This window comes from Candidatus Magasanikbacteria bacterium RIFOXYB2_FULL_38_10, assembly GCA_001783145.1.
In the GTDB taxonomy this organism is placed as follows: domain Bacteria; phylum Patescibacteriota; class Patescibacteriia; order Magasanikbacterales; family UBA10003; genus GWC2-40-17.
In genome coordinates this window covers 1-57,671 of record MFQT01000017.1, presented here as the reverse complement: position 1 = coordinate 57,671, position 57,671 = coordinate 1, and the positions used below count along the sequence as shown (strand labels likewise).

Annotated in this window: 56 protein-coding genes, 4 tRNA genes and 1 pseudogene (1 of these 61 running past the window's edge); 5 read left to right on the top strand and 56 right to left on the bottom strand. The window is 38.9% G+C overall.

Features of this window, described 5'->3' with window-relative positions; translation table 11 throughout:
- From A2294_00570 to A2294_00500, 15 genes are all read right to left on the bottom strand, one after another.
- Positions 1–531, bottom strand: the 5' portion of a protein-coding gene (locus A2294_00570; protein ID OGH85225.1) for an ATP synthase F0 subunit B. 45 nt of this gene lie to the left of the window's left edge; 531 of the gene's 576 nt are visible here — the first part of the coding sequence; the start codon lies at positions 529–531; its stop codon lies beyond the left edge, outside the window.
- Between the two features lie 132 nt (positions 532–663).
- Positions 664–885, bottom strand: a complete 222-nt coding sequence (locus A2294_00565; protein ID OGH85224.1) for a hypothetical protein — start codon at positions 883–885, stop codon at positions 664–666.
- Between the two features lie 92 nt (positions 886–977).
- Positions 978–1,754: an ATP synthase F0 subunit A gene (locus A2294_00560; GenBank protein OGH85223.1), complete on the bottom strand. Its 777-nt coding sequence runs from the start codon at positions 1,752–1,754 to the stop codon at positions 978–980.
- A 12-nt stretch (positions 1,755–1,766) separates the two neighbouring features.
- Positions 1,767–2,024: a hypothetical protein gene (locus tag A2294_00555; GenBank protein ID OGH85222.1), complete on the bottom strand. Its 258-nt coding sequence runs from the start codon at positions 2,022–2,024 to the stop codon at positions 1,767–1,769.
- A gap of 84 nt (positions 2,025–2,108) precedes the next feature.
- Positions 2,109–2,960, bottom strand: a complete 852-nt coding sequence (locus A2294_00550; GenBank protein OGH85221.1) for a hypothetical protein — start codon at positions 2,958–2,960, stop codon at positions 2,109–2,111.
- A 19-nt stretch (positions 2,961–2,979) separates the two neighbouring features.
- Positions 2,980–3,492 carry a hypothetical protein gene (locus A2294_00545; protein ID OGH85220.1) on the bottom strand — a complete coding sequence of 171 codons (513 nt, stop codon included), beginning with the start codon at positions 3,490–3,492 and terminating at the stop codon, positions 2,980–2,982.
- A gap of 28 nt (positions 3,493–3,520) precedes the next feature.
- Complete coding sequence (locus tag A2294_00540; protein ID OGH85219.1) at positions 3,521–5,038, bottom strand: methionine--tRNA ligase; 1,518 nt, start codon at positions 5,036–5,038, stop codon at positions 3,521–3,523.
- An 11-nt stretch (positions 5,039–5,049) separates the two neighbouring features.
- The gene (locus tag A2294_00535) at positions 5,050–5,727 is read right to left on the bottom strand and encodes a 16S rRNA (cytidine(1402)-2'-O)-methyltransferase (GenBank protein ID OGH85218.1); all 678 of its coding nucleotides are present in this window, start codon (positions 5,725–5,727) and stop codon (positions 5,050–5,052) included.
- Positions 5,728–5,782: 55 nt separating this feature from the next.
- Complete coding sequence (locus A2294_00530; protein OGH85217.1) at positions 5,783–5,971, bottom strand: hypothetical protein; 189 nt, start codon at positions 5,969–5,971, stop codon at positions 5,783–5,785.
- Between the two features lie 17 nt (positions 5,972–5,988).
- Complete coding sequence (locus A2294_00525; protein ID OGH85216.1) at positions 5,989–6,645, bottom strand: hypothetical protein; 657 nt, start codon at positions 6,643–6,645, stop codon at positions 5,989–5,991.
- A gap of 6 nt (positions 6,646–6,651) precedes the next feature.
- Positions 6,652–7,914: a cysteine desulfurase NifS gene (locus tag A2294_00520; GenBank protein ID OGH85215.1), complete on the bottom strand. Its 1,263-nt coding sequence runs from the start codon at positions 7,912–7,914 to the stop codon at positions 6,652–6,654.
- Positions 7,915–7,927: 13 nt separating this feature from the next.
- Positions 7,928–8,515, bottom strand: coding sequence for a hypothetical protein (locus A2294_00515; protein ID OGH85214.1), 588 nt, complete (start codon positions 8,513–8,515; stop codon positions 7,928–7,930).
- Positions 8,516–8,559: 44 nt separating this feature from the next.
- The gene (locus A2294_00510) at positions 8,560–9,897 is read right to left on the bottom strand and encodes a hypothetical protein (protein OGH85213.1); all 1,338 of its coding nucleotides are present in this window, start codon (positions 9,895–9,897) and stop codon (positions 8,560–8,562) included.
- Positions 9,898–10,286: 389 nt separating this feature from the next.
- Positions 10,287–11,231 carry a hypothetical protein gene (locus A2294_00505; protein ID OGH85212.1) on the bottom strand — a complete coding sequence of 315 codons (945 nt, stop codon included), beginning with the start codon at positions 11,229–11,231 and terminating at the stop codon, positions 10,287–10,289.
- Between the two features lie 211 nt (positions 11,232–11,442).
- A complete protein-coding gene (locus tag A2294_00500) occupies positions 11,443–11,739 on the bottom strand; it encodes a hypothetical protein (protein ID OGH85211.1) in 297 nt (98 codons plus the stop codon).
- A gap of 90 nt (positions 11,740–11,829) precedes the next feature.
- On the opposite strand from A2294_00500, the gene A2294_00495 reads away from it, so the two are divergent.
- On the top strand, positions 11,830–12,669 hold the full coding sequence (locus A2294_00495) for a hypothetical protein (GenBank protein ID OGH85210.1): 840 nt from the start codon (positions 11,830–11,832) through the stop codon (positions 12,667–12,669).
- A gap of 62 nt (positions 12,670–12,731) precedes the next feature.
- On the opposite strand, the gene A2294_00490 is transcribed toward A2294_00495, so the two are convergent.
- The 13 genes from A2294_00490 to A2294_00430 all read right to left on the bottom strand — a co-directional run bounded on the left by A2294_00490 (position 12,732) and on the right by A2294_00430 (position 22,877).
- Positions 12,732–14,525, bottom strand: coding sequence for a GTP-binding protein TypA (locus A2294_00490; GenBank protein ID OGH85209.1), 1,794 nt, complete (start codon positions 14,523–14,525; stop codon positions 12,732–12,734).
- 92 nt (positions 14,526–14,617) lie between these two features.
- Positions 14,618–14,688: transfer RNA gene (locus tag A2294_00485), tRNA-Gln, on the bottom strand.
- A gap of 46 nt (positions 14,689–14,734) precedes the next feature.
- Positions 14,735–15,649, bottom strand: a complete 915-nt coding sequence (locus A2294_00480) for a hypothetical protein (GenBank protein OGH85208.1) — start codon at positions 15,647–15,649, stop codon at positions 14,735–14,737.
- A 13-nt stretch (positions 15,650–15,662) separates the two neighbouring features.
- Entirely contained in the window at positions 15,663–16,343 is a 681-nt protein-coding gene (locus A2294_00475) for a cell division ATP-binding protein FtsE (GenBank protein OGH85207.1), read from the bottom strand.
- Between the two features lie 18 nt (positions 16,344–16,361).
- Positions 16,362–16,434, bottom strand: a tRNA-Thr gene (locus A2294_00470).
- Positions 16,435–16,438: 4 nt separating this feature from the next.
- A tRNA-Gly gene (locus tag A2294_00465) sits at positions 16,439–16,510 on the bottom strand.
- A gap of 67 nt (positions 16,511–16,577) precedes the next feature.
- Positions 16,578–17,534: a hypothetical protein gene (locus tag A2294_00460; GenBank protein ID OGH85206.1), complete on the bottom strand. Its 957-nt coding sequence runs from the start codon at positions 17,532–17,534 to the stop codon at positions 16,578–16,580.
- 6 nt (positions 17,535–17,540) lie between these two features.
- Positions 17,541–17,939, bottom strand: a complete 399-nt coding sequence (locus A2294_00455) for a hypothetical protein (protein OGH85205.1) — start codon at positions 17,937–17,939, stop codon at positions 17,541–17,543.
- A gap of 10 nt (positions 17,940–17,949) precedes the next feature.
- Positions 17,950–18,549 (bottom strand): hypothetical protein, encoded by a 600-nt coding sequence (locus A2294_00450; GenBank protein OGH85204.1) that lies wholly within the window; start codon positions 18,547–18,549, stop codon positions 17,950–17,952.
- Between the two features lies 1 nt (position 18,550).
- On the bottom strand, positions 18,551–19,855 hold the full coding sequence (locus A2294_00445; protein ID OGH85203.1) for a hypothetical protein: 1,305 nt from the start codon (positions 19,853–19,855) through the stop codon (positions 18,551–18,553).
- Entirely contained in the window at positions 19,855–20,511 is a 657-nt protein-coding gene (locus tag A2294_00440) for a hypothetical protein (protein OGH85202.1), read from the bottom strand. Before A2294_00440 ends, A2294_00445 begins: the two co-directional genes overlap by 1 nt.
- A 13-nt stretch (positions 20,512–20,524) precedes the next feature.
- Positions 20,525–21,157, bottom strand: a complete 633-nt coding sequence (locus A2294_00435; protein OGH85201.1) for a hypothetical protein — start codon at positions 21,155–21,157, stop codon at positions 20,525–20,527.
- A 241-nt stretch (positions 21,158–21,398) separates the two neighbouring features.
- Positions 21,399–22,877, bottom strand: coding sequence for a hypothetical protein (locus tag A2294_00430; GenBank protein OGH85200.1), 1,479 nt, complete (start codon positions 22,875–22,877; stop codon positions 21,399–21,401).
- A gap of 299 nt (positions 22,878–23,176) precedes the next feature.
- On the opposite strand from A2294_00430, the gene A2294_00425 reads away from it, so the two are divergent.
- Positions 23,177–23,252: transfer RNA gene (locus A2294_00425), tRNA-Lys, on the top strand.
- A 319-nt stretch (positions 23,253–23,571) separates the two neighbouring features.
- Here the strand turns inward: A2294_00425 and A2294_00420 are convergent.
- The 4 genes from A2294_00420 to A2294_00405 all read right to left on the bottom strand — a co-directional run bounded on the left by A2294_00420 (position 23,572) and on the right by A2294_00405 (position 27,379).
- On the bottom strand, positions 23,572–24,744 hold the full coding sequence (locus tag A2294_00420) for a hypothetical protein (GenBank protein OGH85199.1): 1,173 nt from the start codon (positions 24,742–24,744) through the stop codon (positions 23,572–23,574).
- A 1-nt stretch (position 24,745) separates the two neighbouring features.
- Complete coding sequence (locus A2294_00415; protein ID OGH85198.1) at positions 24,746–25,846, bottom strand: cell division protein FtsW; 1,101 nt, start codon at positions 25,844–25,846, stop codon at positions 24,746–24,748.
- 69 nt (positions 25,847–25,915) lie between these two features.
- Positions 25,916–26,974, bottom strand: a complete 1,059-nt coding sequence (locus tag A2294_00410; GenBank protein OGH85197.1) for a hypothetical protein — start codon at positions 26,972–26,974, stop codon at positions 25,916–25,918.
- Between the two features lie 45 nt (positions 26,975–27,019).
- Positions 27,020–27,379 carry a hypothetical protein gene (locus A2294_00405; GenBank protein ID OGH85196.1) on the bottom strand — a complete coding sequence of 120 codons (360 nt, stop codon included), beginning with the start codon at positions 27,377–27,379 and terminating at the stop codon, positions 27,020–27,022.
- 87 nt (positions 27,380–27,466) lie between these two features.
- Between A2294_00405 and A2294_00400 the strand changes: the two genes are divergently transcribed.
- The 3 genes from A2294_00400 (at position 27,467) to A2294_00390 (ending at position 29,434) form a co-directional block, all read left to right on the top strand.
- A complete protein-coding gene (locus tag A2294_00400) occupies positions 27,467–27,742 on the top strand; it encodes a 50S ribosomal protein L27 (GenBank protein ID OGH85195.1) in 276 nt (91 codons plus the stop codon).
- A 226-nt stretch (positions 27,743–27,968) separates the two neighbouring features.
- On the top strand, positions 27,969–28,625 hold the full coding sequence (locus tag A2294_00395; GenBank protein ID OGH85194.1) for a hypothetical protein: 657 nt from the start codon (positions 27,969–27,971) through the stop codon (positions 28,623–28,625).
- Between the two features lie 32 nt (positions 28,626–28,657).
- Positions 28,658–29,434 (top strand): hypothetical protein, encoded by a 777-nt coding sequence (locus A2294_00390; protein ID OGH85193.1) that lies wholly within the window; start codon positions 28,658–28,660, stop codon positions 29,432–29,434.
- A 64-nt stretch (positions 29,435–29,498) separates the two neighbouring features.
- Here the strand turns inward: A2294_00390 and A2294_00385 are convergent, their stop codons facing one another.
- The 24 genes and pseudogenes from A2294_00385 to A2294_00270 form a co-directional block, all read right to left on the bottom strand.
- Positions 29,499–31,124, bottom strand: coding sequence for a CTP synthase (locus A2294_00385; protein OGH85192.1), 1,626 nt, complete (start codon positions 31,122–31,124; stop codon positions 29,499–29,501).
- A gap of 79 nt (positions 31,125–31,203) precedes the next feature.
- Positions 31,204–31,647, bottom strand: coding sequence for a 50S ribosomal protein L9 (locus A2294_00380; GenBank protein OGH85191.1), 444 nt, complete (start codon positions 31,645–31,647; stop codon positions 31,204–31,206).
- Positions 31,648–31,786: 139 nt separating this feature from the next.
- Positions 31,787–32,200 (bottom strand): 30S ribosomal protein S9, encoded by a 414-nt coding sequence (locus A2294_00375; protein OGH85270.1) that lies wholly within the window; start codon positions 32,198–32,200, stop codon positions 31,787–31,789.
- Positions 32,201–32,324: 124 nt separating this feature from the next.
- Complete coding sequence (locus A2294_00370; GenBank protein OGH85190.1) at positions 32,325–32,684, bottom strand: 50S ribosomal protein L13; 360 nt, start codon at positions 32,682–32,684, stop codon at positions 32,325–32,327.
- Positions 32,685–32,698: 14 nt separating this feature from the next.
- Positions 32,699–33,049: a 50S ribosomal protein L17 gene (locus tag A2294_00365; GenBank protein OGH85189.1), complete on the bottom strand. Its 351-nt coding sequence runs from the start codon at positions 33,047–33,049 to the stop codon at positions 32,699–32,701.
- Positions 33,050–33,080: 31 nt separating this feature from the next.
- Entirely contained in the window at positions 33,081–33,914 is an 834-nt protein-coding gene (locus A2294_00360; GenBank protein OGH85188.1) for a DNA-directed RNA polymerase subunit alpha, read from the bottom strand.
- 17 nt (positions 33,915–33,931) lie between these two features.
- A complete protein-coding gene (locus A2294_00355) occupies positions 33,932–34,582 on the bottom strand; it encodes a 30S ribosomal protein S4 (GenBank protein ID OGH85187.1) in 651 nt (216 codons plus the stop codon).
- An 11-nt stretch (positions 34,583–34,593) separates the two neighbouring features.
- The gene (locus A2294_00350; GenBank protein ID OGH85269.1) at positions 34,594–34,980 is read right to left on the bottom strand and encodes a 30S ribosomal protein S11; all 387 of its coding nucleotides are present in this window, start codon (positions 34,978–34,980) and stop codon (positions 34,594–34,596) included.
- A gap of 125 nt (positions 34,981–35,105) precedes the next feature.
- Complete coding sequence (locus tag A2294_00345) at positions 35,106–35,495, bottom strand: 30S ribosomal protein S13 (protein OGH85186.1); 390 nt, start codon at positions 35,493–35,495, stop codon at positions 35,106–35,108.
- Positions 35,496–35,687: 192 nt separating this feature from the next.
- Entirely contained in the window at positions 35,688–35,930 is a 243-nt protein-coding gene (locus A2294_00340) for a translation initiation factor IF-1 (GenBank protein ID OGH85185.1), read from the bottom strand.
- Between the two features lie 108 nt (positions 35,931–36,038).
- A complete protein-coding gene (locus A2294_00335; protein ID OGH85184.1) occupies positions 36,039–37,733 on the bottom strand; it encodes a hypothetical protein in 1,695 nt (564 codons plus the stop codon).
- A gap of 15 nt (positions 37,734–37,748) precedes the next feature.
- Positions 37,749–39,629: an alanine--tRNA ligase gene (locus tag A2294_00330; GenBank protein ID OGH85183.1), complete on the bottom strand. Its 1,881-nt coding sequence runs from the start codon at positions 39,627–39,629 to the stop codon at positions 37,749–37,751.
- Between the two features lie 593 nt (positions 39,630–40,222).
- On the bottom strand, positions 40,223–41,332 hold the full coding sequence (locus tag A2294_00325) for a tRNA 2-thiouridine(34) synthase MnmA (protein OGH85268.1): 1,110 nt from the start codon (positions 41,330–41,332) through the stop codon (positions 40,223–40,225).
- A gap of 584 nt (positions 41,333–41,916) precedes the next feature.
- Positions 41,917–44,241 carry a hypothetical protein gene (locus tag A2294_00320; protein ID OGH85182.1) on the bottom strand — a complete coding sequence of 775 codons (2,325 nt, stop codon included), beginning with the start codon at positions 44,239–44,241 and terminating at the stop codon, positions 41,917–41,919.
- A 5-nt stretch (positions 44,242–44,246) separates the two neighbouring features.
- Positions 44,247–46,097, bottom strand: a complete 1,851-nt coding sequence (locus tag A2294_00315; protein ID OGH85181.1) for a hypothetical protein — start codon at positions 46,095–46,097, stop codon at positions 44,247–44,249.
- Between the two features lie 5 nt (positions 46,098–46,102).
- Complete coding sequence (locus A2294_00310) at positions 46,103–47,500, bottom strand: hypothetical protein (protein ID OGH85180.1); 1,398 nt, start codon at positions 47,498–47,500, stop codon at positions 46,103–46,105.
- Between the two features lie 2 nt (positions 47,501–47,502).
- Positions 47,503–47,895 carry a hypothetical protein gene (locus A2294_00305; protein ID OGH85179.1) on the bottom strand — a complete coding sequence of 131 codons (393 nt, stop codon included), beginning with the start codon at positions 47,893–47,895 and terminating at the stop codon, positions 47,503–47,505.
- 153 nt (positions 47,896–48,048) lie between these two features.
- Complete coding sequence (locus tag A2294_00300) at positions 48,049–50,472, bottom strand: hypothetical protein (protein OGH85178.1); 2,424 nt, start codon at positions 50,470–50,472, stop codon at positions 48,049–48,051.
- Between the two features lie 178 nt (positions 50,473–50,650).
- Positions 50,651–51,562, bottom strand: a complete 912-nt coding sequence (locus A2294_00295) for a protein-export membrane protein SecF (protein ID OGH85177.1) — start codon at positions 51,560–51,562, stop codon at positions 50,651–50,653.
- Between the two features lie 4 nt (positions 51,563–51,566).
- Positions 51,567–53,309 carry a protein-export membrane protein SecD gene (locus A2294_00290; GenBank protein ID OGH85176.1) on the bottom strand — a complete coding sequence of 581 codons (1,743 nt, stop codon included), beginning with the start codon at positions 53,307–53,309 and terminating at the stop codon, positions 51,567–51,569.
- Positions 53,310–53,426: 117 nt separating this feature from the next.
- Positions 53,427–56,210 carry a preprotein translocase subunit SecA gene (locus tag A2294_00285; protein OGH85267.1) on the bottom strand — a complete coding sequence of 928 codons (2,784 nt, stop codon included), beginning with the start codon at positions 56,208–56,210 and terminating at the stop codon, positions 53,427–53,429.
- A gap of 4 nt (positions 56,211–56,214) precedes the next feature.
- Positions 56,215–56,562 (bottom strand): ribosomal subunit interface protein, encoded by a 348-nt coding sequence (locus A2294_00280; GenBank protein OGH85175.1) that lies wholly within the window; start codon positions 56,560–56,562, stop codon positions 56,215–56,217.
- An 8-nt stretch (positions 56,563–56,570) separates the two neighbouring features.
- Positions 56,571–57,221, bottom strand: a complete 651-nt coding sequence (locus A2294_00275; protein ID OGH85174.1) for a hypothetical protein — start codon at positions 57,219–57,221, stop codon at positions 56,571–56,573.
- A gap of 15 nt (positions 57,222–57,236) precedes the next feature.
- Positions 57,237–57,671, bottom strand: a pseudogene (locus tag A2294_00270) (hypothetical protein).

Genomic DNA, 57,671 nt, shown 5'->3' with positions numbered 1-57,671 from the left:
TTTTTTATCGTTTAATTTTTCCTCTAAAATTTTCTCCACTGCCGCTACAACCAATTCAGCTGTTTCTGCTTTAAGACTAAGTAACATTTCTTCCTGTTCGATTTTTATATTGCGTTTAGCTTGCTCAACTAATCCTTCTATTTCTTTTTTAGATTTAATTTTTATTTCTCCAACCAAATTATCAGCTTCAATTCCGGCTTTTTCAATGATTTTATTAGCTTCTCCTCTAGCTTCATCCAATTTAGCACTAAATTCAGCCTGGCTTTGCGCCATATTTTCATCAATTTTTTTGGCCTTATTCAAACTTTCATCAATAATTTTTCGGCGCTCTTCTAATTGTTTGACTAAAGGTTTCAAGATCAAAAACCAGATAACCACAGCCACAATAACAAAATTAAGCAACTGAAAGGCGAATAATTGGCCATTCAAACCCAAAGAAGCGGCCACGCTTTCTTGACCTGAATTTGAAGTTTGTTCTAGCGTTGTGGCTTCTTCTTCTGAAGATGCCCAAGCGATATCAATAAAATTCATAATTTTTTTTAAAATATAGTGGATTATATTTGCTCATTCGCTCGGAAAAACAAAATTTTGTTTTTCTCTCACTCATTTCACAAATAATTCCATTTAGTTAGACCAATTTTATAACTGATCTAACTTCTTGAATTATTTCAAGGTGAAAACAACCACCAAAGCGTAAATGGCAATAGCTTCCGCAAAAGCGGCGCCAAGTAACATCGGAACAAATATTTTACCAGATGCTTCTGGGTTACGACCAATAGCTTCCATGGCTTTGGCCACCAATTTACCAATACCCAAGGCCGGAGCAATTGTACCGATACCCATGGTAAAGGCTTTAGCTAAGGCTACGACTGATTCGTGATCCATATTTTTTGACCTTTCTTAGTAATTTCCACGAGGGGGAAAAATTTTAGCCTCGCAAAGATCACTATAAATTATTTATTAATTAATTAGTTTATTTAGTGCTCTTCTTCCCCGTGTGGCGCAGTGGTCATAACTGTTAAATACACCAAGGTCAACATGGTAAAAACCGCGGCCTGAATTAAACCAACCAATAATTCCAATAACATAAACGGAGTTGGCATTATAGCTGCAAATAAAGCGGAGATGACGGAAATTAAAACTTCTCCGGCAAAAATATTACCAAAAAGACGCAAGGAAAGTGAAAGAACCTTGGCAATTTCACTGATAATTTCTATAACACCCACTACCATTTCTACCAAAGCGGCAAAAATTGCCACCGGACCGTGCTTTAAGCTTTTAATTAAACCCTTGATTTGAATAAATTTGTTTAGATGGGTAAAAACACCAACAGTAAATAAACCAAAAAGATGTGATAGAACCACTGCCGAAAGAGCCATAGCTACGGTTAAATTTAAATCGGTATTGGCTGGACGAAGTAGCATAGTATGACCCCAAGTAATACTGCCGGTACCGGGCAATAACCCCAGCCAATTAGAGAGCAAAATAAAAAAGAAGACAGAACCGGCAATAGGCAAAAAGCGTCTTGTCTTTTTTCTGTCTCCCGTCACTTGATCAAAATAATCTAAAATAACCTCCAAGAAATATTCGCAGATATTTTGTAATTTTCCCGGTCGTAATGATATTTTTCGGCGTAATGTCAGACCTAAAATCAAAAAAATTATAATCGCCAGCCAAACATTTATCATGGTGTTAGTAATGGAAATGTTTCCGAGATGGAATAAAATATCTGGTGGTAATTCCGGGATATGCATAACTAATTTGATTTATTTCATTTTTTGATATTCACCACCGTAAAGTTTGGCTTTTTTATAAACAATACTTATGGTGATTAAAAATGCCACAATTAGACAAAAGATGGTAAAGAGAGCGGAGCGACCATATTTTTCATCCAAATATCTTCCTAAAATTGCCCCCAAAACCGCCGGCAGGGCGATAGCGATTCCAAAATCGCCAACAATACGCAAAGCAAATAAATAGTATGCGCGATCGCTGGATTTTTTTTTGGGCGGTTGAATTATCATAAAACTAAGATGGCGGTATTTTACTAAAAAAAACTATTTAAGTCAAGTATTTTTTTAACTTAAATTGTGAATAAATTTTTATTTTTAGACTTTAAACAAATTACGAGTATTTTGGAATGTTGCCTCCGCCGCCTCCTTAAAAGAAATTCCTTTAATTTCAGCTATTTTTTCAATCACAAATTTAACATAGATTGGTTCATTGCGTTTGCCTCGATACGGCGGGGGCGTTAAATAGGGCGAGTCTGTCTCCGCTAAAATTTTATCTAAAGGTGTATTTTTAACAACTTCCAAAAGATCTAAACTTGGCTGAGGGTTGGTTTTTTTAGGTGGAAAATTAATAACCCCGGTAAACCCCAGATAAAAGCCCAAATCTAAATAAGCTTTGGCTTCTAACCAATTGCCGGTAAAGCAGTGCACTACTCCCCTATTTTTTAATCCACCTTTATTAATAATTTCTTGTACCAATTTAATTTGATCAGCATGAGCGTCGCGGCAATGAATAATTATTGGCAAATTTAATTCATCGGCCAAGCGGCAATGTTCAATAAAATTTTTTGCCTGAAGATTGCGCAATTCGTCTTGAGTGGTATTTTTGGGTTGATGAAAATATTCCAAACCCACTTCGCCAACAGCCACCACTTTTTTATTTTGGCCCAATTTAAAATATTCAGCAAAATAAAAAATTTCTTGACGGCTAGTAAAACTTATCTCTTCTTCATCTATCTCTTGTTCAGTTAAGTGGACAGGATGCAAGCCAATCGCCGCCCAAACTCCTGTATCATAATTATTAGCGAACTCCACAGCTCTTTCACTGGTGCTTTTTTGTGAACCAACCACTAACATCCAAACATCTTCCGCTAAAGTGCGCTTGATTATTTCATCGGTTTCTCCTTTATAAGCATTAAATTGAACATGACAATGAGAATCAAAAATCATATTGATTAAATTTTCTTTGTTACAAAATACTCTGAATTTGTTTTAAAGCCGCCGGCAACAGCGGCCAAAGAATGCTGGAAATTTTAATAAGCGATGTAGCTACATTGGATCCCGCTAAAGAAGCGGACAGCCATTCGCTAAAAGGAAATTTGCTGATAAAAAATAAAAATAACCCTAAAGACAAAACTCCCTCGGCTAATCCTAAAATTCCCCCTAACAATCTATTGATAGTACTTAAAAACGGAATAATCTTTATTACATTAAATATCTTTTCAATGAGCCAAAAAACAAAACCCACCAAACGATTGGCAATAAAGAAAAGTAAAATAAAAACTATGAATTTAACCAAATTGGAATTGCCACCGGTCATTGACCATACCCAACTGGCAATAGGCTCGTAAAAATGACTGCTTAAAAAAGCACCCACAAAAGTTCCTATCAAGGCACCTAAGGTATGAATAAAACCAAACCACAAACCAAACAAGGTAAACCCGCCCAAAATTATTAGTAGAATAATATCTAAGTGGGACATATAAATTTATAAATTTTAATTTTTAAAATTATAACATCCTGGGAAAAATTGGTTCGCCTTTTTGAATTTTTGTGCCAACTGGCAAACCGCCCCAAATTTTAGCCTTGATTAAAGTTTTTTCTTTTTCTTTAAGTGGGTCTAAACCTAATTGCAACCAAACTTTCTCCGCTGTTTCAGGCATTATTGTCAATAAAAGCCAGCCAATTTGCCGCAAGGACTCCAGTAAATTATACATCACATCTTTTAATTTTTTTTCATCTGTTTTGGCCAAATCCCAGGGCTTTTGTTTTTCTATAAGCCGATTGGATTCGTCAACTACTTTCCAAATTTCATCTAGCGCCTCATCAAAAGCATAATTATTCATCTTTTTTTCAAAATTATTCCAGACATCAATTTCACATAACTGATCCAGCCCTTCAGCTGCAACACTGGGCTCTGGCACTACTCCGGCAAAATATTTTTCCGTCATGGAAAGAGTGCGATGTAAAAGATTTCCAAAAACATTGGCTAAATCATTATTATAGTGTTCCTTTAAATGCACCAAAGAAAAATCGCCATCTTCGCCAAATTTAATTTCACGCAAAAGAAAATAGCGGATGGCGTCTAAAGGATAAATTTTAGACAGCTCCACAGGATCAATTACATTACCCAAGGATTTGCTCATTTTTTCTCCATTAACAGTAAAAAAACCATGAGCATACACTGTCGTGGGCAAGGGTAACTCGGCGGATAACAACATAGCCGGCCAAATGACAGCGTGAAATTTTAGGATATCCTTTGCCATTAAATGCAAATCCGCCGGCCACCACTTTTTAAACATTTCTTCATCCTGCCCATAACCGGCTGCGGTTAAATAATTTATTAAAGCATCAAACCAAACATAAATGCCATGAGTTTTATCCAAGGGAAAAGGAATACCGCATTTTAAATTAGGCCTAGAAATACTGATGTCGTTTAAATTATTGATGTAATTAACAACCTCGGCTCTTCTTTTTTCCGGACGGATAAAATTAGGATTGTCCTCTATATGTTTTAAAAGCGCCTGGCGATAATTGGTTAGACGAAAAAAATAATTTTCCTCGCTGATTTTGCGCGGCTCTTTTAAATGATAGGGGCACTTGCCGTCTACCAAATCTTTTTCTGTCCAAAAAGCTTCGCAAGCATCACAATACAAACCTTCATAAGTGCCTTTGTAAATATCGCCGCGAGCATTTACTTTATCAAAAAAAATTTTAACAGCCCTGTGATGCCGTTCTTCCGTAGTGCGAATAAAATAATCATTAGTAATATCCAATTCATCCCAAGTTTCTCTCCAACGAGCACTCATCTCATCTAAATACTTTGGCAAATCATCCTCGCCTTTGGCTTTAGCCGCTTCCCAATTTTTCTGGCTATTTTCATCTGTACCTGTCACAAACAAAACTTCATCGCCTTTTAAACGGCGGTAGCGAGCAATCGTATCGGCGGTTAAAGTTGTGTAAGCATGGCCAATGTGCGGCAAACCGTTAACATAATAAATAGGAGTAGTGAGGTAAAATTTTTCCATAATTCAATTTTTTAATTTTCTATCACAACGACAAATTCTCCTTTAAGAGAACCCGCATTCAATAAATCTGCAATGTTGACAACAGTCGCGCGATAGATAGTTTCAAATTGTTTAGTTAATTCGCGGCAAACCACAATTTTTTTATTGGATTCAAAATTATTTTTAATGTCTTCTAAAGTTCTTAAAATACGATGAGTTGATTCATACAAAACGATCGTATTCTTAATTACAGCCAATTCTTTAAAAAATTTTTCACGTTTATTTTTCAAAGGGGGAAAACCGGCAAAATAAAATTTATCCGTTGAAAAACCAGAGATAGATAAAGCGGCAATAAGCGCAGATGGACCTGGCATGGGGACAATTTTAAGATCTGAATTATTTTTAATTAAAAAATCAATCAATAAATTACCCGGATCGCTGATTCCGGGTGTCCCGGCATCGGTTATTAAAGCCAAATTTTTTCCGTTCTCCAATAAACCCAAAACTTCTTTAAATCTTTTTTCCGGACTGTGCTGGTGCAAACTTAAAGTTTTGGTAGTAATACCAAAAGGACTTAAAAGTTTTTGCGAATCACGCGTGTCTTCACAAAGAATATAATCAACATCCTTAAGTGTTTCCAAAGCGCGCGCCGTAACATCTTTTAAGTTGCCAATGGGAGTAGCCACTATATATAAAATGCCGCTATTCATAGCGGTATTATTATATCTTAAAATTGGCTTAAAAGCAAACGAATTAAGATAGTTTTTACTCTCCCAAACTAATTGCCTGCACAGGACATGCTTCCGTTGCCCCTTTAATCATTTCTTCTGTGTCTCCCGAAGCATTTACTGACTCAGCCTTAACTCCACTCTCATCCCATTTAAAAGACGTAGGGCAAAGTGCGATGCAAACCCCGCAACCAATACATTTATCTTTATCTACAACTGGTTTCATAAATTTAATGATAATTTTTAGGCTCCAAAATATTTTTCTTTATAAAATCTAATTAGCTCTTCAATAGCGGGAAGGGTTTCCGGATTACCAATACCTACCTTTAATTTTTTTTGCACTTCTTCTAAAGTTGTGGCCCCGTCCAACACGGCTTGTTCAATATCTTGATCGGTAATCTTTAATTCTGGATCAATTATGCGACCACCTTCTATTATTACGCGTTCATGCTGTCCAGATTTATGAAAATAATCGTTAATAGCGGCCCTCAAAGCCTTATCTCCTAAAACCGAACAGTGTACTTTACGCGCCGGAAGACCCCCGAGTCTTTCCATAATATCTTGAGGTCTAATTTTCAAGGCCTTTTCAATTTTCATGCCGCCATTTTCCGTAATCATTTCACTTAAAACAGAGGTGGAAGCAATAGCGCTGCCACAGCCAAAGGTACGCCATCGACATTCTTGTATCTTATCTTCTTTGGTATCAATTTTAATCCATAAAACCATTTCATCGCCGCAAGCAGGAGAACCCACGCGTCCCACTCCGTCGGCCTTAAACTTATCCTCCTCATCAGTTTTCATAAAATTGCGCGGATTAAAAAAGTGGTCTTTTACCTTATCAGTATAAAACCAAGTTCCTCCCGCCGAGGAAAATCCATCAGTTGTTGGTTGATTAGACATATTAGTTCATTTTTTATTAGGTACAATTACACAACACGCCCTTTTATACTCAGGGTGTTTTCTTGTTTTTTCCTCTTTTAAATTTAACCTCACCGGAGACATTTCTCTTAATTTCTCTACAATGGGGGGTAAATTTTTAATTAAAAAATCCATCTCGGCTTTGGTGTTGCAATGGCCCAAAGTAAAACGCAAAGAACCGTGGGCAAATTCGTAAGGCAAGCCAATGGCCAAAAGCACATAGGAAGGCTCAAGGGATTCGGAATTGCAAGCCGAACCGGTGGCCGCTTGTACCCCAATTTCATCTAAATACAAAAGCATGGCCTCACCCTCAATATCCAAAATACTTAAATTTAAATTATTTGGCAATCTTTTAAGAGGATGACCATTTAATTTTAATTTGGAAATTTTTTTGCTCAAACCTTTCCAAAGATAATCGCGCAAATCTGTCAAACGTTTATTTTCTTTTTCTTTATTGTCTTGCGCCAATTTTAAAGCCTCAGAGAGCCCCACGATTCCAGCCACATTCTCCGTGCCTGACCTTAATCCAAATTCTTGTCCTCCGCCAAAAACTAAGGGCTGTATTTTAAAACCCTTCTTTTTATATAAAACTCCCACACCTTTGGGCCCATAAATTTTACTGGCATTCAAAGTCAAAAAATCAACATGCAACCTATTTACATCCAAATCCAAAGTTCCGGCCGCCTGGCAAGCGTCGGTGTGAAACAATACCGGTGATTTACCTTTTCTATGAATTTCATTATACTTTTTTATCGCCCTGCCAATTTCCGCAATCGGCTCAATGGTGCCTATTTCATTATTGGCATACATTATGGTCACTAAAATTGTTTCCGGTTTAATGGCGGCGATAATTTTTTCTGGTGTCACTAAACCAAATTCGTCTACAGGAAGATAAGTAACAACAAAACCCTCTTTTTCCAATTGCCCACAGGCATATAAAACAGCATGATGCTCTATTTTTAAAGTGACAATATGATTACCAAAAGATTTATTGGCTCGCGCCGCTCCCAAGATTGCCAAATTGTCTGATTCTGTGCCTCCACCGGTAAAAATAATTTCTAAGGGATTACAACCTAAAATGACGGCCACATCCTTTCTGGCAACAGAAACAGCTAAATTAGCCCGACGTCCCAAAGCATACAGGGAGGAAGGATTGCCAAATTCTTTGGTAAAAAAAGGCAGCATTTTTTTAGCTACTCTTTCATCCACATAAGTTGTGGCGGCATGATCTAAATAAATTTGTTTAAGCATAAATTCAAACACTTTAAAAAGGTAAGGTTAAATTAACAGCATTTGATCCTGCCAAAGATTCGGGAACAGAAAAATTTACTGGAAAAGGACGTTTGGTTTGGCTTTGCAAATCGGGATAAAATAATTGTTTATTATTTTTACCATATTCATAAAGATTTCTTGTAATCTTAACGTCATCCAAACAATATTTTTCTATTTTTTCCCACTCCCCTTTTTTAAACCAGTCTACCGCTTCTAACCCGTTGCCGCTTTTGGCCAACCCCAAAGTTGCTTTAGCCAAATCATTAAGTTTTAAACGAAATCCTAAAACTTTTTTTATTTCCTCCAACATATCTAATTGAGGAAATTTGTTTAAATCGCCGGGATAATAATTATTCAACACCGGAAGATCAAAATAACGGCTGTTATACCCGATTATTCTGTCTGCCTTTTCCAATAACGGCCACAAATTAATTAATTCCGCTTCTTTAAAAGCAGAAAATTTATCATCGGCGTAATTATAAACACAGACCAAAGAAACTTTTAACTTGTCATGATTACCCTGGCCAACATCCAAAAAAGTATTTTGTGTTTCAATATCAATTACTATTTCATTTAACATAGTCTAATAAATATACAATAAAATTAAACGTTTGGCAACAGACTCTAGTACTGCATAACCGTACGCACCTCTTCCATCTCCTCTGGTTTTTTAGCCAAAATCTTTTCAATATTATAAGTTCCCAGCCGTGGCATCTCCAAAAAACCTCGCATAGCCGCCTGCGCCAGCCAACCGGACTCAACCCAATCAAAAAGCCATTCATCGGTGTACTTGGGATTATTTTGAGAAATGCCTGCGCCAATGGTTTTTAACCACAGACGATTAAATTTTTCTTGGGAGCCAATGGGCGGAGCCATAATAATGGGAATACCTAGAGCCGGATAAAAACTTAATTCGCTTGGTTTAGTCCATAAAACATCAGTCTTTCTCATGCATTTGCTAAATTCTTTAAAATAATTTGATTTGTTAGTAGAATATAAAATTTTTATTCCTTTTTCTCCCTCTAATTTATTATCTTTAATGATCTCTCCAAAATATTTTTTAACAGTAGAATGAGTACCGGCCACCAAATTAACAACTATTTTCCCAGAAGAAATTTTTTCCCTTAAACTCTTCACGATTTGACTGGCAATTTCTCTTTGAGCGCCCGCTCCACCCACAGCAAAAGTTAAGGTTAAAGGATGATCCGGCCGCGCATGAAAATTAGTTAGTCCAAGATGCTTAACCACGGTTTGCCCATAACGCCAAAAATAACGCCCACGCGGATCCAAATTAATTAGACGATGACTTAAATCATGTTTTAAAACCTTCAATTGCGGACCGCCTAAATTTTCTGCCGGCAAAGGAAAGCCGGTTAAAAAAATTCTTTCGGGTTTTACACCGTAAAGCTTTAACCGCTCCACTACGCGATAACACGGGGCAAAATAATTAATACGACTTTCCTTAGCTTTATAATCAACCCAAACTCTGGCAATATCAGCATCACAAATTATGCAATAAATCTCTCCTTGATAATTATAATGTTCGGCCATAAAAGCCACGGCAAAAAAACTAGTCACCAAAGGACGTGGATTTTTATTTAATTTATCAATTAAATCTTTGCCCCAATTTTTATGTTTAATCATAAATTCTATCTCCCTCAATTGCAAACTCGGTTCAGATAAATCTCTCTTGGGATAAAAATCGGGGATGCTTTGCAATTTATCATAAAGATCAAAAATGGGCTGACCCACCAGGGGTACCTTAGTTAAACGAGATATAAATTCATAAAAATGACGGGTGGTTTCCCAAATTTTTTTATCCGCTTCCGGAATTCCTTTATAATTATTGGCATTAATTATCCCGCGAAAAGATTCACCGACTAAAGGATAAGCGGCTCTTTGATGTCCATAACCCATATCTACTGTGACAACCCAAGGATGATTGTTTTTTCTTTTTGGCATATTAATTTAAAATTGAAACAAAATAAGATCGGGAGCGCCTATGATTACTCCCTATCCTAGCTGAGAAAAAAATTAAGCCAATTTATTTTTTTATTTTTAGCCATTTTCTTAGCGTAAAAGTCCGCCAATTTTTATCGATTTCTTAAAGAAATTTTTTTGCCAGAACGTTTGGCGTGCTTTCTTTGGGCTAATTTCATCTTTTTATTCATATTGATAAATTTTAATTAAATAAATTATCTTTGATACACCCCCATCAATGTCGCTTGATCTAAAATATGAGCTTGCATACTTTTCTCCAGGTCTTCTTTAATTGTTGTAATAGGCAAGTCAAGTATAGCATCTAAAGCATATAATTTAAACTGATAATGAAGCAAACCTTCCAAACTTTATTATTTTATCCCGCAAACTTTTTTTAACGCCGCGATGTCACCATCGGTCAGTTTATCATTGCGGCCTTCATTCAGACGATACATTATAGCTTTAGAATCATCCAAATGATCCAGTCCCAAGGCATGGCCCAATTCATGTTCCAAAACTCTCACTAAGCTGGCCTTATCATCAAATTGATAGATATTTATTTCCGTACCTTTCAAATCACTTTTATATTCTCCTTCTTGAAATTCCTCTCCGCGTTGTTGTCCAATATTATTATATTTATCAACGGTCAAATTCAATTCATAGGCCAATTGATTTAAAACATTAACCACCGCGTTAATATCATCAACCAAAAAATTTAGATTATCTTGAGCCTGATTTATCTTTTTCACTTCGGCGTTAAGTTCCTCTTGCTTATTTGTAAGTAAATCATATTCTTTATCCGGAGCTCCGTCTTTTTTATTCCAAAAATCTATTTGACTTTCAAAACCTTTTTTTTCTGCTTCAAAATTTTTAATCATTAAATCTAAATTTGCTTTTTGGGTATTATAAGAATCTAACAAACCGGCGTATTTTTTCTTTAAAGCCTCGTAAGTTCCCTGATCATCTGTAATAGTTATGCCTAATTTTTGCAATTTTTGAGTTGCTTCTTGGCGATAATCATAAACCAAATTTATAGTTAAAGTGCCGCTAGTTGCAGACTCGAATAAATTTCTATTAACAGATTTTTCCCAAAGGCTTTCTGCTTGATTTAACGCGCTTAAAAAATCTTTTTGACTGATATTAAAAAATTTATCAAAATTACCCAAAGAATAAGTGATGGGACGGCTACAGGGAAAAAACTTACTTTCTAAGCGCAGATAAATTTGCCACAAGGGATTTCTTAAAAAATAAACCAGACCAACTATAATAATCAGAGATAAAAGTGAACCGAGTAAATTTAAAAAACGGCGTATCATAAAATGTTTTTTAGTATCGTGAATATTTTTACCATAGTTAAAGATTTTGATGGCTTATTAAATTATATCATATTTTGGATTTTTTTAAGTTATTTGATATATTTAAGAAAAGTCTAAATAAAAAGCCCACTCGAGTAGTCTCGAATGGGCAAACGGTCTAAAAGTTAGTTTTTAGTTTCAATTTAATTAAAGATCGATTTCCTGACTAGTATCAATTTTTAAGCTCTTCAACTAAGGAGATTAAAAGAGATACCCAATCTTCCAAACCAGGAACATTCGCACATTCCGCAGTATCTAGAAGTCGCAAACAAACTCCATCAATATCTTGTGGCGGAATATTCATTTCCCACAAAATACGCACAAGATCTTTCCCTACCACAAGAATGATACTACAGTACAAGCCAACTAGAGCACTCTCAAAAGGATAGTTTTTCATTAACATGTCGGTAGTCTCTTCAACACGCCGGAGAATGACCTCGTGAGCAGGCTTCTTGGTTACAGAATCCATGTGATTCTCCTCGTTTTATGGCAAGGTTATGGAACTACATCCATCTCACCATAATTACACTTTCTTGTCAAGTAAAAATAAACAAAAAATATGTCATCCTTGATCCCCTATCCTAAAAAGTTAAAAAAACTTTTATTCCAAATTAAAGAGGATGGTTTTAAAAATCTGTATATCTTGTGTGACTTTGATCGAACTCTAACTTACGGATCTGTTGACGGCGTTAAAACCCCTTCAATTATCTCTATGCTTAGGGACGGCCAACACTTAACCAAAGATTACGCACCCAAGGCCCACGCTTTGTTTAACAAATATCATCCGTTGGAAACAGATCCGAAAATTTCTCTGGCTGAGAGAAAAGAGGCCATGCAAGAATGGTGGGAAAAACACAACAAATTATTGATTGAATCGGGATTATCTAGAGCCGATCTGGAGGATATTGTAAAAAAAGGCTCAATTAAATTTAGAAAAGGTGTTCCAATTTTTTTAGATTTTCTTTTTCAACACAAAATTCCTTTGATTATTTTTTCTGCCAGTGGTTGCGGCGAGGCCATTCAACTTTTTTTCCAAAAAATAAAAAAAGATTATCCCAACATTGTCTACATTGTTAATAAATTTAATTGGAACAAAACCGGCCGTGCTATTTCCACCAAAAAACCGATAATTCACAGCCTAAATAAAGATAAGACTATTTTAAAAAAACTACCCAAGGTTTATTCACTAATTAAAAATCGGCGCAATGTTATTTTATTAGGCGACAGCGTGGGAGATTTAGGAATGACTGCAGGATTTAAATATGCGCATTTATTAAAAATAGGATTTTTAAATTTTGATTACAAAAAACTGAAAAAAGAATACGAAAAAAAATTTGATCTTATTTTAGAAGAGGATGCAGATTTTAAAGAAATAAATAATTTAATTGAAAATTGGTAAAATTTTAAAAAAACAAAATAACAAAAAATCCGCTTTTAAGCGGATTTTTTAAACTGCTAAAATTATTTGGAATTTTTACGGGCAAAACGCAAACGATCATTTTCTGTTAAAAACTGTTTGCGCAAACGAATGCTTTTAGGCGTAATTTCTAAGTATTCATCTTCAGCCATAATTTCCAAACCGCGTTCCAAAGTTAATTCCATTGGTGGTGTAAATTGAATGGCCATGTCGGAATTGGAAGAACGCATATTGGTAAGATGTTTTCCTTTAATGGGATTGACTGTCATATCTTGTCCTTTAGCAGTGTTACCAATAACCTCGCCTTCATAAACGTCTGTATTGGCCCCGACAAACAACACGCCGCGCTCTTGTAAATTGGATAAAGAATAGGCCAAAACCTTGCCGGTTTCGCCAGAAACCATAGACCCAACGTCGCGTTTAGAAATTTCTCCAACGTAAGGCTTGAAGCCAACCATTTCACTGCACAAAATACCTTCTCCACGAGTATCAACAATAAATTCCGAACGATAGCCAAGCAAGCCACGAGTAGGAATTTCATAAATTAAACGAGTGTGATTTTGTTCTGGATTCATTGACTTCATTTGCCCTTTTCTTTTAGACATCTTTTCTATTACCGTACCAACACATTCCGGCGGTACATCAATAGTCACCTCTTCAAACGGCTCGCATTTTACTCCATCAATTTGTTTGATAATTACCTGAGGCTGGGAAACTTGAACTTCAAAACCTTCGCGACGCATATTTTCTAACAAAATAGCCACATGTAATTCACCGCGCCCATTAACTTTAAAAAAATCAATGGCGGAAAAATCTATTTTTAACCCCACATTAACTTCCAATTCTTTTTCTAAACGTTCTTTAATTTGACGGCTAGTGACATACTTTCCTTCTTGCCCGGCAAAAGGAGAATTATTGACTAAAAAGTTTAAAGAAATTGTCGGTTCATCAATTTTAATCGCCGGTAACAATTCTTGATTTTGCTCGGCACAAATAGTATCACCAATATAAATTTGAGGTAGACCGGCAATCATTACAATATCTCCGGCCACAGCTTCCATAACTTCCTTACGAGTGACACCCTCAAAAGTGAATATTTTGTTGACATAGCCAGAAATGATTTCTCCGTCTTGTTTCTTAATAAAAACCTTATCTCCATCTTTTAAAGTTCCTTGATAAATTCTGCCAATACCTAAACGACCCAAATAATTATCATAGGCCAAATTAAAAGGCTGGAAAGTGAAAGGCAACATTACATCTGCTTTAACCGGAGGAACTTTGGTCAAAATGGCATCTAAAAGAGGGCTTAAATCAGTTGATTCATCTGTTAATTTCATCTTGGCAATCCCCTGTTTAGCAATGGCAAAAACAGTTGTAAAATCCAGTTGTTCATCTGTTGCTCCTAAATCCATAAAAAGTTCCAAAACCTTATCATGTGTCCACTCTGGTCTGGCGGCCGGTTTATCAATTTTATTGATTACCACAATTGGTTTTAAACCTAATTCTAAAGATTTTTTTAAGACAAATTTGGTTTGAGGCATTGGCCCTTCCTGGGCATCCACAATTAAAAGAACCGAATCGATAGAACGCAAAACACGCTCTACCTCGGAACCAAAATCCGCGTGTCCGGGAGTGTCCACAATGTTGATTTTGGTACCCTTATAAAACACACTGGTATTTTTTGAGTAAATAGTAATACCACGCTCCTTTTCCAGAGCGTTAGAATCCATGCTTATTTTTTCATCCGTCACCATGCCTGTTTGACGCATTAGAGCATCGGTCAATTTGGTTTTGCCGTGATCTACATGCGCAATAATGGCGATATTTCTAATTTCCATATAATATGCAGATTATACCAAAAAGAATGCCTTTAGTCAAGGTTGGCTAAAAAGATAAAAAATAACAGCCTTTAAAGCTGCTATTTTTACAACTCCGGGACAGGGATTCGAACCCCGATATACAGCTTCAAAGGCTGCTGTCCTACCATTAGACGATCCCGGAATAAATTCTGCGTCCGCTCTTTCGCAGACTCAGAATAACATTAATTTTAAACCTTCAGATACTTTCTCATAGCCAAACCGGCGGAAACAAAACTTAAAATAATCAATCCCACCAATTCCGCCCCAAAAAACCAACCGAAATTACCCACAAAATAATTTCGCAAACTAAAACCGCTACCTTCAAAAAATTTGACCAAATACGGATCAACAAAATATGTTGAGCTAAAAACCACTCCTAAATTTATTAACCAAGCCACTAAGCTAATAAAAATCATCTCCACTAAAAAGGGCCAACGCACAAAGGAGTTGGTGGCTCCTACCAATTTCATAATACCAATTTCCTCCCCATGCATAATAATGCTCAAACGTATCACATTAAAAATAATCAAAAACGCCACAATTGTCAAGATGATTCCCAAAATAATGCCAATTTGTTCGGTTTTTTCCGTTAAGGAACTGATTTTTTGAATTACCGGGCCGTGGTCATCAAAAGTCTTATTTTCTATCAAAGCACTGTATTCTGGTACGTCTACCTCTTTCATTATCTCTTCATAATCCTTGGTATTCTGAGCGTGGATTACCAAAACCGCCCCCAAAGGATTTTCACCCAATTCCCCCAAAGCCGCAATCACCCCTTCATCATTTTGATGTTTAGTTTTAAACTCTTCCAGCACTGTTTTTTTATCTTTATAAATAAGGTTAGTGACAAAAGAATTTTTTTCTAAAATTGATTTTATTTCTTGAATTTTTTCATCAGCGGCAACTGGTTTAAAAATTAAACTCATATCAATTCTTTCTTGCACCAAATTAACAGCCATATTGGTAATGCCGCGAACCAAAAAAACCACATCTACTGAAATTAAAGTTGTCACCAAAACCAAAATAGTAATTAAAGACAGGCCTAAATTTCTCCAAAAATTTTGCCAGGCAAATTTGATGATACGTGAGAAAAAAATATACATAAAAAACAAAAAATTAAATTACATATTTCCCTTTTTCTTGATCGTTGACAATCATTCCTTGATCCAAAGTGACTACACGGCGACGCAACATATTAACAATTTCCCTGTTATGCGTCACTAACACCACGGTCACGCCCAGCTCGTTAATTCTTTTTAAAATTTCTATCACCTCGTGAGTATTTAAAGCATCCAAATTTCCAGTGGGCTCATCAGCTACAATTATCTTTGGCGCGTGGACTAAAGATCTGGCTACCACCACTCTTTGCTGTTCACCGCCCGAAAGCTGACCGGGATAACGACCGGTTTTTTGACTTAATCCCACAATATCCAAAACCTGCGGTACTACTTTATTAATACGTTCAGAAGGTGTGCCGCAAACCTGCAACGCAAAAGCTACATTTTCAAATACCGTTTTCTTTTCCAATAATTTAAAATCTTGAAAAATAACACCGATTTGACGGCGCAAAATAGGAATTTCTGTTGAGCTTAATTTGCTAACATCCCAACCATTAATGGAAATTTCTCCCTGCGTTGGTTTTTCTTCGGCGATCATCAATTTTACTAAGGTGGTTTTGCCCGTACCGCTTTGCCCTACAATAGAAACAAACTCACCGGGTTCTATTTGCAAATGGATATCTTTCACTGCCGCCACATCCGGGGGATAAATTTTACTGACATTTTTAAAATAGATCATAGGAAAAACTTTATCCAAAGCCGATGGTGGGACTTGCACCCACGACCCACGGTTTACGATACCGTTGCTCTGCTAACTGAGCTACATCGGCCCAAAGCGGGTAACGGGAATCGAACCCGTCTTTCATCCTTGGGAAGGATGCATAATAGCCACTATACGATACCCGCGGCCCGATAAAGAATTAACCGCGAGGTTTAAATACCCAAACCCGCGGTTAATTCTTTAATTTTTATTTTAAATTTTAATCCATTTTCTTATTTTGGCATTTTTAAACAACTCTTCTAAATAATCCTGAAAACCAGCCTTAATCAAAATGTGACTCGCGTGCCATTCGGTTTCTTTCTTATCATTTAATCTCTTTTCTTCTAATTTGATAATATGATAACCAAATTGCGTTTTTACCAAATCACTAATTTCTCCCGGGGACATTTTAGATACCACATCTTCAAATTCTTTAATCATGACACCTGTACCAAACCAACCTAAATCACCGCCCTTGTCTTTAGTGGCATCCTCCCCAAACTCTTTGGCTAAATCAGCAAAAGATTTTTTCCCTTCTTTAATTTGTTTTAAAACTTCCTCGGCTTTAGGCTTGGCTTTTTCCTCCATTTTTTGTCCCACACTTTCAGAGACAGAAATTTTTTGCGCTAAAAGATAAGGACGAAGCATTTGCAGTTTGAATTTATCAACTGTCCAACCGTATTGATCGCTTACATATTTACCTGCTTCTGTTTCCGAACTAAAATTTTGAATAAAATTTTGATATTCTTTATCTATTTCCTCACCGGTGACGACAATATTATTTTCTGCCGCCATCTTTTTTATAACCGCGTTATGAGCTAACATATCCCAAACATATTGATTAAGTTGCTCATCAGTTGGTTTGGCCTGAGCGGCGTCCAGAGTTGAATAATATTGTTTCACTGCCCGCAGATTATCAATATACTCAACATAGGAAACACGCGTACCATCTACAAAACCGGCCGGCAAGCCAATGTAACGCGCTACGCCCAAGGTAAAAGAATCCGTAGATAAATTCTTTTCTGCTCTATAACAAACAAAAGAAACAATTAAAATTATTGCCAAAAAGGCGGCTGCACCCAACCCCCAAAGGGCATACTGATAAACCGGGCGTTTATTTTTTTCTTGTTCTGTTTTTTTTTCCTCCAGGGAGTCTATTTGATTTTCCATAAAAAATTAATTATTCTTGGGCGCGAAAAAATATCTCCACCACAAGATCATATTTGAATTATTTTCTTCTCGTTTTTCTTCATTATTATTTTTTTCAGTAGTCTTTTGCAATCCACCGGCAATAATCACCACCTGTTCACCCGGTTTAGCCAAACCAAAATTTAATCGTGCTTCTTTTTCTGCTTCGTTGTCTCCTTGTAAATTATTAAGAAAATCCAAAGTTTTTAATTTCTGACCCTCTAAACGAATTCTTTCCTCCTGCATGTCCTTTATTTCTTTTCTTATTTGATAATCCCGCCAAAAAGAACGCAGAAAACCAATTAAAAATAAGATTAAAAAAATACTTACCACAACTATAAAAAGTCGGTTCTTTCCAATTTTTCCCGCCAAAGACCTTTTTTGCATAGCTTTAAAATTATACCATTTCTTTGAGTTTTTTGTCTACTAATTCTTTAATCTTATTTAGCTGTTCTTTGGGCTGATGAGATATAAAATTAAAAATATCCTCTAAATTATAACCGGAACGGCTGTTTTCCTTTAATTGCTTCTGTTGCAAAAGAGTAATTGTCTCTGTCACCTCGGCCGGTTTTTTGACCGCTAAAATTTCTAAATTTTTCTTGTCGTCATTGGTTTCTATCACAATCTTGCCATAGCGCAGAATTGTGGGCCAAAAGCCTTTAATTTTATAAGAAACGCTTCTGATGTTGTAAAAACCCAAATCAGTGACGGTTTTATTTAAAAGCCCGTGCTGTTCCATTTTTAAAATCCTTCCGGTAGAAATTAGGGTCACATTTTTACGCCAAAAAAATAAACCGCGCACTAAAACTAACAAACCCACAACCAACAAGGCAATAAAAATGCCCACGCCCCACTTGCCCCAGGAAAAAAGAACAAACATAAAAAAGAAAGGTGCGGCGATAAAAATAAAAACCAATAGCCAGTGCCAAAAATAAGTAAGATAATACCGGCGTATTTTTTTAATGATTTGTTCACGTGGGTGTAAAATGATGGACATATTATATTTTTACCAACTCCTCCCTTATAACCTTTCTATCATCCCAAGGTAATTTTTGGCCACCCCCAACACAAATGGCTTGCTCCGATCCTTTGCCGGTGACCAAAACCAAATCCCCTTCCTTTGCCAGTTGCAAAGCCTTTTTAATAGCCTCACGCCTATCCAAAATTTTAAACAAATCCTGCCCTTCTATTTTGCTTTTTTCGCTTGCTCCTTGTGCTACCTCTTCTATAATTTGCTCGGAATCATCATCATAGGGGTCTTCATTGGTCACAATTACTATCTGCGCATTTTCCCCGGCCAGACTACCCAAAACAGGCCGCCGCGCTACATCCCTACCACCACCAGCCGAACCTAAAACATGAATCAAACGCTTATGAGGAATCATTTCTAAAATTTCATAAAGAGAGGCCAAGGCTTTGGGTTCAAAGGCATAATCAACCAGCACTTTAAAATTCTGTCCTTCGTTTATAAACTCCTGCCGGCCGGGAATGTTTTTCATCGCTCCGGAAAATCTTTTAATTTCCTCTAAGCTTAATCCCAAAACTTTGGCCACAGTAATGGCACATAAAGAATTATAGATATTCATTTCGCCTAAAAGAGGCAAGACAAAATCAGTTCCCTTAACAGTAAAAGAAATTTGTTCTCCCAAGGGCAAAGGTTGCACAGCAATAATTTTTTCTTTAACAGGCAAGGAATTTTCTTTTAGTCCAAAAGTAATTTTTTCATCAGCGGGAAAATTTAAAAAATATGAGGCGTATTCATCATCGCCATTAACAATAATGGTTTTGGCTGGAAATATTTTTTTGCGATAAGTTTTGGTTAAAGCGGCAAATAATTTACCTTTGGCCTTTTGATAATTTTCAAAACCGCCATGCGCTTCTATATGTTCCGGATACAAATTGGTTAAAACAACAATATCATAATCTATATCCAAATGCCGATACTGTTCTATGCCTTGGGAGGTTGTCTCCACAATAGCCACCTGACAATCAGCATCTACCATGCGGCGTAAAAAATTTTGTGTAGCAAAACGCCCCAACATTGTCATTTTTTTATCATTTAATTTTTCCCACTCACCAACTTTAAAAAAAACCGTGGAGGTAACTCCCACCTTCCAGCCAGCCGCTTCTAATAATTTGGCCAAAAGATAAACCGTACTGGACTTGCCGCCCGTGCCCGTAACACCCACCACAATTAATTTGCGCGAAGGGTACCCATACCACAAAGCCGCCAGTTTGGCCAAGACAAGATGATATAAGCGAATTAAAAATCGTGGCGTAAATTTTTTTATTAATGATTTCATTATTTTATTTTTTTAAACACTCTTAATATCCTTACCCAAATAAAAATTTTTGTCAGCTGCCAATCCATTTTAATATAGCCCCATAACCCCACCAAAAAATTGCTTTTAGCCATCTTGGAAACATGTCCCAATCCTGCCAAAATTATTGTTTTAACTTTTAAATTGTTAGTTTTGCAATAATCATTTAAAGCCTCCTCCACTTGATAACCAGATAAAAGTTTAGGATCAATAGCTTCAAAAATTTCCCGACGCAAAGCTCTTTGTCCGCTAATTTTGGGAATAGTTTCATTAAGCGCGTAAAAATCTTTGTATTTGGGTTGCAGGCCTATCATCATATCCGCTTCGCCTTGTTCTACTGGTTTAATCAAATCTGTTAAGTGTTTTCTTCTAACATTAAAAAGATCGGCATCCAAAAATAACAAAAAATTTTCTTTAGCCTCTTTTACTCCAGCCAACAAAGCCTCTCCTTTGCCCAAATTTTTGGATTGATTTATTACTTTGGCACCGGCTTGTTTGGCTAAATAGGCCGTTCTGTCTTTAGAACCATCATTAATTACAATTACCTCGGCAAAAAGTCCGGAATCTTTTAAAACGCGGATTAGATTATAAATAGTTTTTTGTTCGTTGTAAGCCGGAACGATAACGGAAACGGGCATAAAGAATCGGAATTTATTTTTGACGCAAACTTACTTCGTAGGCGATCTCTTCTATTTTGCGACGGGCGCCTTTGGCTTGATCAAATTTAGTACGCAGATAACCGGTAAAATTAAAAGACAAAATTGCGCCCATAATTTCCTCGGTCACTTTTTCCGCGCGCGTTAGTTCGCTAAAATTTCTTTCCGTGGCCATTTTCATAGCATAACGCTGAATCTCCCCTACCAAATCCGCTAGGCCACCCATATATGTTTCCGGAGAAATTTCCAAATTTTTTATTGGACCAATAGTTTCTTTATACAAAAACTGACGAAATAATTCAGCTTCGGCATATTCTTCTAAAGATGATTTAAAAATTCCTTCATCATCTGTGGCAATGCTTTTTTCTTGCAGTTTGCCGGCGATTTTAATGTTTTCCAAAGCGGTTTTAAGTAGAACCTCGGCCTCTTTCCAATTATTGCGATGAAAAGAAAAAATAGCCTGTTTGGCTTTTTGCAAAGCATTGGCCGAGGCTTCTTGAACAGAGCGGCGGGACTTTTCCCAATCGGCAAACACAGTACTAAGGGTTTTAAAATATTTTTGATTAAGGGGCATAATGATTTTATTTAATAATAAATTTATCTTTTTTGCGCCGCGGACTAAAGCCATCGTCTGCAAAAAAGATAAATTTATTATTAAAATCCTTACTTCATTTTAGCAGAAATAAAAAAAACCGGCAATCGTGGGAACAGTGTGTTAGCACTGAACTTTGATTGCCGGTAAGGATCGTTGCGACCCTCTGTAACCTGTTGAAAGATCATGTGACGTTGTGGGCGGTTATTTAGTTGGCCGCCGCGTTGTTAATGTTGCCAGGGACACTGGGGGCACTTGAGGAGCCGAAGTAGCTGGGCTACTTCTTGCCCTTCTGGTGCTTGCCCTTGCCCGTGAGCTGGGGCTGGCCGCCGCCCTTGCCCTTGGTGTCCAGGGTGCGCTTCCGGTCGGCGTCGCGCCGCTCGCGCTCCTTGCGCTCCCTGTCCTCGTCGCGGGAGTGGTCGGTCAGGACCGGGGCACCCTCCTTGCCCTTGGTGTGGGCGTGGGTGCCGACGGTCGGCTTGCCCTGCTGCGGCTTGAGCTGGGGAGCCTCGGACAGGTACTGCCGGTGCCGCTCCAGGACGTGGACCTCCTTGAGGATGGCATCCTGCTCGTAGGAGGGGGCGCCCGTCGCGCGCGCCTGGTTCCAGGCCGCCTTGACCTCCTCGATCCGGGCGTTGAGCGCCGGGATCGTCGAGGCGTCGGGGTAGGCCTGGCGCAACTGGCCGATGTAGGACCGCCGCAGGAACTCGCCGAACTCGCCGGAGATGTCGCGGATGATCCGCATCTTCCACTCCTCGGGCCCGCTGGTCCCGACGGAGTTGATCTCCACCAGCTCGGCCACCGCCTTGGCCAGGGCCACGAAGGTGGCGTCGGCCTCGCCGATCGCCTTCTTCACCTCGGCCACGAAGGCCTCGTCGCGCTTCTGGCGCGCCGCGTACTCCGCGTCGTGCCTGTCCAGGCGTTCCAGGACACCCTCGGGGCTCTCGCCCGTCAGGTGCCTGTAGATCTCCCTTCCCCCCTCCTTCTTCGGGAGCTTCTTGACGAGGCGCTTGGCGCCCTCCTCGTCGGTGATGAAGCAACCCCGGATGCTCCGCGCGTCCTTCACCGCCAGGGTGGCGCCCGTGAGCATGTCCACGATGGTGCCGCCGCGCAGCGCGTCCAGGCCGGTCAGGGCCGCCTCGCCCTCCGCCGCGGTGGCGGGGGTGATGAGCCCGGCGATGTCCGAGAGCACCTTGAAGTAGCCCAGGGGCTGATCCTCTATGTACTGGACCGCCAATTCGTCGGTCATATCGCAGGCGTCGCCGGTCCGCAGGATGTGCAGGATCAGGCGATCCGTGTGCTCCAGGAGCTCCAGGCGCCTGGCGGCCTTCTTGGCCAGCTCGCGCTCCAGACGCTCCTCCTCGGCCTGGCGTTGCGCCACGGCCTTCTCGATGTTGAGGCGCTCCTGCACGGAGGAGAGCACCTGCTGACCGCGCACACCGCTCTCGTCGGTGATCTCGTCCAGCGCCACCACGAACTCGGCGCGCTGGTCGGGCGTGGCCTCCAGGAACGCCAGCACCAGCTCCTCGTCCGTCATGAACGGGATGTTCGCGATGGAGAGGGTGAGCTGGTGGTCCACGGCATAGCCCAGAGCCACCTTGAGGCGCCGGAACTCGTTACCCTCGCTCTTCTTGACCGCGGCGCGCAGACGCGCGCTGGTCAGCACGTTCTCCTGCTCCAGGCTCTGGAACACGGCCGCGATGGCCGTGTCCGTCATGGACACCAGGGCCGCGAAGAACTGACGAACGAGTTCCATAGGAACCTCCTACCAAACAGCTCCTTAAGGGGAGCCTTCCTCGAGAGGGCGAAAACCTTCGCCCAACCGGATAAATCAAGCTTATTTAGGACAAATTTAATCTTATTTTCTTTATTTTTGCCTTAATTTAGCCAAACTTATCTGGTTGGACAAAGCCTTCACCCTATTATCAAAGATCAAATTAACTACATATCATAGCACATTTGACAGATTTTGTCAAGAGGTGTATGCTAGTGGGTGAAACTTTTTGGTAAAAAATCAATTAAAATTTTTTGTCAGTTTTTTTAAACACTAGTGACGGCCCGGTAGCTCAGCTGGTAGAGCAACAGCCTTTTAAGCTGATGGTCCTGGGTTCGATCCCCAGCCGGGTCACCATTTAAAAAACAAAAGCGCTGCACAGCTTCTCTGGTACGCTTGGTCACGATCCCCAGCCGGGTCACCAAAAAAAAGACTCTTGTTAAAATTTGTGTGGGGTTTTTTAATTATTTCGCTTATCTTGCGGTCCTTTCTCAACAATGCTATAATATAATAGAGGTAAAAAGGGGTTAACCCTTGTAAACAAATAAAAATATGAGGTTTGATCCTTGCCCAGGTTGTGGCAACGAACCTTGTACCTGTTAATCTTAGCCACAAAAACCCTCCGCATTTGACGGAGGGTTTTTAATTTATGAGCCTTCTATTTAAAAATAAACAACTAATTACTCAAAATACCATTGATCAAAAAAGACATTTTCTCTCGCGCGTCTTTGGGTATTATTTTCACCAAATGACGGGCCAAATATAATTGCTCTTCTTTGTTAGATACCAAATCCAAAATTTTTTTGATTAAACCGCTCACCGGCTCATGATTGCTTAAAAATACCGGCGTCTGGGCTTTAGACCAAAATACTCTGGCATTTTTTTCTTGATGGCTATCTGGAATAGGCACGGCCACAAACGGCTTGCCTAAAACTGCCAGCTCGGTCAAAGTAGAAAATCCCGCACGAGTCACCACTACATCACTAATGGCATAGGCGCGAGAAAGTATTTTTTCATTTAAAAATTTTACAGGATGATATCTTTCTTTAATAAGAGCATCCAATTCCCCACCTTGAAAAAAAGGCACGGCCATTTCTTTGCCATTTCCCAGCATATGAATTATTTGACATTTTTTAACCAACTCTCCAATATTGCCGGCGATCATTTTATTTAAAGACAGAGCGCCCGTGCCTCCACCCAAAACCAAAACCGTTGGCAAATTTGGGTCCAATAAAAAATCTTTAATAGCTTCTTCTTTTTGGCCTGATAAAACCCCCTCGCGCACAGGATTACCAATCCATAAAGTTTTCTTGGCCGGAAAATTTTGCAAATTTTTTTCCAAAGACACAGTGATATGATCTGCCCAGAGAGCCATAATTTTATTGGCTAAACCCACTTCCACATCTTCTTGATGAATTAAGGTGGTTTTTTTTTGCAACCAGGCAGCCAAATGCAGAGGTACGCTCATAAAACCGCCGGCCGAAACTAAAATATTAGGCTGGAATCTTTTTATAATCATCCAACTTTTAAAAAAGGCCGCCGCAAAATTAAATATATCGCTAAAATTGCGCCAACTAAAATAGCGGCGTAATTTAGCTTCGGGCAAAGCGACAAATTTTAAACCATATTTTTCCGTCACCTCTTTTTCCAAACCGCCTTTAACGCCTACCCACAAAAAATCATATTGATCGGGAAATTGTTTTTTAAGTTCCTGAAAAACGGCAAGTAGAGGCATTACCGGTCCTAAAGTGCCACCGCCGGAAAAAATCACTCTTTTTTTGCTTTTAAATTCTTCCGCAAAATTTTTCTCAATGGAACTAAAAATTGTTTCTTCTTTTCCTTTATTCATACTAAGTTTTCATTTGTTTGGAGATATTAACTACAATACCCAAGGCCGCAAGTAAAATCATTAAAGCCGAACCGCCATGGCTAACAAAGGGCAAAGGTAGGCCGGTTAAAGGCAATAGCCCAACCATAGCGCCAATATTTAAACAGCTTTGCCCAATGAACCAAACCATTATACCCACAGTCAAAAGTTTGCCAAAATGATTAGGCGCGTTTTGGGCAATTTTTAATCCTCTGAAAAAAATAAAAAACAACAAGCAAATAAAAATAACTGAAATTAAAAAACCCAACTCCTCGCCAATGATGGCAAAAATAGAATCGGCGCTCACTTCCGGCAGGTATTGAAATTTTTGACGCGAGTGACCCCAGCCCAAACCAAAAAATCCCCCGGAACCCAGGGCTAACAGAGCTTGATTGATATGATAACCAATGCCTAAAACATCCTCTTTGGGGTTTAAAAAAGCCAACAAACGATGCAGGCGATAGGAACTAATAAAAACCAGACTAATAAATCCCACCAGACCCCCACCAAATAAAATAAGCAAATGCAGTAAAGGCCCTCCGGCAACAAAATAAATACCCAAAGAAATTAAAAATAAAACCAAAAAGGTGCCCATATCCGGTTGTTTCATCAAAAGCAAACCAATTACTGCGACGATAGCCAAAAAAGGAAAAAAACTTTTAGTGTAATTGGTAAAATCTTCTTTACTTAAGCGACTAAGCCAAGAGGCCAAATAAATTGCCAGAGCCAGTTTCATTAGTTCCGAGGGTTGAAAGGAAAAACCAAAAATAGAAAACCAAGAGCGGGCTGAGCCAAAGTCCCCTCCCACACCAGGAATTAAAACCAAAATCAAAAGACCTAGGGAAAATAAAAAAAGAGGCAAAGCGGCTTTTTGCCAAAAATTAAAGTCTAGTCGGCTGAAGATATAAAATAAAATAACACCCGGCAACACTCCCAAAAGAATCTGCCTTTTGATTAAAAAATAAGGATCATGAAAAATGGCATATGACTCCGGAGAAGAGGCGGAAAAAAGCATGAGCAAACCAAAAAATAACAAGATAACCAAAGAACCCAAGAAATAAATGTCACTTTTACGAGAAAGCATATGAAAAATTTGATGGTATATTTTCTGGTGAATTTATCAAATGGAAAAACAAAAAAATTTTAATTTATCCTAAACCTTATCAATCAAAAATAAAATTAAACCGGCAATGGCCGTAGCGCCGCTGATGAGCCAAAAACGCATGGTCACTTGATACGACGGCCAACCCTTGGCTTCAAAATGATGATGCAAGGGCGCGACCAAAAATATCTTTTTATGGCGAAATTTTTTGGAGAACATTTGCAACACCACCGAAAGAATTTCTATCAAAAGCACGCAGGCAATAAATGGCAAAAGCAAAACCGTATTGGTTAAAAAGGCCACCACAGCCAAAGTGGTAGTCAATCCCAAAATACCGGTTTCTCCCATGTAAAATTTAGCGGGCGGGATATTAAACCATAAAAACGCCGCCAAGGTACCCGCCAAAATGCCGCAAAAAGCGGAAAGGTCATATTGGCCGCGCACAAAAGAAATTACGCCGTAAGTTGTAAAAATAATGGCAAAAACTCCGCCGGCCAGTCCGTCCAGACCATCTATCACACTGCCGCTAAAAAGCCCAATCATAGTGATGATGAAAAGAATAATGTACAAAAAACCTAAATTTACATCTCCGTAAAAAGGAAGATGAATTGTATCCCAGCCCAATTTAAAATAAAACCAATAAGCGCCCACCAAACTAATTAAAAATACCACCAACAAACGATGGCGAAATTTTAAACCGCCTCCTTTGTTAATGCGTCCGGATCCTTTAACCACCAAGAGATCATCCACAAAACCTAAAATAGAAGCCGCAATTAAAGTAAACAAGGGAATCCAGGTCTGCGCGCGATTGACAAAATTAAATTTAGCAAAAAATTCCGGATACGAATTACCCAGCAAAAACATAACTAAAGCCAAAAAGCCGGTAGTCACCCAAAATAAGACACCCGCCATGCGCGGAGTGCCGGTTTCTTTAAATTTATGCAAAGCGGCAAAAATAGGAGTACCGGAACCGTCGGGAGCTTCTGTCCGGACTTGTTTTTTATAGCATTTATATTTTACTAAAATTTTGATTAAAAAAGGCGCCCAAAAAAAGGCAATCAAAAAAGCCAAACCGGACAGCACTAAAATTATAATCACATCTTCCAGCATAATAAAATTATTATCTACAAAGAGTTTATTTTAAAAAACCGTTTTCTATAAATTAATAAAAACTAAAAATCCACCGGCTAGCCACAAAAATATTTGCATAAACACGGTGGCAATTAAAATCAAACGGCTGATTTTTTTATAATTAGGGTAAGCCAGATAAGCCACAGTAGTGTTGCAAATAACAATTAAAAAAGCACCCCAAGCCAATAAATAAATACCTGATTTTGAACCGATTAAATCTACGCCCAAATGAACGGTATAATGAAGAAAAATTGTTTCTTCTTTAGCTTTAAGCAAGGAAAAAAATAGATAAAAAAATAAAGCCAAAAAAGAAATAACGTTAAGGGCTGTTAAAAAAGAAATTATTTTATCTTTAAAAAACAATTTTAAAGGAATTCGCAACATATCCTGTATTTTAGCACAGCTCTTGACATAAGGCAAGATTTGTTTTATACTGTATTTACCTTAAAATTATCTTATTTTAAAACAAATATGGCACATAAGAAAGCTGGGAGTTCTACCTCGCTGGGCCGCGATTCACAAGCTAAAAGACTTGGCATTAAAGCCTTTGGTGGAGAGAAAGTCAACGCCGGTGAAATTTTGGTTCGCCAAAGAGGCACCAAATTTTACCCGGGAAAAAATGTTAAAAAAGGCGGAGACGACACCCTTTATGCCGGCACAAGCGGTACTGTTTCTTTTAACCGCCGCAAAGTCAAAAGATTTGACGGGCACCTAAAAGAAAGAAAATTTATCAATGTAATGGCTTAAAATAAGCTTTAAAAGACCCTTTGAAAGGGTCTTTTAAATTATCCCTTTTAAAATTTTTTTCACCTGCCTAAATTTGACAAAAATCTATTTTAATGCTAAGTTAGATTTGATTAAAAATTGATCTTTAAAAAATTATGAGGGGAAGCGGTTATTTAAGCTTAAATTAGCTAATCTAAATCCCCACTCCCCCTCATAAAAAACCTTTTAAACAACGCTGAAGAGGGGCTTGCCAACTGGCGGGGGCGTGATTTGGGAGGAAAAGCAATTGGCACAACTAACCATGGGCAATTTTTTCTCTCTTTTGACTACCCTGGGGATTCCTCATGGGCAGATTACCGGGGAAGGTTTTAAGCCCCGCTTGGTCGTTTTTTTGGAACAAGGCCGCAGAATTATCAGCAGTGGAGTACAAAATCATATTCACACGCCCGAAGAAGCGGAGCGCTTAGAGCAAGCCCTGTCAGCAACTGGGCTTTTGCCTGATTTTGAAGCTATTTTTCAAAAAGTTCGCGAATTCGTTCTGCCTGAGAATTTCCACCCCACTCTTGTCTTTAAGGTCTGCAAGGAATGCAGCAATCCCATGGCTCATGGATTTGTCCTTCTTCCCGATGCAAACCAAAGCATCCGCCACGCCATTCCCACCATGCTTGAAGGTTTGAACCTGTGCTTGATTTTGGCCTCTCGCAGTGAATTCAGTGATTTGGCGATTATTAGCCTTCTTAAGGAAATGCTCGCGGCTAACCTAGCCACGGATGATGACCAGTTGATGGAACGTTTTATGGCTCTGCCAGAAGAAGTAAAACAGTTGTTTGCACAAGAAGTAGATCCTCTGGAAGAGATACTTAATTTGGCAGATCAAGGCGGCGTAAGCACAGCTAACGCCTAACAGCGCTCAAACACTAGAGAAGGAAGAAGAAGATGATTATCCTCAAAACCAATCCGCAAGATACTCCTTTTTTGGATGCCCTGGAAATCCCCTACTGTCGTCTTTCCGGCGACCAAATAGACAGCAGGCTTGTGGTTTCCTTGGAACAAGGTCGTAGCCTGCTTCAAGGCTGTTTGGACAAATGTTTGATTGACATCGGCAAGGCGAAAAGCATTGAAATAGAGATGACTTCGGCCGGCGTTTCCTCGGATCACGAAGCTTTCTTTAAAAGGGTCATTGAATTTACTTTGCCAGTAGGTTTTACTTGCGATTTCAATTTCGAGGTTTGTGATTGTGGAATCCCCAAAGTGCACGGCTACGTTCGTAATAAGGACGGAGACAAGGTAGATGATAAAACCATCTTCACCTTGGAAAATGGCTTTGGTCTTTGTGCTGTCGGTGTAGGAGGAGGCTTCATCACCGCCGAAAGCGGCGTCCATCTTTTCCGTCAGATGGTAGTAGCCAACCTTCCCAAGGACGAAGAGGAAAAGGAAAAGCGCTACCAAGCACTCCCGGAGGATGTCCGGAAGGCGTACGAGGAGAGCCGTGAACACGCAAGGGGAAATCTATTGAATGGTCTTCTGGAGAGGGTACAAAAAGGTTATGCCGATGTGGCGTTGTTCCTACCCGACGGTAGAAGATATGTTTACACCAAACGGGAGGAAGATCCTGTTGCCGAGCCGGTTGCTGAGGAAGCCTCGGCTACTGAACCACCAGTGAAGGATTCTCCGACGGACAACCCTCCCGAAGTGGAGAAGGCTCCCGAGTAGTTATTTTTAGTTTCAACCAACAAGACCGACCAGAAATGGCCGGTCTTTTTTTATAAATTTACAACTACTTTTTCAACGCCGCTTTAATAAATTCCCTAAACAAAGGATGCGGACGTAAAGGGCGAGACTGAAATTCCGGATGAAATTGCACACCCACAAACCACGGATGCACTTCTTTAGGCAATTCAATAATTTCCACCAAATTTCTTTGCGGGTTAACACCGGAAACTTCCATCCCTTTCTCTATAAATAAATCTTTGTAATCATTATTAAATTCATAGCGATGACGATGTCTTTCGGAAATCAAATTTTCACCATAAGCGGTCCGCGCCAAAGTTCCTTTTTCCAGAAAACAGTCATAAGCGCCAAGACGCATACTGCCACCATATTTTTTATTAGCCAAAAGTTTAGCCTGATCGGCCATGATGGCAATTATAGGATCTTTGGTTTTGGCATCAACTTCTATGGTATGAGCTTCTTTTAATCCGCAAACATGCCTGGCAAACTCCACTGTGGCCAGCTGCATTCCGTAGCATAAACCAAAATAAGGAATTTTGTGTACCCGCGCATATTCAATCGCCTTAATGATGCCTTCTACTCCTCTTGTGCCAAATCCGCCCGGCACCACCATGCCATCATAGTTGGAAAGTTCTTTTAATTTGGCCGGATTTTTTTCGTATTCTTCGGAATTAAGCCAGGTTAAAACCGGCTTAACATTGTTGGCCCAAGAAGCATGCTTAATAGCCTCAATCACAGAGATGTAAGAATCGGCCAAAATAAATTCCCCAGTAGAAAAATATTTACCCACCACGGCAATCTTCACCTCTTTTTTAACATTTTTAATCACCTCCACCAGGGCACGCCACTCTTTTAAATCTTTGTTTTTAGAGCGCAGATGAAACTTTTTTAAAATCTTCTCTCCCAACCCCTCATTTTCAAAATTTATTGGCACCTCATAAACGGAATTGGCATCGGGCGCGGAAATTATGTCCCCATCTTGGACATTGCAGAATACGGCCAATTTACGCTTTCTGGGCTCATCCAGGGCTCTTTCCGCACGACAGAAAATAAAATCTGCTTGAATACCAGCGGAATTTAAAGTGCGGGACGCATATTGGGTGGGTTTGGTTTTCATTTCTCCAATCTTAGAAGGAATAGGCAGGTAGCTTACCAGTGCAAAAAGGACGTTTTTAGGAGCTTCTATTTTCATCATGCGTGCGGCTTCCAAAAACAAAATATTTTGGTATTCCCCCACCGTACCACCAGTTTCTATCAATACAAAATCAGCATGAGCTGATTTACCAGCCGCTTTAATGCGTCGAATAACCTCTGCCGGCACATCAGGAACCACTTCCACACAACGTCCGCCATATCCTAAATTGCGTTCGCGTTCTATAACTGATTGATAAACCCGACCGGTGGTCATGTAATTAAGAGAAGTGATGTTGATGTCTAAAAATCTTTCATAATTACCAATATCCTGGTCTGTTTCATCGCCGTCAATCGTCACAAAAACTTCCCCATGCTCTGTGGGATTCATGGTGCCGGCATCTACATTAACATAGGGGTCTATTTTTACAGCCGTCACGGTATAGCCCTTGCTTTGTAAAATTTTACCAATAGCCGCCGTAGTGGTTCCTTTGCCCACTCCGGACATTACTCCACCAATAACAAAAATGTAACGCGTCATAAAATCAACAGTATTTAAAAAATTAAAATTTATTTATAAATTATTTCGTCCATTTTCTTTGAATGTAAGACAAGGAATCCTATTGACTTTTGATAATTACTTTAATTTCCGCCGCTATCCCCTGTCCTAACTTTATCTTTACGGGATATTTGCCAACTTTTTTAAAAGCCTTGTCTAAGACTATTTGATTTTTTTCTATTGTCAATCCTATTTTGGATAAAGTGGCCACAAGATGAGCGCTGGAAATACCGCCAAACAATTGGCCTTTGTCATCTGTCTTTTCTTCAAATTCTAAAGTGAGTCCCTGTAAACGGCCGGCTATTTTTTTTAAAATTTCTTTTTGATTTTGTATTTGATGGGCTACTTTATTTTTTTCCGTTTCCCAATTTCTTAAATTTTCTGTCGTAGCCGGCACTGCTTTATTTTGAGCCAACAAAAAATTACGGCCATACCCTTCGGCCACTTCTTTTACCTCTCCTTTATGTCCCAAACCGGGCACTTCTTGCCGTAAAAGCACTTTCATATATAAGAATTGCCATTCTTAGCTGAAGAATGACAATTTTAAAAATCTGTAATTATTATAGCACTTTTAAAAACCCAAGGCAAAGGGACAATTAGATTATAAAAATAACCTGTTTATACAGGTTATTTTTATAATCTTTTTAACGTTTGCTCCACTGTGGGGCGCGGCGGGCTTTCTTTAAACCAAATTTCTTTCTTTCTTTAACCCTGGGATCCCTGGTGATAAAACCCATTTTTTTAAGGACAGGCTTAAAAGCCTCATTCCATTCAACCAAAGCTCGAGAAATACCCAAACGAATTGCTTCGGCCTGGCCCAAAGCCCCTCCCCCCAACACTACAGCTGAAATATCATGAACAGAATCTTCTTGCACGGCTTTTAAAGGAGCCCAGACAGTATTCTGCAAGACAAAATAATCAAAATATTTTGGTAGGTCTTTTCCATTAACTGTTATTTTTCCGGTGCCGGTTTCCATCAATTTTACTTGAGCCTTGGCAGATTTACGACGACCCACAGCATAAACATATTTTCCTTCACGACCAGCCTTTTTTTCAATCTTTAAAACAGGCGCCTCAAGAACCTTTTTTTCTTCTGTAACTTCTACAACCTTCTTAACAGCCTTGGGTCTGCCAGGGGATTTTTTAATTATTTTTTCTTTAATATCTTTAGTAGCCATAATTTTACTTTTCAATTACAAGACGTGTTAACCGCCTGTTTCTTAACTTGTTCTTGGGTAACATTTTAATAATACCTAAATGTATCACTTCACGCGGGTCTTTGGCAAAAACTTCTTTATAAGTCTTTTCTTTTAAACCGCCGGGATGATTGGTGTGATGACGATAAATCTTATCAGAAAACTTTTTACCGGAAATTTTGACTTTAGAGGCATTTTTAATTACCACTCTATCCCCACAATCGGTATTGGGTTCATAGGATGGTTTATTTTTGCCTTGCAAAATTTTGGCGGCTTCGGAAACCAAACGTCCCAAAATTTTACCTTCGGCATCTAAAATTGTTGTCCCTCTTTTTTGTTGTTCCATACTTCTATTTAAAATTAAACTAATTCAATCGTTACCATTTCAGCCGCGTCGCCCTGACGGGTACCCAATTTAATAATTCTGGTGTAACCCCCGGTTCTACCGGCATAACGCTTACCCAAATCTTCCATAATTTTTTTAACAGGATTTTCTGTTGGTAAAAAAGATAAAAGTTCGCGGCGAGCAGTCAAAGTACCTTTCTTGCCTAAAGTGATCATTTTTTCAACCAAGGGCTGTACGGCCTTGGCCTTGGCTCTGGTAGTTTTAACCTTTTCATATAAAATAACACTAGCGGTTAAATTTTTAAGCAAGGCCTCGCGCGGGGCTTTTTTTCTATCTAGCGTCACTTTTTTCTTTTGGTGTCTCATAATTTCTTAAAGTTAACGGGACAAACGCCCTTTACTTCTTTTTCTTAGTTGATGTTGATGGTTTTCTGCCTCTCTTTTTAGGTTTTTCTTCTTCTTTTTCTTCAACCTCTTCTTTTGTTTCTTCTACTGCTTCTTCCGGTTCTTTGGCAATTTCTTCTATTTCTCTTGTTTCACCGCTAAAACCCTGCATAATCAAATCAATATGATCTTGCAAAATCTTAGTGCCTTGCAATAAAGCATTTAACGGAGTGATAGTGCCATCGGTTTCAATATCTAAAGTTAATCTTTCAAAATTAGTGATTTCACCCACACGAACAAAATCTACTTTATAACCAACATGCAAAACGGGGTTAAAAATAGAATCAATAGCCACAGTTCCCAATTCCAATTTAATTTTTTCTTTTTCTTCTACCGGAACATAACCTCTGCCTTGAGAGACAAAAATTTCCATTTCTAATCTGGCATCTTTGTGAGTTAAAGTGGCTAAATGAAGATCGGAGTTGACAATTTCCACGTCAGAGGTGGTTTCTATTTGAGCGGCGGTGACTTCTCCTTCACCCTTGGCGCTTAAAGTTAATTTAACTTCTTCCGAGGAAAAAACTCTTAATCTTAATTTTTTCAAATTTAAAATTAATTCCACTATATCTTCTTGAACATGATCTAAAGTTGTAAATTCATGCGTAGCACCTTTAATTTTAACAGCGGTGACGGCCGCGCCCGGAAGCGAAGACAACAAAACACGGCGCAAGGCATTGCCTAAAGTTGTACCATAACCATGATAACAAGGTTCAATGATAATTCTAGCGGCATCCGGCTTGTCCATTTCTTCAACCTTGAAAATTGAGGGCAAAAGAAATTTTTCCATAAAAATTAAATTAAATGTTAGCGTGAATAAAATTCAATGATTTTTTTAGGATCAAACTCCAGAGTCATTTCTGTGAGTTTTGGCAATCCCAAAACCTTGCCGCTGACTTTCTTGGTACTTAAATCGGCATCAAGCGCTAACCAAGCCGGTACCTCCTTTTTAGATAAAACCGCAAAAACATTTTCCATTGATTTGCTTTTTTCTACAAATTTAAGATTAACGGAAATTACGGAATTTGGTTTAACTTGAAATGAAGAAATGTTTACCGTTTTGCCATTAACCAAAACATGCTTATGGGAAACTAATTGCCTTGCGGCCGGGCGTGACTTAACAAAACCCAAACGAAAAACAATATTATCTAATCTAGTCTCTAAAACTTTTAATAAAGTATCGGCGGTGTTGCCTTTCTTTCTGGTGGCCTTGGCAACATAATTGCTAAATTGCTTTTCGCGCAAACCGTAAATTTGTTTGGCTTTTTGCTTTTCGCGCAACTGAGTGCCGTAAGAAGTTAAACGGCGGGGTTGTTTGGCATTACCATGTTGTCCCGGCGCGTAGTTACGCTTAACTATTAAACACTTAGGCGAAAAACATTTTTCACCTTTTAAAAATAATTTTTCACCGGCACGGCGGCATTGACTGCAAATTGAATTATCAATCTTTTTCTCCATAAAAATATATTTTAAACTCTTCTAACCTTAGGTGGACGACAGCCATTATGAGGAATGGGTGTAATGTCCTTAATAGAAGTGACGCTTAAATTATTGGCGTATAAAGCTCTTAGAGCTCCATCGCGTCCGGCGCCAATGCCTCGAACATAAACGCTTACTTCTTTAACATTATAAGGTTGAATTTTTTCCACCAATTCTTTAACTACCATAGAAGCGGCATAAGGAGTAGCCTTTTTAGGGCCTTTAAAGCCCATATGTCCGGCTGAAGACCAGCCTAAGGCGTTACCGCTGGCATCTGTAATGGTGACAATAGTATTATTATAGGTAGCATGAATATAAGCGCGTCCCACAGTCACCTCTTTAACAGCCTTTTTTTTGCGGCTTTTGGGCTTAGCCACTGCTTTGTCTTTTTTTCCGCCTTTTTGTTTTTTTTCCGCCGCGGTGGATGCCACGGCTTCATTTGTTTTCAATTCATCTGCCATAATAACTATTTTTAGATTTCAAAATTAAAAATTATCTTATTTTATGTCTTATCTCCTGATTTTTTCTTACCAGAACCCATGGTATGGCGCTTATTGCCACGCACAGTGCGGGAATTGGTTTTAGTGCGCTGGCCACGAGATGGCAAACCGCGATGATGACGAGAGCCTCTGTAAGAACCGATTTCTTTTAAACGCTTGATATTGGACAAAATTTCACGGCGCAAATCGCCTTCCACGCGATATTTTTTTTCTACTGCCTCGCGAATGCGATTAGCTTCTTCTTCTTTTAAATCTTTAGTTCTGGTGTTGGGATCAATTTTTAAATCGCTCAAAATTTTGTTAGATAAAGTCAAACCTATGCCGTAAAGATAGGTTAAAGCGATATTAATTTTTTTATTTTGAGGTAAAGTAACGCTGGCAATTCTAATCATAAAATTTATCCTTGTTTTTGTTTATGTTTGGGAATTTTGCAGATCACGCAAACACGTCCTTTGCGACGCAAGACTTGGCAATCTTTACAAATTTTTTTAACTGATGCTCTTACTTTCATAATCTGCTTATATTAAGATAAAAAAATTATACAACGGTGGCTCCGCTGTTTTTTTACTTTGACTTTAATTTTATTAAAATCTGTATACTATTCTGCCTTTGGTTAAATCGTATGGTGTCATTTCAACTTTTACAAAATCTCCAGGTAACAAATGAATTTTATTCATTCGCATTTTTCCAGAAAGATGCCCGATGATAACATGACCATCATCCAATTTTATCTTAAATTTAGCGGAAGGGAGCAGCTCCTCAATTCTACCTCTTAGCTCCAACACATCTTTGGACGATGCAATGCTATTTTGTTGATTTTCTGCCATAAATAAACCTACAATAAGGCTAATTTCCTTATTTTTAAAAAACTTAAATGTAGTATACACTAAGCTTAAAAAGTTGTCAACAGGCCAAATTTAAGTTTATTCACAGGGTTATTTCTTCAGCTCTAAAATCTTAAATTCATCATAAAAAGGAGCCAGGAAGATGATTTTCTTTTGTTTCATCTGCGCTAAAAAATCTTTGGTAAAAGTAATCTCTAAAAAATCGCCACTGGAAATTTTTTTATCATAATTGGTAATTTGCATTGTGTAATCCAGCGATTCCAATTTAGGCGCGCCATGAAAAACTTTTTCCGTGCCTTTAGAGGCAAAGCCATCTGCTTTGGCCAGCCAAACAGCCAGGCCGGTATCTGTAATGTGCAAACGAGGAACAGCCACTAACAAATCTGGTGTGTAATTAGGATAATACAAACGCAGGGCGCTAAACCAACCGTTTCTTAAAACTTGAGCGCCATAAACATTGTCCGGCATAGCTAAAATAACTATCCCCTGTTTAGTTTGCAGATTAACTTTTTGTCCAAAATTAAAAAGCAAGTTTTGACTAATGGCACCGGCCTCTTGCCAGTAGTAATTTTTTTGGACTAAAACAAAAGACAAAAAAAGAATTAAAATGGCTGGCGGCAAAAATTGCAAATATTTAGTGAGTTTAAAACTAATAATTTTATAAGAAATCCAGCCCAAAATTATAGCCATACCCAAAGATGGAAGGTAAGCAAACCTTTCACCCTCACTGGTATTTAAACTAAAAGACAGAGGCAAGGCCGGAAAAGCACCAACAATTAAAATGATTAAACCTAAAAGAGCAATTTTTTCTTGACGATACTTTTTTAAAATCAAATAAATAAAATAAGAAAGCAAACAGACGCCCGGAATAAAAACATATAATCGCATCACTCTGGCGGCCACACCCAAACGGTGAAAGTTTTCAAAAAAATTACTATCAATAATGGTGATTAAGGTTCTGATAAGATGAACAGCGCTTGGTTTTACCTGAGGATTGGCATAAAAGCCGGCTAGAATTGCCGTAGTTTTAAAGCGTAAAAATAAATACAGAAGCAAAACCAAAGCATAGGGCAAAAGATAAAGCAAACGTTTTAAAACGCCCCGCCAGCTTTCTTTTTTCCAGCCGCTGACAAACAAAATTTCATAAGCCACAATTAAAGCCGGCAAAGTCAACCCCATTTCTTTACAAAGAACAGAAAAGAAAAAACTGATCAGAGAAAGAACAAAAAGAAAAAAAACCTTTTTATTGCGCGGCTTTTTGGTGGCGGAATTTAAAAAGGTTGCAACGGACACTTGTCTAAGCTTTATGTACAGAGCTAAAGAGAGAATGTAAAAAAAGGCTGCCAGAACATCACCGCGTCCAGAAATCCAAGACACCGCTTCGGGGTGGTTGGGTAAAATTAAAAAAAATAAACCGCTTAAAAATCCCAGCCATCTTTTTTTGGTTAAAAGAAAAACCAACCAAAATAAAACCAGGGAAGTTAGGGAAAAAAATAAAAGATTGGAAAAATGAAAAAAAGCAGGATTTAATCCGCTAATTTTATAATCTAAAAGATAAGACAGCTCTGTTAACGGCCGATAAACCCCGCCTTCTGTGCCACCATTGGAATTTTTTAAAAAATAACTGCCGATGGTTAGCGGCGTAAATTTAGCTCGAGTAAGCCAGTCAAAATCATCGGAAACAAAAAAAGAATTTAAGACCGGGTGATACAAGGCTAATCCAATTATAAAATAGCTTAAAAAAAAAGCCAAAATCAGCCAATTTGTTTTAAAAATTTTATTCATCATCTTAACAAAAAGTTATTGCAACACCGCTTTGATTCTCCTAATCCCCGAACTAACCGCTTCTTCTTTAATAATTTTAAAATGACCCAAAAGACCTGTGTGTTCTGCCAAAGGTTCAAAACATTCTTCTTTTTCATTTTTACCTAAAATACTGGTGCATTCCACATGCGGGCCGCCACAAATTTCTTTACTAAAAGTTGGCGAGTTAGGATCGGCATGCGGATGAAGCGAAGGTTCACCAATAGTATAAACCTTTACTTTATTGCCGTATTTTTCTTCAAATAAACCAACGGCGCCGCCGGCTTTAGCCTCGGGCACGGTCATTTCGGCAAAACTGATTTTATAATCTTTAATAATGGCCGCGTTCACCAAATCTTCCACTTTTTTCTTTTCTTCCTCGGTCATCTTGACTGAATGAGAAAAATCAAAACGCAAACGTTCCGCTGTGATGTTACTACCCCTCTGTTCTACGTGAATTCCTAAAACCTCGCGCAAAGCCGCGTGTAATAAATGAGTTGCAGTATGATATTTGGTAGAAATTTCACTGGTATCTGCCAAGCCACCTTTAAATTTTTGCTCGGCTCCGGCACGAGATAATTCTTGGTGTTTTTTCATTTCTACAATAAAGCCTTCAATATCCACCTCTAATCCTTTTTCTTTAGCCAGTTCCTCGGTAATTTCAATAGGAAAACCATAGGATTGATACAAATCAAAAGCTTCTGATCCGGTTATTTTTTTTGTTTCATTATCCATCATTCTAGACTCTAATATTTTCATTCCTTTTTCCAAAGTATTCCTGAACTTTTTTTCTTCTTTTCCCATCTCTAAAAGCACAAATTCTTTATTGCGTTGCACTTCTGCGTAAACATCTTTAAAAATTTCAATTGTAGAAAGGGACAAAGAAACGCAAAAATTTTCTGTAATCCCCAAAACGCGGGCATAACGAATAGCCCGACGAATTAAACGCCTGACCACATAACCCTGATCCACATTGCTGGGGGCGATTCCCCTATCATCACCCATAATCATAGTGGCAGTGCGCAGATGATCGGCCACAATACGCATAGCTCGCCTAATTTCTCCTCCTTCAATATAAGAATGGCCGGACACTTCTTCAATCTTTTGGATTAAAGGCCAAAAAGTATCAATCTGAAAAACATCCATAAAATCATTCAAAGTCACCAGAGTGCGCTCCAAACCCATACCTGTATCAACATTTTGTTGTTTTAATTGTTCAAAAGAACCTTCTTTCTTTTTAAAATACTGCATGAAAACATCATTCCAAATTTCTAACCAATGATCTTCATCGTTGCCCGGATTACTTTCAACAGGCGGAAATTCGGTTTCGCCTTTCCAATAAAACATCTCGGTATCCGGTCCACAGGGGCCAGTTTGTCCAGCCGGTCCCCACCAATTGCTCTTTTTGGACAATTTGGCTATTTTATGTTCCGGCACACCCATCTTAATCCAGGTGTTACTGGCCTCCTCATCAAAAGGAGCGTCGGCATCACCGGAAAAAACAGATATGGCCAATTTTTTAGGATCAAGCCCTAACCATTGCGGCGAAGTTAAAAACTCCCAACTCCAAGCAATAGCCTCTTCTTTAAAATAATCTCCCAAAGACCAATTACCCATCATTTCAAAAAAAGTATCGTGGCGGTTGTCGCCCACCTCATCAATATCCTGCATACGCACACATTTTTGAACATTGACCAAGCGTTTTCCTTCGGGGTGCCTTTCACCCAAAATATAAGGCACCAAGGGATGCATTCCGGCAGTGGTAAAGAGAATAGTGGGGTCATTTTCCGGTATTAAAGATGCCGAGGGTATAATTCTGTGTCCTTTAGAGGCGAAAAAGTCTAAAAATTTAGCTCTTAATTCAATTGATGAAAGCATAAAAAGATTTTTAACAAAATGTTATCATTTGAGCCTATAATACCAGATATAACAAAAATAGTCAAACTTATTTCTTTAAAAAATGGCTTAAATAAGCAAAAAATAATTTTTTAAGACACCCAGGGCTTGACAAGATTTCCAAATTATGCTAAAATACTTTTCGACGGGGCTTAGGGAGGCTCTACACCCTCCCGCAGCCTGACCCAAGTCTTCGTGGTTTAACCGCCGCCGAGTGTCCGAACAACGGACTTCCCACTACCAATGACGGCGCCGGTTTAGGGGGCTCTAGAACTGCAACCAGGGTGGTTGCCAGAATCTAGAAGAGCTCGTTCCCACGGAAGATGAGGGTCCTCGGTGTTCTCCCTGCGCTCACACAACGTGGCATAAAAGGAGGCAAAAGCCGAAGGTCAAACACTGGCTGGCAGCCAGCGATCACACGGACGGATTCCGTACGATCGGGAGCCTGACAAATTGATTCAGGAAAACACAACTGCCGAAGCACAAGAACCAGGAGGTCATCGTCGTCACGACACAACAAGTCGAGGCGCAACACGATGACCTCCTATTTTTTTATTCGAAAAAATATTGAACCTTTACTTTATCTCTCCCCCGCCCAAACATTCCCCATTTTTATAAAAAACAATAAACTGCCCGGGTGTTATGGCTCTCTGAACTTCTTTAAATTTAACAAAATATTTTCCTTGACTAAAAATGATCCGACAAATTTGGAGTGGCTGACGATGACGCAAGCGCGCCAGACAATCTAAGGGAAATTTTGGAGTAGCACCAGAGATCCAATGTATTTTTTTAAAAACAATCTCTTTTTTAAACAATAATTTGTCATCCTCAAAACCCACTATCAGTCGGTTCTTTTTTAAATCTTTATCTACTACATAAAGAGCGCGAGATTCTCCACTTCTGGAACCACGCAAAGCGCTAAATCCATGACGTTGACCAATGGTATAAAAAGCCAGTCCATCGTGCTCTCCTATCACTTCTCCGGTGCTCATCACCACCTTTCCAAAACGCGGTTTTATTTTTTTCTCCAAAAATTTTTTCATCGACACCTCGCCCACAAAACAAATACCCATGCTTTCTTCTTTTTTCGCCACAGACAAACCCCATTCACTGGCAAAAACTCTCACTTCATCCTTATTTAGTGAGCTTAAAGGAAAAATTAAATGTTTTAATTCTTTTTGTCCCAGTTGGTGTAAAAAGTAGCTTTGGTCTTTATTTTTATCTCCGGCCTCATACAGCAAGGCCTTTCCCTCAACTTTTTTTACTCTGGCATAATGCCCGGTAGCAATCCAGTCAAAACCCATTTTTTGGGCTTCTTTTAATAAAAGAGGTATCTTAACATATTTATTGCACATCACATCGGGATTGGGCGTACGACCGGCTTGATATTCTTTAAACAAGTAATTCACTACATCTTTTTGATATTGTTTTTCAAAATCAAAAGTTAGAAGTTTGATGCCGAGTTTGGCTGCTACGCGCATGGCGTCGCGACGCTCGTCAATCCAGCAAGATTTGGCTCCGACCGCTTCGCTAAAGCATTTAATGAAAGCTCCAGTCACTTCAAAACCGGCTTTAATTAATAAACCGGCCGCCACCGCCGAGTCCACTCCTCCGGAAATAGCGCATAAAACTTTCTTTTTGGCTGGTAGATGTTTTTGCAATAATTTTGTCTGACCCAAAAGCATTCTTTTTTCTTGCAAAATCTCTTTAGCTTTGTGAGTAACAATACGATCCGCTCTGTTCAAATTAGCCACCACGCCAAAAACCAGCCCCGACCAATCGTCTTGATAAAATTCTTCAGCCCTTTTTTCGCCATGTTCACCGTACATATCCAATTTATCCGCATCCCTTAACCAGATGGCTGTCTTATAATCATTAGCCCTATCGTCCCAATGATTTCTGATGGCATATAAAATTTCTTTTTTCTCTCTTTCGTTCAAAACAAAAAACTGCTTATCCTTATTAAACCACTCCTCAGCCAGCCAAAAAGAAAGCTCGGGATGGTGCAAACCCCGGGGATTATTTTTAAGTTCCGTCACACGGCCGATATCGTGCAACAGAGCGGCCAATTCTAAAATCTTTCCATCTTTTTTTTCTTGTCCGACAATTTTTTGGGCGTAATTAAAAACCATCTCCACATGCGGCCAACCATGCGCAGGAGCGGAAAATTTGGCAAAAAACCTTCTAACTTTGTTTTTGGTATAATCAATTAATTTTTGATTGATCATATAAAACCGCTAAAGAGTCTTTCTCAGACTCTTTTAAAGCATTACTTTTTTTTAGGTGTATTCTGAGGAGCAACTTCTTCTGGCGGCGCGGGTACGTAATTTAAAGAATTTATTTTCTGTACCAAATCTTTGTTGCCAGGATTAAGCTCGTAAACCTGTTTGTATAATTCCAAAGCCACGGATTTATTACCTGTTTTTTCATAAAGATAAGCTAAAGCAAAAAGAGCGTCGGAATAATTAGGGTTCAAAGAAAGAGCCTTACGCAAAGCCAGTTCGGCATTGGCATAATCGCCCTTACCATTGCGATTAAAATAATAACGGCCCAATTGAAAAAGATATTCCGGATTATTTACTCCATAGCTTAAACCTTTTTCTAAAGTAGCGATAGAACTATTTAAATTGTCTTGAGATTCATAAAGAAAGGCCAGGCGAATATAAACTAATAAAAAGTCCGGTTTTAATTTTAAAGCCTTTTCAAAATCTTCTTTAGCTTCACTGAAACGCTTATCTAAAAGTTTGGCATTACCAAGACTTAAATAAAAAGCGGGATTATTATTCTCTAATTCCAAAGCTTTTTCCAAGGAAGAGATAACCCAGGCGTTAGCTTCAGGGGCGACAGGGCGAGCGCTGTCATAAATGGCAGCCAGATGTTCCCAGGCGGCCACATTATTAGGTGAAAAATTAACACCTTGTTTGGCCGCATTAACCGCCGAAGCCACATATTCAGAAACCACAGCCTTGTCGCCATTTTGATTAGCTAATTCCAAAGCTCTCCCCAAAAAGGAATCGGCCAAACCTAAATAAAAAGAGGAGCGTGCTTGATTATAAGAAATGGCGCGGGAAAAATAAGTAATCCTTTTTTCGTAATCTTGCGACAACCCTTGACCAAAAACAACCTCGCCCGTATAAAAACGACCTAGATAAACTCCCAAAATAATCAGAATGGCAAATAATAAAATAAAAACAAAGGAAGTGACCAAGGCGTATTGCGGAGTTGTTTTTAAAGACACAAAAAGAGTCGACCAAGGAGACCTTGAGAGATAAACACTGGCATTGATGGCCAAAGCCAAGAAAAGCCAAAAAGCCAACCAATGCACCATTCCAAAATTTATAAAAAACAAAGAAACTAAAATCATAAGCCAAGCACAAGCAACCAGCCAAAAAAACAAGGGTGGGATTTCATAATTCTCCCTACCATCAAAATTTTCTTCAGAAAGATGTCTTTGATTTTTGGATCTTAAAATATATTTAAGCCAAAGAGAGATAAAGAAACCCAAAATCAAAAAAATTACGGATAAAAACATTAAAAAAGTCAACCAGCCTCCGGTAGCCAAAAATTCAAACACGCTGGAATACGGCTGATTGAATCTGGCGTTCCACATTACGTTATAATTCATTGTTTCCGGTCGATATTTAGAAAAATCATAAACAAAAGTTCCCGGGCCGCTACCTAAAATAAAATTCTTAGCGTTATCTCTTAAGACATTCCAAGAAATCTCCCAAGAAATCAGGGGGGACAAGGAAACTTCTAAGGGCATTTTTTTAGATAAAAAACCCGGTTCACCAAAAAAAGAAAACAACAGCGCCGCTACCAAAAAAAACAAAATTAAAGATGTCCACAGAGGGTGGTAGCTTCCCAAATGACTTAAAAAGAAAACCCCTATTAAAAGCAATCCGATGGCGGCTATTACCCAGACAAATTTAAATCCTAAAATAAATAAAACAATCAAGCTGATTAAAAAAACAAAAAAGATGAAATAATTTGCCAAACGTGCCTTTTTTTTAATTGCCAAAAAACCCAAAGAAAGAACGAAAATCAAAGAAACAAAAAAACCAAAAATTACATTGGAAGAACTGATTAGGTTAACTGGCAAGAAATTATTTTTTTGCCAAGAAAAAAAAGTCCATTGCCCGGATAAAAAAAACAAAGCGGCCAAAAACCCAGAAGCTAAAAAAACATAAAAAAGACGCAAGATTTGCCGAGGTTGGGAAAAATTTTGAACTACCAAAAAATAAAAAATTAACATTAAACTAAAACCGATAAAAGAAATTTTTAAAGAACCAAAATCTCCAAAAAAACTTAAATATCTGTCTTGCGAAGCAATGCTGGAAACAAGTAAAATAACCCAAAGAAGCAAAAGCGGTATGTCTAGCGGTGTTCTTTTAATTTCAAATCCTTTTTTAAGAGCCACTGTTCCCAAAAAACACAAAAAAGCTAAAAGAGTTAAGAAATAAAAAAGAAAATATTTGTTTAATTCTAGTTTTTCTATAGTGACAGGTAAGAAGAAAAGAGGAACAAGAAAAACCAACAAATAAATAATGGATTTAATTAACCAATTTAAAATAAAAAAAACTTTGGAATTCATAAAATTTAAAAAGATATTATTTGACCCGGTTTAATTTTTTGATTTAAATTAGGTAAATTTTTACTTACAGATGGTTCTGTTTTGGGCATTTCTTTCTTAAGTCCTACGTGGCGTATTGATTGAGGGGTCATTTTTACAGCTTCGGCCAAAGAAATGGCAGCCGGTAATTCTTGTTTAATCTCTTCTTCTTTAGGCATTTCTATTTTGGGCCGAGGTGCTTCAGTGGCCGGTGGCGGTATGTTGATTTTAGGCGCGGGCTTTAATAAAGAAGAGGCTTCCTCTTTATTACTCATTACTATTTTGTAACAATCAACACATAAAACCGGCCTTTTACCATCTGGCATAAAAGGAACAGTTGTATCTTTATTGCAACGACTGCAAACAGCCGCAAAACGTTTTTCATCTTTTTTTAATTTTTCTTTTCTTTCCTCTTTAAATGCCGGGGCTGAATTAGCGACAGGAAAAGAAGTTGGTACAGAAAAAGCCGTAGAGGATACCACAGAGGCAGACGCGGCCGAAATAATTACCCCGGTTTCTTCTGCTATCCCCTCTTCGCCCCCCAAAAGTCCACTCCACCGCATTATTTTTTCTTCAATCAATTCACGATTTTCAGTGTATCTTTCACGCGATACCTTAACCACTTTTTCAGCGTTGCCCGTTATTTGAAAAGTTCCCACAAAAGTAGAAGCGCTAAAAGGTGAAGAAGTGACACCGTCAATCATGAGTTTAAGATAAGTATTATATTTAGCCAAGTTAACCAAATCTTCGGCAAAAAATTCCGGTTCAAATTCTTTGGCTAAAAATTCCGCGTCTTCACCGCCTACTCTAAAACAAACAAGGGTGCCGATGTTGCCAAAAACAGCCGCGGCCACAGCTTCATCAAGTTGCGCAATATATTGATGAGCCAGAATTAAACTTAAGCGATACTTTCTGGCTTCTGACAAAATGTTAGCAAAACTTTCTGTGGCAAAATTTTGAAACTCATCAACAAAAAGATAAAAATCTTTACGATCGGCTTCTGGTATATCCACTCTTTCCATGGCGGCCAACTGCAATTTGGTAATAAGCATTCCACCCATCAGACGCATATTTTCCTCACCAATACGCCCCTTGGACAAATTGATCAAAAAAATTTTTTCATTATCCATTATTTCTCTGATGTCAATAGTGGATTTTACTTGAGCAATAACATTGCGGATTATAGATGAGGACAAAAATTGCCCAACCTTGTTTTGAATTGGAGCAATAGCTTCGGTGGCAAATTTTTCCGTATAATGCGCATACTCATCCACCCAGAAAGTTTTGACCACGGGATTTTGTATTTGAGCTACCACTCTTTTTCTAAATTCTTTATCCACTAATAAGCGGTTGATGCCCAAAAGAGTGGAGCCGGGATAATCTAAAAGCGCCAAAATGCAATTATTTAAAATATATTCCATTCTGGGACTCCAGACATCCGGCCATATTTTTTTAAAAACACCCATTAAGCCGGAAGCTACCAAATGTTTATGCCTGGGATCAATTGCTTCCATCACATTAAAACCAATAGGGTGTTCTTGATCGGCAGGATTAAAATAGATTATATCGTTAATACGATTACTCGGAACATAATCAAGAATTTTTTCCACAAAATCACCGTGAGGATCAACCAAACCCACGCCATGTCCATTATAGATATCTGAAATAATCATTTGCTCCATTAAAGTAGTCTTACCCATACCGGTTTTTCCAATCAAATACATGTGACGGCGACGATCATCTATTTTAATTCCAAAACGCCTCTTTTGCCCCCTAAAATTGGTTTCGGCAAAATAGGTAATATCGGAAATATTGTGTTGAGTAACCGGCTGATCCATAAGGATTAAATAGGCAAATTAGATGGCGGCGTCACTGATTTTCTGGTAAGAGGAGTAATAATGGCATTGGCTCGTTCTGTTGGCAAACCAGAAGGAGGCTGGCCTTTTTTAGCTTCGGCCATAGCCACCATAGGAGCCCTAACCGTAAGCATGGGAAAATGCCACAAAGTAGCCAGTTCTTCGGTATTCATTAAATACTCCGGTATTCCCTTCCAACGACTGCGCGCCATATAAGCATTAACCAGCTTGGTTTTACGCCAATTTAGTCTGGTTTCTTTTAAATAATAATGCGTATGCGTACCCACTTTCTCAAACTCCGGCTTAAGACCATTTAAATTTTCCGTAATAAATTGTTTGATGGCCCCGGTTGTTCCATAGGCAATTCTATTTTTACTGTAAGACTCTTTTTTAGCCAAATAAATACAACGAATTTTGGTGGCAAAACAAATTTTGGAAATTTTTCTTTCCACTTTTTCTATATCGGTTTTAAAACCCGGCGGCAAATGCAACATTAAAGAAGGGAGATCGTCTTTTTTAGAATCCGCCTTTTGATCAGCCTGCACTCCGGTAATTGTTGATAAAGCTGTATCAAAAATTTTTCCCGGGATAGAACCCACTTTATACATATTGGACTCTTTTTGTTTAACCGTGGCACCTGTCATTTTTTTAACCACTTCTAAACCGTGCTTTTTCCAATCATGCCATTTATTGCTAATGGGTTTAACTAAAATTTGCAAACCCACAAATTCCCCCTTACCTAAACGGCTAAAGGTTTCCAGCAATGCCGCCAACGGATCTTTAAAAACATCTTCCGCGCCCGAATGTTCAAAATCAGTATAGGTTTTGATGGGATAGGATTCTTCCGGATTGGTAAAAACATATTCCGTACCCCAAAGATTGTAATCTTTATTGGGAAAATGAGTAGGAAAATCTTTAGTGTAGTCTTCAATTTCAGTAATTTCTGCTTCGGGATATTGAGCATAAATGGCCGCTTCTATTAAATCCCGATATTTTTTTAAAGTAGCTACGACAAATTGCACATAGCCTTCTATGCTGATAATTTCTAAACTAAACCAAGGCTGAAGATAACCATCCAAAACAGCTTCTTCCATGTCCGGATCTTTGTGCGCTCCGGCCAAATGAGAAAAAATTGATTCTACGGCTTTAGGAGTTTGTTCATTACCTTTAGGCACATCAACTGCCAAATAGGCCCACTTATATTTGGCAACCATGTAAGAGGTAATTCTATTAAGAATGTAGAAACTTAAAAATAAGTGATAAAAACCTATAACAACAACAAACCAGCCACCGTGTACTAACAAATAATAATACACTGCATAAGAAGGGGCGTAAGAAACAAAATTTATGAAATTCAACAAAGGAGTCCAATCAATAGTGATCATATTTATTCTCCCCTAGCTTTTTGAATAAATTTAAAAAACCAACGATAAAGAAAACCAAAAGGAAGACAAAGCCACCACCAGCCGCGCGGGCCGGCAAAATAACCCAAACTAAAAGCCGCTAAAGAAACAAGCGTGGGCACCAAAGCAAAAAAATATCTGGCTGGGGCGTGTTCTTCTTTATATTTGGCGCCGATATTATCATAAGTTAAAAACTTTAAATTCTGCCAAAAAATCCATAAAACAAAAAAACCCATCCACCACCATCCCAAGAGGGCCGACCAATAACCACCAAAAAATTCAGTGAATACTATAATGAGCACTGTTAGACAAAAAGCATGCTTGAGGCCTTTGCTCTCATTATAAGTATAAGTTAGAGCCGATTCAAAAAAAGCCATAATTTTTTTGAGGAGATTAAGAAACGTTAAAGGTATTATAGCATATTTGTTTTTAACAGGGCAAAAAAAAGAATCCCGCTTTGAGCGAGATTCTATTAGAATGTTAAAAAAATCAAAAAGGAACAAGGCTAGCGGTCGGTAACCCTAAAAAGATCATTTGCCGTTATTAACAATGTCTCGGATTATTTCAGCCTTTTCTTCAGGAGTAAAATCCTTAAGAACAGATCTGATTCTGATCACAGCCTGATTATGCAGAAGTCTTTCCAAGACACTCAAACGAGCTTCCAAATTAACCAGCTTTTGCTCCAGATCTCTTACTTGAGCCTGAAGCTGAGAAAAAGCGCCGGCAGGAGGCGGAGAAGAAGAAACAGGAGGCGGAGCGGTAGTTTCTATTCCCCTTTCAGCTCTCTTCTTCAAAACAGCGGTAGCAGAGGGGGGAGGAACGTTATCAAAAGTAGCGGCTTTCTTTCGGGGGCCCATTTTACGCCCCAACCCAACAGTTTGCGGCGGTTGCAAATCTCGCAGTTCCTTTTTGGCTTTTTCAGTCCAACGAAGGGACCAACGCTTACTGCTTTCCTGATTATAAGTAAAAGATCCGGCCATAGAAACCCAACCTTCCTTTTTGGCCCAAAGAAAATACTGAAAGGCCGAACCTTCGGTTCCGGTACCGGAAATGCGGAAGGCACTCTTGCCATCCAATTCGCGACCGTTTACAGCCACAAAAATCCTCTGTAAGCGTTCCAAGCGCCCCATAGGCTCATTTGAGCCAACGGGCTTAACCTTAGAAAGGTCTACCTCTTGTCCAACAGTAAGAGCGTCTTCTTGTCCCCCGTTATCGCCACCTTCAGCCGCCCTTTTCTCAGACGGCGCAGTGGGCGGAAAAACAGAACGTGAAGGACTGGGGTTTCTTATTGCCCAGTCTTCATACTCATGGGGATTTTCCCGCCAAATTACAGAGGAGCCAGTCACACGATCACCTTCTGTTTGTTGCTGGATTTCTACCAAATTATGATCACTTTCCAAAGTAATAAAAAGCCGCTGAAGCGATTGAGCACTAGGCCAACCCAATTCATTCCAAGGCAAATTATTCCAATCAAGAGATTCACCGTGACAATAATCGTAAATCCAACGAACTCGTTCTTTTAGAGTCATTTCGTGGAAAGGCTTGGGCGGCTGTGGACGAACCACGACGGCCTCAACTCTTTCCTCAGTTACGGCTGCGGGAGCTCCAATTTCTTCCGCCATTTCCTCTGCCCCTCTATTAGTTTCACCTTTTTCCTCAACCCCACCATCTCTCTGCAATCGCCCAAGCGCTACTTTCAAATCATCATTAGCAACACGAAAATAAATACCGGCTCTAGATGGGTGCTGATGTACCAGTCCATCCAAACACCACCGGACCAAAACAAGATGGGCCATGAAACCGTTGTAGCCATCTTCTTGAGGCAGAAGATCAGAAAAAAGTTCTGCAACATTTTTTACAGAAAGTTCCTGGCCGGGACGACAGCGTTTAGACAAAGCCTCGGAACACTGCAAATATACAACCCTATTTAATTCCGCATCTATTTCTACAGTACCAACAGGGGGCAGGCTTTCAAACTTTTCCCGCCCTCCCTTGGCCCAACAATATTCAGCCCCCTCTTTCAGCAGATATTGTTCCGTTTCTGCTCTTTGCAAAGCTTCGGCCAAATTACCTGCTCCTTCACAAACTCTAAGTGCCACATTGGCAGGAGTAAGAGGAAGCCGGATCAATTCACGCTGAGTAAACTTTTTCCCTACGGGGATAATCGCATGAAGAACTTTGAGCACTTTTCTATAAGCATTATCAGTGAGTACTTTCTTAGCCATACAGGCCTCCTCTCTCCTCTTTTGTCTTAATTCCTCTATTTTCTTTTCCACTAACAAAGAAAAGATCCATTCCCCGGCTACACCGGCTTGGACCGCGCCCATTTTGGTAAGCCGGCAAGCCAAATTGTCCTTGGTAACTTCTATAAGCCCTTGTTTCTTGAGTTGCTTAAAAATTCTGACCCCGTTATCATCTAGACGCGTAATCAAAAAACGAGTTTCAACCCAACGGTCTGGATTATTAGATTGCAGAGAAAGCAAAGCACGACAGGCGAAATTAAGATCTTCAGCGGAAACATCGGGGATCTTTTGTTCTTCGTTCGTCCCTGCTTTTTCTTGAACTTTACCCAATTCCAGATCCAAAAGATCTTGATCTTCACCAAGCTCGGCGACATCTTCTTTCCCATCTTGACCCAAAGTCTCCAAAATCTTAGCCGTCACAGCTTCGGTTTTAGCAGGTCTTTTGGCAGGATCGGGTCTGACATACTTAACGTCTTCAAGAGATATCTCTCCAACAGCGCTTTCCTGAAATGCTTGACGATTTTTTCTGCCATCGGAACAACGATAACAAACGCTACGCTTTTTTTTCAAAGCGTTGGCATTCATATAACCATCAAGACATTTTTCTAAAACTACCAATTTTCTTTTTTGACGACAAAGAAAAATAGTCTGAGCACCAGCCTCTGCCAAATCCCCCTCTACCAAAACAGAGGCTTTTTCTAACTTAATCATCTGCCTCTCCTGGTTTAGGTTTAAGTGTATTTAACTGCCAATTAATTGTTAAAGGACAAAAATTCGTTCAAACAACATTAAATTGTCTGTCCCCATCCTACTGCCTTTAAGGGGTTTGTGTCAAGGAGAAAAAAACAAAAAAACGGTTGTTTAAGCCGTCTTTTTTATTCTAAAAAATTTAACGTCTCACCGCTACCTTTTTATTTAGCCTATTCCACATAACCAAAAGAGGGCTGGCAATAAAAATAGAAGAATAAGTACCAAAAACCACGCCGACAATTAAGGTCAAAACGAAATATTTAACTGATTCTCCGCCAAAGAAAAAGGTAGCAAGCAAAACCAAGAGCACGGTTAAAGAGGTGTTAATGGAACGCACAAAAGTTTGATTAACGCTTCTGTTAACCACCTCATCAAAAGTTTCACGAGGAAATTTTAACAAATTTTCTCTAATTCTATCAAAAACCACAATGGTGTCATGCACGGAAAAGCCCAAAACAGTAAGCAAGGCTGTCACAAATAAAGTATCTACTTCCACACCTAAGAAATGACCCAGGGCGGCAAAAACTCCGGTAGGAATAATTACATCATGAAACAGAGCCAGCACGGCGCAGACACCATATTTCCAAGAACTGATGGGACGGCTGACTTTGCGAAAAGCAAAAGCAATATAGGCAATAATAGCCAATAAAACAAACACAATCGCCATAAAAGACTTGGTGCGCAATTCGGAGCTGACGGTAGGACCAATCATTTCAAAACGTTTTTCTTGCAACCCTTCGGCAGACAATTCATTTAAAGAAACCAGAATTTGTTGATGTTTTTGCTCATCCACCGCTTTCATTTTAATGATGAAACCTTGATTATCTGTAGGAATAATCAATGGTTTTTCTGTTAAAGAAGATATTTTTTGCTCCACAATTTGGCTAGTGGGAACGCTTCCTTTAAACTGCACTTCTAATAAGGATCCGCCGGTAAAATCTAAGCCGGGTTTTAAACCCCACATTAAAAGGGCGGTAAGACTTGTCGCAATTAAGATGCCCGAAAAAATTAAAAAGTAATTTTTGTTTTTAACTAGATTGAAGTTGGTCATATCTTTATTGATTTATTTTTTTTCCACCCAAAAACCAGCGCGGATTTTTAATCCAAGGTCCCACAAAATGCAACAAAATTCTGGTGACGGTAATGGCAGAGAACATACTAATTAAAATACCAATAGCCAAAGTAATGGCAAAACCTTTAACCACGCTAGTGCCAAACCACATCAAAATTAAACAAGTAATCAAACTGGAAGCGTTGGAGTCGCGAATGGAAAGCCAGGCGCGGGCAAAACCCTCATTTAAAGCCTGGGTAATGGAAAGTCCGCGGCGTAATTCTTCTTTAGTGCGTTCAAAAATTAAAACATTGGCATCAACAGCCATACCGATAGAAAGAATGAAACCGGCAATACCGGCCAAAGATAAGGTAACCGGAATCATCTTAAAGACGGCTAATGTGATGAAAGTATAAAGAATTAAAGCGACAGCCGCCAATAATCCGGGTAAGCGATAAAACAAAAGCATGAACAAAACCACAGCCGCAAAACCGATAAGACCGGCAAACAAACTCCTTTCCAAGGAGTTCATGCCTAGACTGGCACCGATTGTTTGCTGACTAATTAAAGTAATTGGCACTGGCAAAGCACCGGCATTAAGACGCTGGGCTAAAAGCTTGGCTTCGGCAATAGTGAAATCACCGGAAATTACAGCCTTGCCATCGGTAATGGCTTCCCGCACCACAGGAGAACTGATGGCCGAGCCATCTAAAAATATAGCCACTTGTTTATTTACATTACGCTCTGTAATGTCACCAAATAATTTTTTGCCCTCGTCATTAAATTCCAAAGCCACAGTGGGCATACCGGAATTAGGATCAAATTGCACGGTAGCTCTAGTTAATTGCTGGCCGTTTAAACCGGTAATTTGCCACTTATCAGCTGGGGCGTAATCAGTTTCGCTTTTGGTTTTAATCAAAATGTGACTGGCTTCGTATTCTTTAATTTTTTGACCATCTTTTTCTGTTTCTCTTTCACCTGTTTTTTTGATTATATGAAAACCAAAATCGCTCTTAACTAATTTATAAGTAGTTTGATTAATCTTTAAAGATTTTACAGCGTCTTCAAAAGGTTTAACCATTGCACCCGCGGGAAACCAACCCAAATTACCGCCATTTTGAGCACTGCCAGGATCTTCACTGTATTTTTTGGCCAAGGCGGAAAAATCCGCATTAGAAGCCAAGGCTTCTTTTAAAACAGAGCTAGCTTTTTTCTCTGCATCTTTATTAAAGGTGGCAATTGCTTTTTTCTCCTCATCGGTAATAGAGGCGGCAGTGACAGAGATTTCTTCTTTAAATTCCAAAATAGGTGTTTCGCCAATCATCTTAATAGCCTGATTAACATCTTTAATACCGGCCAGCTCCACAATAACGCGCCAAGAACTGCCAGTTCTATCTGTTTGTACCACTGGTTCAGAAACACCTAAAGCATTAACGCGGCGTTCAATAACATCACGCACACCTTGAACAGCGTCGTTTTGGCTGCCCGAAGAAATTTTAGTGACATCAGCTTCGTAAACCAAATGAGTACCGCCTTGTAAATCCAAGCCTAAATGAAAAGGCACGACCCAAGGAAAATGGCCTAAATTTATTTTGGTTTTATCTTTAAACCAATCTGAAGATTGATTATAGACATGAGGAAATGAGAAAAGAGCGGTAAAAACCAATAAAACTATTACGCCAACCGTCCCCCATTTAATACGCTGACGTGGAATTGAATTAGTGACGCGAATATCACGAAGTCCCATATTTTATCATTCTAAGCGGAAAAAAAATTTCTACCGCTAATTTTAAGTTAAATTAAAGGTGAAAGCATTATAAAACAAAAGCTTAATTTTGACAAGTTGATAATTTTCTATTAAATCTTACGCTCCGTGACAGCGCTTATACTTCTTCCCACTTCCGCACGGACAAGAATCGTTGCGGCCAATTTTGTGGCCGCTCCCATCCTCGGCAAATTCTTTTTTTCTAACCAACGCCCCGCCTGTAGTGCCGGCTTCTTTTTGGGCACCAGAGAGTTGCACACCTTGGCGTTGCATTAACGAAGGGGCCAATTTTACGCCAATCGTCACTTTATAAATACTGTAAACAACTTCTTTTTGAATCAAGCTGACTAATTCATTAAATAATCTATAAGCCTCCCTTTTATATTCCACCAACGGATCTCTTTGACCATAACCGCGCAGGCCAATCCCCGCTCGCAAATAATCAATGGCCACCAAGTGATCCACCCACAAAGTATCAATGGCACGCAGTAAAATTCCTTTTTTAATCTCTAAGGCCAATTCCGGATTATTAATTTCCTTTTCCATCTCGGCAAATCTTTTTTTAGACAATTCCACCAAAAATTCTATAATTTTGGTTCTTTCTTCCGCCTCTTCTAACCGTCCTTCAGTAGTGCCGCCCATTTTTAATAATTCCGCTTTTTCAGCATCTGTTAAAATAAAAATTGTAGAGGCTGTTTCAATAATTTCTTTAACATTCCAATCACCACCCACTGTGGCAGCAGTATGATAATAAACAAACTGCTCAATTTCCTTTTCCACCATGTCCAAAATCTTCCCGCGCAAAGTTTCCGGCGTTTCTTCAACCGGTTCTCCTTTCAAAATAATTTCCTTTTCTTTCTCATATTCATCCAAAATTTCACGACGTTTTTTGTAAATAACCGTGCGATGTTTATTAATTACGTCATCGTAATCCAACAAATGCTTGCGAATATCAAAATTATGCCCTTCAACTTTATGCTGAGCTGATTCCAAAGATTTGGAAATCATTTTATTTTCAATCGGCATATCTTCGGGAATCTTTAAAAAGTCCATCATCTTTTTAATTCTTTCCGAACCAAAAATACGCATTAAATCATCTTCTAAAGAAACATAAAATTGAGAAGATCCCGGATCACCTTGGCGTCCGGAACGACCGCGTAGTTGATTATCTATACGCCTGGATTCATGACGTTCCGTGCCAAGCACGTGCAAACCGCCCAGTTCACGCACTTTTTTAGCCTCCTCGGGATTGGACGGATTGCCACCCAAAATAATATCTACACCGCGGCCTGCCATATTGGTAGCCAAAGTGACGGCGCTAAGCCGACCGGCCTGGGAAATAATTTCCGCTTCCCTTTCATGATTTTTGGCATTTAAAATTTGATGCGGTACGCCTTCTTTGGCCAAGGCCTCACTCAAAGCCTCATTTTTTTCAATGGAAATAGTACCAATCAAAACCGGCTGACCTTTTTGATAACGTTCTTTTACTTCCCTAACTACCGCCGTAAATTTGCCCGTTTCATTTTTATAAATCCTATCGGACAAATCACGCCTTACCATTTCTTTGTTGGTGGGAATTTCCACCACTTCCAAATTATAAATTTTGGCAAACTCTTCTGCTTCAGTGGCAGCCGTACCGGTCATACCGGAAAGCTTCTCATACATTCTAAAATAATTTTGAAAAGTAATGGTGGCCAGCGTTTGGCTTTCGCGTTGAATGTCCACTCCTTCTTTAGCTTCTATGGCCTGATGCAATCCCTCGCTATAACGCCTACCAAACATAAGACGACCGGTAAATTCATCAACAATAATAATTTCGCCGTCCTTAACTACATAATCTTTATCCTTTTTAAATAAAGTTTGAGCTTTCAGAGCCTGTTCTATATGATGAACAGTTTGCACGCCGCCTTCGGCATAAATATTGCCCACGCCCAGCCACTCTTCCATTTTGTTAATACCGGCCTCTGTTAAAGTGGCACTGCGCATTTTCTCATCAATATTGTAATCTTCATTTTCTTTTAAACGCCTGACCAAATCGGCAAATTTATAATATTTTTCCGTAGCTTCTTCGGCCGGAGCGGAAATAATAAGCGGGGTCCTGGCCTCATCAACTAAAATGGAATCCACTTCATCAACAATGGCATAATGCAAATCACGCTGCACCATTTCCCTAAGATTGGTGGCCATGTTATCACGCAAATAATCAAAACCAAATTCATTATTGGTGCCATAAAGAATATCACAAGCGTAGGCCTCCTTGCGTGAGCAGGGACGCAAGTGAGAGGGCTCAACTTTAACCAAAACTTGCTCACTCTCTGGCTGGGCTTCTGTTTTGGCAGTATCAAGATTGATGGCTTGACTAACGGAATTTTCTTGAAACCCGGGTTCGTAAATATAAGAAATAGTCTGTTGTTGAATACAAGAAACAGTTAAACCAAGGGCATGATAAATTTGACCCATCCAGACCGCATCGCGTTTGGCTAGATAATCATTAACCGTCACCACATGCACACCCCTGCCTGTTAAAGCATTAAGATAAACAGCGGCTGTGGCAGTTAAAGTTTTACCTTCACCAGTGCGCATTTCCGCAATATTACCGCGATGCAAAAAGATACCACCAATAAGCTGGACATCATAATGGCGCTGGCCAATAATTTTTTTAGCCGCTTCACGCACAACGGCAAAAGCTTCGGGTAAAATACTATCTAAAGCTTCGCCTTTGCTTAACCTTTCTTTAAATTCGCGGGTTTTATCTTTTAATTGTTCCAAGGAAAGATTTTCTAAGGCCTTTTCTAAACTGTTTATTTCCTCAATTATAGGCAGGACATTTTTAACTTCCCTGGCGTTAGGATTGCCGAAAATTTTAGTTAAAATAGACATAATAATTTTATTCCTCGCTTTTTCTAGCCTGACGCACATTTTTTTCAATACCCTTTTCCTTAAAAGAAACAATCTGTCTTTTAATTTCATCATGCATTAAATCTATAGCGGCATAAAGATTGGAATTCTCTTCTTCTGCTCGCAAAACCTTACCCGGTACGGTTAAATTTATTTCGGCTCTAAAAATGTCTCCTTTGTTATGATGTTTGGTTATTTTTCCAACTTCTACTCTAGCCTCTACGGATCCCTGATCCAATCTTTTTAAATATTTTTCCAATCCCCCGATTTTTTCATTTACATAATTAGTAATGGCTTGAGTTAATTCAATGCCCGTAGCCTTGATGGTTATTTGCATAAAATAAATTACTTAATAATTTCTATTGTTTTAATTAATTCCGCCTCGTCAAAGGGAAAGGCGTCGCCTAAACGCAAACGAAAATTGTCTATAGCTACGATAGCTTTCCCTTGGTTGCCGGGCGGACCAAAACGATTTTTAGCAATATCAACATTAGAAAAACAAAGGGGGATTGATTCACTCTCAATTTTAGGAATTTTTATTAAGGATTCTTTATCCGGCTGTAAACAAATCTTTCCATAATAAGCAGAAAAGGGATCGTCAGATTTTTTTAAATTAAAATAATTAAAATCTCCGGAGACAACAATACTGCCGGTAAATTCAACAAATTTTTTTTCTCCTTCTTTAAGGATATTGCCAACTGTCATTCCGTTAGCCAACTTATCCCCTATTTTAACAGTATTTAAGTCGATTTCATTATTTTTAATTTTTTCCAATTGAGCTTGAGTGTCTTTTTGTAAAAGCATAGCCTCTTGCAACAATTTATTTTGTTGCAATAATGTTTTATTTACAATATTTTCTTGCTCTTTTTTACCTTCTTTTACAATGGAGCTCTGCCACAAATACACGCCAACACCAACCAAAATATAAGACAAAAAAATTCCCAGCCAAATAATCCTTCCTGATTTAGATTGGATAGATTTTTTATTTACAAACATAAATGTTTATTTAATTTAATTGGGTAATTTAACTATTTGCACTTCTTCTTCTAAAGTGACACCAAATTTTTGGTAAATGATTTCTTTAATTTTTTTAATTAAATTTAAAATGTCTTCGGTGGTAGCCTGATTGGTATTGACGATAAAATTTCCGTGTAAAGTGGAAACCTCCGCTCCGCCAACACACAGGCCCTTTAATCCGGCCTGTTCCACCAACCAAGCCGCCGGAACTTTTTTAAACTGCCAAAAATTTTCCGTCATCATGGATTTTAAGGGTTCTTTTATTTCCTCTTCTTTATCAAAAGTAAAGTTTTTAAAAATGCAGCCGGCGCTGGGAAAGTTGGGTTGAGATTTGCTTCGGTGAGCCAGATATCCTTGCAACTGTTTTTGACTTTCCGCAGGATCTCCAGCCGTTAATTCTAAGCTACAAGATAAAATTATCGCCTCACT

Bases quoted from the DNA above. Each gene is read 5' to 3' on its own strand.
- A2294_00565 (OGH85224.1), bottom strand. From the start codon at position 885: ATGGATCACGAATCAGTCGTAGCCTTAGCTAAAGCCTTTACCATGGGT.
- A2294_00560 (OGH85223.1), bottom strand. From the start codon at position 1,754: ATGCATATCCCGGAATTACCACCAGATATTTTATTCCATCTCGGAAAC.
- A2294_00555 (OGH85222.1), bottom strand. From the start codon at position 2,024: ATGATAATTCAACCGCCCAAAAAAAAATCCAGCGATCGCGCATACTAT.
- A2294_00550 (OGH85221.1), bottom strand. From the start codon at position 2,960: ATGATTTTTGATTCTCATTGTCATGTTCAATTTAATGCTTATAAAGGA.
- A2294_00545 (OGH85220.1), bottom strand. From the start codon at position 3,492: ATGTCCCACTTAGATATTATTCTACTAATAATTTTGGGCGGGTTTACC.
- A2294_00540 (OGH85219.1), bottom strand. From the start codon at position 5,038: ATGGAAAAATTTTACCTCACTACTCCTATTTATTATGTTAACGGTTTG.
- A2294_00535 (OGH85218.1), bottom strand. From the start codon at position 5,727: ATGAATAGCGGCATTTTATATATAGTGGCTACTCCCATTGGCAACTTA.
- A2294_00530 (OGH85217.1), bottom strand. From the start codon at position 5,971: ATGAAACCAGTTGTAGATAAAGATAAATGTATTGGTTGCGGGGTTTGC.
- A2294_00525 (OGH85216.1), bottom strand. From the start codon at position 6,645: ATGTCTAATCAACCAACAACTGATGGATTTTCCTCGGCGGGAGGAACT.
- A2294_00520 (OGH85215.1), bottom strand. From the start codon at position 7,914: ATGCTTAAACAAATTTATTTAGATCATGCCGCCACAACTTATGTGGAT.
- A2294_00515 (OGH85214.1), bottom strand. From the start codon at position 8,515: ATGTTAAATGAAATAGTAATTGATATTGAAACACAAAATACTTTTTTG.
- A2294_00510 (OGH85213.1), bottom strand. From the start codon at position 9,897: ATGCCAAAAAGAAAAAACAATCATCCTTGGGTTGTCACAGTAGATATG.
- A2294_00505 (OGH85212.1), bottom strand. From the start codon at position 11,231: ATGATACGCCGTTTTTTAAATTTACTCGGTTCACTTTTATCTCTGATT.
- A2294_00500 (OGH85211.1), bottom strand. From the start codon at position 11,739: ATGGATTCTGTAACCAAGAAGCCTGCTCACGAGGTCATTCTCCGGCGT.
- A2294_00495 (OGH85210.1), top strand. From the start codon at position 11,830: ATGTCATCCTTGATCCCCTATCCTAAAAAGTTAAAAAAACTTTTATTC.
- A2294_00490 (OGH85209.1), bottom strand. From the start codon at position 14,525: ATGGAAATTAGAAATATCGCCATTATTGCGCATGTAGATCACGGCAAA.
- A2294_00480 (OGH85208.1), bottom strand. From the start codon at position 15,649: ATGTATATTTTTTTCTCACGTATCATCAAATTTGCCTGGCAAAATTTT.
- A2294_00475 (OGH85207.1), bottom strand. From the start codon at position 16,343: ATGATCTATTTTAAAAATGTCAGTAAAATTTATCCCCCGGATGTGGCG.
- A2294_00460 (OGH85206.1), bottom strand. From the start codon at position 17,534: ATGGAAAATCAAATAGACTCCCTGGAGGAAAAAAAAACAGAACAAGAA.
- A2294_00455 (OGH85205.1), bottom strand. From the start codon at position 17,939: ATGCAAAAAAGGTCTTTGGCGGGAAAAATTGGAAAGAACCGACTTTTT.
- A2294_00450 (OGH85204.1), bottom strand. From the start codon at position 18,549: ATGTCCATCATTTTACACCCACGTGAACAAATCATTAAAAAAATACGC.
- A2294_00445 (OGH85203.1), bottom strand. From the start codon at position 19,855: ATGAAATCATTAATAAAAAAATTTACGCCACGATTTTTAATTCGCTTA.
- A2294_00440 (OGH85202.1), bottom strand. From the start codon at position 20,511: ATGCCCGTTTCCGTTATCGTTCCGGCTTACAACGAACAAAAAACTATT.
- A2294_00435 (OGH85201.1), bottom strand. From the start codon at position 21,157: ATGGCTTTAGTCCGCGGCGCAAAAAAGATAAATTTATTATTAAATAAA.
- A2294_00430 (OGH85200.1), bottom strand. From the start codon at position 22,877: ATGGAACTCGTTCGTCAGTTCTTCGCGGCCCTGGTGTCCATGACGGAC.
- A2294_00420 (OGH85199.1), bottom strand. From the start codon at position 24,744: ATGAATAAAGGAAAAGAAGAAACAATTTTTAGTTCCATTGAGAAAAAT.
- A2294_00415 (OGH85198.1), bottom strand. From the start codon at position 25,846: ATGCTTTCTCGTAAAAGTGACATTTATTTCTTGGGTTCTTTGGTTATC.
- A2294_00410 (OGH85197.1), bottom strand. From the start codon at position 26,974: ATGCTGGAAGATGTGATTATAATTTTAGTGCTGTCCGGTTTGGCTTTT.
- A2294_00405 (OGH85196.1), bottom strand. From the start codon at position 27,379: ATGTTGCGAATTCCTTTAAAATTGTTTTTTAAAGATAAAATAATTTCT.
- A2294_00400 (OGH85195.1), top strand. From the start codon at position 27,467: ATGGCACATAAGAAAGCTGGGAGTTCTACCTCGCTGGGCCGCGATTCA.
- A2294_00390 (OGH85193.1), top strand. From the start codon at position 28,658: ATGATTATCCTCAAAACCAATCCGCAAGATACTCCTTTTTTGGATGCC.
- A2294_00385 (OGH85192.1), bottom strand. From the start codon at position 31,124: ATGACGCGTTACATTTTTGTTATTGGTGGAGTAATGTCCGGAGTGGGC.
- A2294_00380 (OGH85191.1), bottom strand. From the start codon at position 31,647: ATGAAAGTGCTTTTACGGCAAGAAGTGCCCGGTTTGGGACATAAAGGA.
- A2294_00370 (OGH85190.1), bottom strand. From the start codon at position 32,684: ATGGAACAACAAAAAAGAGGGACAACAATTTTAGATGCCGAAGGTAAA.
- A2294_00365 (OGH85189.1), bottom strand. From the start codon at position 33,049: ATGAGACACCAAAAGAAAAAAGTGACGCTAGATAGAAAAAAAGCCCCG.
- A2294_00360 (OGH85188.1), bottom strand. From the start codon at position 33,914: ATGGAAAAATTTCTTTTGCCCTCAATTTTCAAGGTTGAAGAAATGGAC.
- A2294_00355 (OGH85187.1), bottom strand. From the start codon at position 34,582: ATGGAGAAAAAGATTGATAATTCAATTTGCAGTCAATGCCGCCGTGCC.
- A2294_00345 (OGH85186.1), bottom strand. From the start codon at position 35,495: ATGATTAGAATTGCCAGCGTTACTTTACCTCAAAATAAAAAAATTAAT.
- A2294_00340 (OGH85185.1), bottom strand. From the start codon at position 35,930: ATGGCAGAAAATCAACAAAATAGCATTGCATCGTCCAAAGATGTGTTG.
- A2294_00335 (OGH85184.1), bottom strand. From the start codon at position 37,733: ATGAATAAAATTTTTAAAACAAATTGGCTGATTTTGGCTTTTTTTTTA.
- A2294_00330 (OGH85183.1), bottom strand. From the start codon at position 39,629: ATGCTTTCATCAATTGAATTAAGAGCTAAATTTTTAGACTTTTTCGCC.
- A2294_00325 (OGH85268.1), bottom strand. From the start codon at position 41,332: ATGCTTTTGGGTCAGACAAAATTATTGCAAAAACATCTACCAGCCAAA.
- A2294_00320 (OGH85182.1), bottom strand. From the start codon at position 44,241: ATGAATTCCAAAGTTTTTTTTATTTTAAATTGGTTAATTAAATCCATT.
- A2294_00315 (OGH85181.1), bottom strand. From the start codon at position 46,097: ATGGATCAGCCGGTTACTCAACACAATATTTCCGATATTACCTATTTT.
- A2294_00310 (OGH85180.1), bottom strand. From the start codon at position 47,500: ATGATCACTATTGATTGGACTCCTTTGTTGAATTTCATAAATTTTGTT.
- A2294_00305 (OGH85179.1), bottom strand. From the start codon at position 47,895: ATGGCTTTTTTTGAATCGGCTCTAACTTATACTTATAATGAGAGCAAA.
- A2294_00300 (OGH85178.1), bottom strand. From the start codon at position 50,472: ATGATTAAGTTAGAAAAAGCCTCTGTTTTGGTAGAGGGGGATTTGGCA.
- A2294_00295 (OGH85177.1), bottom strand. From the start codon at position 51,562: ATGACCAACTTCAATCTAGTTAAAAACAAAAATTACTTTTTAATTTTT.
- A2294_00290 (OGH85176.1), bottom strand. From the start codon at position 53,309: ATGGGACTTCGTGATATTCGCGTCACTAATTCAATTCCACGTCAGCGT.
- A2294_00280 (OGH85175.1), bottom strand. From the start codon at position 56,562: ATGCAAATAACCATCAAGGCTACGGGCATTGAATTAACTCAAGCCATT.
- A2294_00275 (OGH85174.1), bottom strand. From the start codon at position 57,221: ATGTTTGTAAATAAAAAATCTATCCAATCTAAATCAGGAAGGATTATT.